A 55,412-nucleotide genomic window follows, 5' to 3' on the forward strand; every position below is an offset into this window, starting at 1 on the left:
CCCGCGAGGAGTTCGACGAGGGCGTGGCCAAGCTGTCGGACGTCGACGTGCTCTGCACGCACATCCCGCCGGCCGTGGCCGAGCTGACCTACGACGTGGTCGCGCGACGCGCCGAGCTGGGCTCGCGGTCGTTGCTGGAGCTCATCCGCGAGCAGCGGCCGCGCTGGTCGCTGTTCGGCCACGTGCACCAGCCGCTGGCCTCTCGGCGGCGGCTCGGTCACACCGAGTGCCGTAACGTGGGTCACTTCAAGGAGACCGGGCAGCCGTACGTGCTGCGCTGGTGACGCGACTCTCCGGCTACGCTTCGTCCCATGGCCGAGCAGTCCACGCAGTCCATCGAGGTCGACGCCGAGCCCCAACGGGTGATGACGGTGATCGCCGACTTCCCCGCGTACCCGGAGTGGGCCAAGGCCGTCCAGGAGGTCGAGGTGCTGGGCACCGACGACGCCGGGCGGGCCAAACAGGTGAAGCTGACCCTGGACGCCGGGCCGATCAAGGACGTCTACACGCTCGAGTACGACTGGGACGCGACCGGGCTCGGCGTGAGCTGGCGCCTGGTCAAGGGCCAGATGCAGAAGGCGCAGAACGGCCGCTACGCACTCGAAGCGCTGCGTGACGGGCGCACGAAGGTCACCTACACGCTCTCGGTGGAGCTGGCGCTGCCGATGATCGGCCTGCTCCGGCGCAAGGCCGAGAAGATGGTGATGGACACCGCGCTCAAGGAGCTGAAGCGACGGGCCGAAGGCTAGGCGACATGCGGATCCTGCTGTTCACCGGCAAGGGGGGTGTCGGGAAGACCACGCTCGCCGCGGCCACCGCCACCGCGCTCGCCGGGCGCGGCAGGAAGACCCTCGTGGTCTCCACCGACCCGGCGCACTCCCTCGGCGACGCGTTCGGCGCGGCGCTGGGCGCGGAACCGTCCGAAGTGGACGTGCGCCGAGACGGCTCACCGGCCGGCCTCTGGGCTGCGCAGGTGGACTCCCGCGCGCTGGCCGACCGGACGTGGCACGAGCTGCGCGACCAGCTGCGGACGCTGCTGGTCGGCGCCGGGCTCGAGACGCTCGACGCCGAGGAGCTGACGGTGCTCCCGGGTGTCGACGAGCTGCTCGCCCTCGGCGAGGTGCAGCGGCTGGCCGGGCACGGGCCGTGGGACACCGTGGTGGTCGACTGCGGTCCGACCGCCGAGACGCTGCGCCTGCTGGCGTTGCCCGAGGCCGTCGCGGGGTACTTGAGCAAGGCCTACGGCGGCCGCGGCCGGGTCGCCGGTTCAGTGCGGCGTCTGGGCGCGCACCTGGACTCGCTGCGCGAGCTGCTCACCGACCCGTCCGTGACCACCGTGCGGCTGGTCCTCACACCGGAGCGCGTGGTCGTCGCGGAAGCCCGCCGCACGCTCACGTCGCTGGCCCTGCGCGGCATCGCCGTCGACGGCCTGATCGCCAACCGCCTCATGCCCGCGCCCGGGTTCTGGCGCGGTTCTGCGGCCACTTGGCTGCGCACGCGGCGCGCCCAGCAGGACACCGTCCTGGCCGAGCTCGCGGCCGCCGGGTTCGGACCGGCGGACCTCGCGCGCGTCGAGCACCGGGCGAGTGAACCGGTGGGCGCCGAGGCGCTCGCCGAGCTGGCCCGCGAGCTCTACGGCACGCGGGATCCCTTGTCCGGCACCGGAAAGCCTGTGACGCCGCTGCTGCAGGTGACGCCGGAGGCCGACGGTTTCCGGCTGCGTGTCGCGATCCCGCTGCAGCGGGAGGCCGACGTGGACCTCGCCCGCGTCGACGACGACCTGGCGATCACCGTGGACGGCTTCCGCAGGCTGATCGCCCTGCCGGAGACGCTGCGGCCGTGCCGGATCACCGGCGCGGAATCCGATGCGGGCGGCCTGGTCATCAGCCTGGCCGGGAACCGGGGTCGCGCGTGAGCGAACAGGACGAGCCCGGGTACGCGGCCGAAGGCCTGCGGCTGGCAGAGGAGATCCGCCTGCTCGTGGAGCTGGTGGTCGAGCGCGCCGCGCCGTGGCTGGAAGGGCTGATGACCGCCGGGCACGGCCGCGACGAGGTCCACGAGCCGTCCCACGACACCGAGCCGGGCGCTGCGGGCACCGCGGGGACTGCGGGGTTTTCGGGGTGCGGCTGGTGCCCGTTGTGTGCGATCGTCGCCGTCGTGCGAGGTGAACGGCCGGAGTTCGCCGCCCGGCTGCTGGAGCAGGCGGCGCAGCTGGTGGCGTTGCTGCGGGCGGTGCTCGCGGACCGCTGGGAGCCCGACGAGGGTGTGCACATGCCGGGCTTTCGGCCCGCGCCCAGACCTGCGCCCAGCCCCGCGGACGACCCGGGAGCCGCCGCCCGGGTGCAGCACATCGCCGTCCGCAAGCGGGAAGACTGGCGGCCGGAGCAGGAGAACTGAGTGCTGACGATAGGGGTGGACGTCGGCGGCACGAGCGTGCGCGCCGGTGTGGTGGACGAGCGGGGATCGCTCCTGGACACCACACGCGTCGGGACACCGAGTGAGGAAAACGCGCTCGAGGACGCCATCGCCGGCGTCGTCGAGGACCTGCGCAACCGCCACGACGTCGCGGCCGTGGGCCTGGCCGTGGCCGGGTTCGTGGCGCGCGACCGCCGGTCGGTGATGTTCGCGCCGCACCTCGCGTGGCGCGACGCGCCGGTGGCCGACCGCATCGAGAAGCGCGTGGGCCTGCCGGTGACGCTGGAGCACGACGTGAACTCGGCCGTGGTCGGCGAGCACCGCTTCGGCGCGGCCCGCGGCGCGCAGGTGGCGGCGCTGGTCGCGCTCGGCACCGGCATCGGCGCCGGGCTGCTGCTCGACGGCGAGATCTACCGCGGCGCCTACGGCGTGGCCCCCGAGCTGGGCCACCTGACCGTGGTGCCGGGCGGACGCGCGTGCCCGTGCGGCAAGTACGGCTGCTGGGAGCGCTACTGCAGCGGCACGGCGCTGGCCGCCACCGCCGTCGAGCTGCTGGCTCGCTACCCGGGCCGCTCCACGGTCCTTTCACGCGAGGTCGCGGGCGACCCGGGTTCGGTCACGGGCCGCCGCGTCGCCGGCGCCGCCCGCGACGGCGACCCCATCGCGTTGCGCGCGATGGCCGAGCTGGCCAAGTGGCTGGGCGAGGGCCTGGCGCTGGTCGCGGACGTGTTCGACCCCGAGATCATCGTGATCGGCGGCGGCGTGTCCGAGTCGGCGCCGCTGTTCCTCGACGAGGCGCGCGAGCACTACGCGGGCGCCATCACGGGCGCGCGGTACCGGCCGCTGGCCCGCATCCGCACGGCTCACCTCGGCGACGACACGGCGATCGTCGGCGCCGCGGCGCTGGCTCTCGACGCGGCCAAGGCGCCGGTCGCCGAAGTCGCCGGCTGACGCTGTCGCCGGCTGACGCTCCCCGGACGCGGAATTGCCCCAGCATCGTCGGGATGCTGGGGCACTTCCACCGCAACGGTCAGAGGCGTTCCAGGAACGCCCGCCACGCCTCCCCGGCGATCAGCAGGGAGCCGCCATCGCGGTCCTTGGAGTCGCGCACACCGGCCTCTTCGGACAGCGTGCGCACCTCGACGCACTCGCCCTGTTGGCCGCTGTACGACGACGTCCGCCAAGCACCTTCGTTCATCCCGTTCGCTCCAACTCATCCGCGATTTTCGCGATAGCGCGCACCGAAGCGACCGCGCCCATCGCGTCACGACGAATCCTGTCCGCCGCTTCCACGTAGTCTTTCACGTCGCGGGTATTGGTCAGCGTTGTTGACGAGCGGTACTGCTCGACATGGACCACCGTCGCCGAATCCGAGCGGATGACGACGAATCCGCCTTCTCTCGCCGGGTGATAGCCCAGCCGGAAGGGCAGAAGCTGAATGGAGATGTGGGGCAACTCGGCCACCTCGCAAAGATCGCGGAGCTGCCTCACCGCCACCTCGGGCGGGCATGCCGGGTACCGGATCGCCTGCTCACCGATGACCGTTTCGAACCGGGTGCTGCCGTCGAGGTACCTCTTCCGCCGAGCCATCCGAAGTTCGAGCTTGCTGTCGAGTTCGGTTTCCGGCATGTCGCCGTCGACCATCATCACGCGGGTGTAGTCGCGGATCTGCAATGGCCCGGGGATCAACGAGGGTTGATAGGCGAAGATGTCATTTGCGACCGATTCGTACTCGGCGACCACGGCGAGGTCCCGGGCGATGCCGGGGATCAGCCAGTTCGGGTCCGTTCCGTCGCGGAAGAGCCGAAGGGCCTGACTGGTCTCCTCGCTCGTGGCGCCGGTGACCGTCAGGGTTCGCTCCAGCTCGGACTGTTCCTCGAAGCCGAGTTCTCCGCGCTCACGGCGCGAGATGTGTGAGTGCGACCGGTTCACCAGTTCCGCGACTTGCGGCTGAGTGAGACCGGCACGCTTGCGAATCCTGCGCAACAGTACGCCGAGTTCGACCTGCCGGGGTGTCGCACGTGTGCTGGGCATGCACAAACCCTATCAGTAAGTGTGCACCCCAATCGGGTGCATGTACCGGTAAAACCTTGCCAGTTGTGCATGCACATAAGAAACTCATCACGAGCAAAGAAATAGCGGTTGATCACCCGGGGAGGGCTTCATGTACGTGTGGCAGCAGGCGGAAGGACAGCGTCACGCGAGAGCGGCCGTGCACTTCGGCTCGCTCGACGCCGGGGCGACGTTCGCCGCCTTGTGCGGTTCGGAGCCGACCGTCGGGGAGAACGACATCCACAGCCCCGGCAAACCCTGGCTCGACCCGACCTGCCCGAGCTGCGACACGGCGTTCCGCCGCGCGCTGGGCATTCCCTCCCCGCGCCCGGACGCCACGCCGCGCGCGGCCGGACTCTCGAAAGCTCGGGGCTGACCCATGACCGCACGACTCCGCGTCGCCGGCGAAGACCCGCGGGACGACCCCGGTGCCGCCGCATGTGACGCCACGAGCAGCTCTCCGGACGCACCACCGACTGGGGACGCCTCGACCCCTGTCGCCACGTCGGGTGGCGGCAGGGCAACCGTGTCCCGGGGCACTCGTGAACCCCGGCCGAGTGCCCCGGGACTCACCACCGGTGACCAGCGCATGCTGCAGGAACTCCTGGACACGGCCGACTCCGTGACCTACGGCCTGTCGATGCGCCTCGCGGGAGTCGTTTGGCGGCTCAGGGAGAACCGGCCGCCGACGAGACTCGAACTGGAAGTCCTCCGCAAGCGCGCGGGCCGGCTGAAGGACAACCTCGACGCCTGCACGGCGTTCGTCGCGGAGCGGTTCGGCGAACGCGGCTGACGATCACAGTCGTCCACCAGGAGGCTGCGTCCGGCGGGCTTCCTGTGGAAGGCTGGCCGGGTGACGCCGATGACCGCCAACCGGTTCGTGCGGTGTTCGTGCGGGCGGCTGCACTGGGGTGCGCACGGCGCGGCCGGGCTGCTCCTGTCCGATCCCGCACGCGGGGTGCTGCTGCAGCGGCGTGCCTGGTGGGTGCACAACGGCAGCACCTGGGCGCTGCCCGGCGGCGCACTGGAGACGGGCGAGACCGTGCGTGAGGCGGCGGCCCGCGAGGCGTGGGAGGAGGCCGACGTGCCGAAGACCGCGTTCCGCGCGCTTTCTGCGTCTGTGCTCGACCACGGGACCTGGCGCTACACCACTGTGCTCGGCGTCGCCGACGGCGCGCTCGACGCGCGCGTGGCCAACCAGGAGAGCTCCGAGCTGCGCTGGGTCGCGCCCGGCGACGTGGCCGAGCTGCCGTTGCACCGCGACTTCGCCGAGTCGTGGCCGGGGCTGAGGGAACAGCTCGGCCGCGAGCTCGTGCTGGTCGTCGACGGCGCCAACGTCGTCGGCTCGCGTCCCGACGGCTGGTGGCGCGACCGTCGCGGCGCCGCCGAGCGCCTGCGGGACCGGCTGGCGCTGCTGGCCGAGCGGGGGATCGCCGACGCCGTCGCGGGGCTCGGCGCCGGGCCGACGTGGGAGTGGTGGCCGCGCGTGGTCCTCGTCGTCGAAGGCCAGGCGCGCGGGGTCGAACCGGTGCCCGGCGTCGAGATCGCGACGGCTCCGGCCGACGGTGATTCCCACATCGTCGAGGTCACCGCCCAGGCCCGCCCGGGCGAGCACGTCGTGGTGGTCACGGCCGACCGCGAGCTGCGGTCCCGGGTCACCGCGCTGGGCGCGTCGATCATGGGTCCGGGCACGCTGCTGCGCGAGCTGGACGCCGGTTAGCGCGCGATCCCGTCGCGCATCTCCGCGACCAGCGATGCGACGACGGCTTTCAGGGAACCGTTGTGCTGCTTGGCCACCGCGCGCTGGCGCCGGTAGCTCGGCCCGTACGTCAGGATCGTCTCGACGTCGCGCAGCTCCGCCACGCAGTCAAGCCGTCGCGCGACGGGTTCGAGCTTCTCCAGCAGGTCGGTGACGTCGTCGGTGACGAGCCGCTCGCGGCCGGCCGCGTCGAGGATGATGATCGCGTCCGTGCCGTAGCGCGCGGCACGCCATTTGTTCTCCTGTACGTGCCACGGGGGCAACGCCGGGAGCCGCTCGCCGTGTTCGAGGCGCGTGCTGAAGTCCTCGACGAGGCACTGTGTCAGCGCGGCGATCGCGCCGACCTCCTCCAGTGTCGGCAGGCCGTCGCACACGCGCATCTCGATCGTGCCGAAGTGCGGCGCGGGCCGGATGTCCCAGCGGATCTCGGAGAAGTGGTCGATCACGCCCGTCGTGAACATGTCCGCCACGTAGCGCTCCAGCTCCGCCCACTCGCGGAACTGGAACGGCAGCCCGGCCGTGGGCAGCTGCTGGAACATCAGCGCGCGGTTCGACGCGTAGCCCGTGTCCTCCGCGCCCCAATACGGCGAAGACGCGGAAAGCGCCTGCAGGTGCGGCGCGTAGTTGAGCAGCGCGTCGAGCACCGGCAGCACCTTGTCGCGGTGGTCGAGGCCGACGTGCACGTGGACGCCGTAGATCAGCATCTGCCGGCCCCACCACTGGGTGCGGTCGATGAGCTTGGCGTAGCGCGCCTTGTCGGTCACCTTCTGCCGGTACCAGTTGGAGAACGGGTGCGTGCCCGCCGAGAACAGCTCCACGCCCAGCGGGTCGGTGACCTTGTGCACGACGTCGAGCGACTCGGCCAGGTCGGCCTTCACCTCGGCGACGGTGGTGCAGACGCCGCTGATCACCTCGATGGTGTTGAGCAGCAGCTCCTGCTTGATCTTGGGGTGCTCGTCGGCGCCGTCGGGGCGCACCGCGTCGAGGATCCGTTCCGCGACCGAGGCCAGCTCGCCGCTGCGCCGGTCCACCAGGGCCAGCTCCCACTCCGCACCGATCGTCGAACGGCGCGAAGGACTGAAGTCGATCCGCATACCCGCCCGGTCAGACCTGGGCGCCGTTGGTCGGGTCGGCACCCGGCGGCGGGCCCTGGCGCACCCGCAGCAGCAGGAGCGCGATGGCGGTGGCGAGCGCGAGGATCCCCAGCGGCGTCGCCAGCGCGGGCCCGACGCCGATCAGGTTCGGCACGATCAGCAGGAGCAGCCCCACCACGAAGAACAGCAGCACCACGAACGCGCCCTTGCGCGGACGCGGCAGCGGCGGGGGCTCCGGCGGCACGAAGTGCTCGTCGTCCTCGGCCGGGTCGTCGCTGAACATCGTGGCGTCCCACGTGGCGCCGCCGGTGCGCCAGTTGTCGGTCTCGGGCGCCTTCTCGGGCTTGTCGGGCTTCGTATCGGTCTTGGCAGCCGGCGGCGGGGCGGGGTCGCTCGCCTGCTCGCCCGCGGTGTCGTCGGCGAGCTCGAGAGCGTCCTCTTCGAGGAACAAACCCACACCCTCGGCGCGCAGGTCGGCCACGATCTCGGCGAACGTGGCGTCGACGTCCTCGGGTCCGTCCGTGCCTTTCCCCCGGGTCATCAGGCACCCACCTGTCCCGCCCGCAGCGACCGGGCGAAGTCGACACTGCGGCCGAAGATCAGTTCCGCGTCGTTGTCCTGCGTCGCGACGTGGAAGCTGTTCTCGAGCACCACCTCGGTCACGTCCGGGCTGGCGACGCCGGCCAGCACGATCCGCGAGTTCTCGGGCTCCACCACGTGGTCGACGGCGGAGTGCAGCAGCAGCACCGGCTGCGTGACCTTGCCCAGGTCGGCGCGCACGAGCTTCCACAGCCGCGCCAGGCTCGCGGCGGCGCGCACCGGCGTGCGTGGGTAGGCCAGCTCCGTCACCCCGGGTTTGGCGATGTCGTTGGCGATCGCGGGGATCGACGGGATCACGCGCGCGAGCAGCGGCAGCAGCTTCGCGTCGGCGCTCAGCCGCGTCACCGACGGGTTGACCAGCACGATCCCGGCGATCCGGTCGCCGAACTCCTCGGCGAGGCGCAGCGTGAGCGTGCCGCCCATCGACAAGCCGCCGACGAACACCGTGTCGTTCTCGGCCAGCAGGGCGAGCAGCTCCTCGCGGACGGCGCCGTACCAGTCCTCCCACGTGGTCCGGTTCAGGTCCTGCCAGCGCGTGCCGTGTCCGGGCAGCAGTGGGCAGCGCACGCTGAACCCGGCCGCGGCCAGGTGGTCGCCCCAGGCCCGCAGCCCGGCCGGCGTCCCGGTGAAGCCGTGGCACAGCAGGAACCCGGCCCCGGAGGAACCGGTGTGGGCGAACGGTTCCGCGCCGGCGAGCACGCCCATGACGAACGCCCTTCCGATCGAAGCGGTCTAGGTCTTCCATGCTCTCACGGTCGAGTGGTCTTGTGGGGCCCCGGCCGGTGCCCGGAACTGCCTGGTACCGCTGTGAGATCGATCGCTGCCACCCAGTAGCGGCTCGTCCCGCATTGTGCGCACACCGTCGGGTTTCGTAGGCTTGACCATTGGGAACGATCGTTGAGCCTCGGGAAGGACTGGCGCGCGGTGCTGTACTGGCTCATGAAGTTCGTCTTCATCGGACCACTGCTCAAGTTGCTGTGGCCGACGAAAGTAGTCGGCGCCGAGAACATCCCGGAGGACGGCGGCGCGATCCTCGCCGGCAACCACCTGGCGGTCGCCGACTCGTTCTTCATGCCGATCCGCGTGAAGCGCAAGGTCACGTTCCCGGCGAAGTCGGAGTATTTCACCGAGCCGGGCCTCAAGGGCCTGCTCAAGAAGTGGTTCTTCACCGGCGTCGGGCAGTTCCCCATCGACCGCTCCAGCGGCAACGCGGCGCAGGCTGCGCTCGACACCGCCATCCGGCTCGTGAAGCAGGGCCACCTGCTCGGCATCTACCCCGAGGGCACGCGCTCGCCCGACGGCCGCCTCTACAAGGGCAAGACCGGCGTCGCCCGCATCGCCCTGGAGTCGAAGGGCGTGGTCGTGCCCGTCGCCATGATCGGCACGGAGAAGGTCAACCCCATCGGCTCCAAGATGTGGTGGCCGCGCCGCCTCGAGATCCGCTTCGGCGCCCCGCTCGACTTCTCCCGCTACGACGGCCTGGCCGGTGACCGCTTCATCGAGCGCTCGATCACCGACGAGATCATGTACGCCCTGATGGAGCTCTCGGGCCAGGAGTACGTGGACATCTACGCGGCGAAGGCCAAGGAGCTGCTCGCCGCCGAGGCGTCCGGCGCCAAGCCGAAGGTCCCTGCACAGCCTTCGGGCCGCGACGCCGCCCGGGTGCCCGACAGCAAAGTCGGCTAGCCCACTAGGGTTCACCGGTGCGTTTCTTCTACGACACCGAGTTCATCGAGGACGGCGTGACGATCGACCTGGTTTCGATCGGTGTCGTCGACGAGCGCGGCCGCGAGTTCTACGCCGTGTCGACCGACTTCGACCCCGCCAAGGCGGGTCCGTGGGTGCGCGACAACGTGCTGCCGAAGCTGCCCTCGCCCGCGGACCGGGCCTGGCGCAGCCGCGAGAAGATCCGCGCCGACCTACTCGAGTTCTTCGGCAAGCCCCCGGGCGGCATCGAGCTGTGGGCCTGGTTCGCCGCCTACGACCACGTCGCCCTCGCCCAGCTGTGGGGCCCGATGCCCGCCCTGCCGCGCCAGCTGCCCCGCTTCACGCGAGACCTGCGCCAACGCTGGGAAGACGCGGGCAAACCCAAGCTGCCGTTGGCGCCCACGGATCAGCACGATGCGCTTGCCGACGCGAAACACAACCTGCAACGCTGGGAAGTGATCGAACCGGCGTTCCGGCGCCGCTGAGTTTTTCGCGACTGGGGGGTCGGAAATGCGCCGGATGCTTGCGGGTTTTGTGGTCTTGGTTCTCGTACTCGGCCTGGCCACCGCCGCGACGGTCCCTCGCCCCGATCCGGTGCGCGACTACCTGCTCACCGCGCTCGCGCTGCTTCGTGCTCACTCGATCGACCGGGACTCCGTCGACTGGCCTGCTGCCGAAGCCGATGCTCTGCGCCGGACGACCGGGGTGACGGCACCAGCTGGCACATACTCGGCGATCCGTAACGTGATCGCCGAGCTGGGCAACCCGCACACGATCCTGCTCGGCCCGACGCAGGCCCGCCCGCCCGCCGCGCACACCATCGAGGTGCCGAGCAGCTCGACCACCGGCGACCTGGCAGTGCTGACTGTTCCCCGGTTCGTTTTGGACCCGGTCGCCGAGCACCGGTACATCGCCGCAGGGGAAGCCGCAGTCCGCTCTGCCGACGCGAGCCGTCCGTGCGGCTGGATCGTGGACCTCCGCCGCAATGACGGTGGGGACATGTTCCCCATGCTCACGGTCCTCGCACCGCTGCTGGACGAAGGCAAGCTGTTCTCGTTCGAATGGCCTGGTGGCTCGCAGAGCGTGACCTTGCGGGCCGGCGAGGTCCTGGCCGGCGGCACACCCGTTGCGGCTGAAGCCAACCCGATGCGGCTGGCCCGCCAGCGGCCGCCGGTCGCCGTCCTCACCTCTGCCCAGACCGCCAGCTCAGGCGAGGCGACCCTCATCGCGTTCCGAGGGCTCGCTCGCGCCCGAACCTTCGGCCAGCCCACCGCGGGCTTCGCGACCGGCAACGAGGTCTTCCACCTGAGCGACGGCGCCGAACTGTTGATCACGACCGCGCGTGATGTCGACCGGACCGGCCGCGTCTACGGCAACACCCCGATCCAGCCCGACCACCCGCTGCCCGCGACCGCGACCACCGACGAGGTGATCGCGGCCGCGTCAGCGTGGCTGCACACCCAACCCGGCTGTACCCGCTGACCGAACCGCTCAGCGACGCGCTCGCACCGCACCCGCCATTGTGTCCAGCAGATCCGCCGTCGTGTCCCAATCCAGGCACGCGTCGGTGATCGACTGCCCGTACGTGAGCTCCGAAGCTTGCCCCAGCACCAGCTTCTGGGCGCCCGCCGTCAGGAAGCTCTCCATCATCAGCCCGACGATCCCGCGCTCACCCGCAGCAATCCGCGAGGCCAGCTCCAGCACGACCTCGCGGGAGCGGACGTGGTCCTTGTTGCTGTTGCCGTGGCTCGCGTCGATGATCACGCGCTCCGGCAGGCCGGACTTGGCGAGCCGGCCGAGCGTCTCGGTCACCGAGGCGGCGTCGTAGTTCGGGCCCTGCGAGCTGCCGCGCAGGATCACGTGGCAGTCGGGGTTGCCGGAGGTGGTCAGCAGCGCCGCGAGGCCGTCGACGTTGATGCCCGGGAACACGTGCGACGCGGCGGCCGCGCGCGTGGCGTCCACCGCCACCTGGATGTCGCCCTCCACCGAGTTCTTGATGCCCACCGGCATCGACAGCGCGCTGCACATCTGGCGGTGCACCTGGCTCGCGGCCGTGCGCGCGCCGATCGAGCCCCACGTGACGATGTCGGCGATGAACTGCGGCGTGATCGGGTCCAGGAACTCACAGCCCACCGGCAGGCCGAGCGCCGACACGTCGAGCAGCAGCTTGCGGGCCAGGCGCAGGCCCTTGTTCACGGCGAAGGTGCCGTCGAGGTCGGGGTCGTTGATCAGGCCCTTCCAGCCCAGCGTGGTGCGCGGCTTCTCGAAGTACACGCGCATCACGATGTGCAGGTCGCCGCGCAGCTCGTCGGCCTTGGCGGCCAGCTTGCGGGCGTACTCGATCGCGGCTTCGGGGTCGTGGACCGAGCACGGGCCCACGACCACGGCGAGGCGGTCGTCGCGGCCGTCGAGGATGTCGACGGTCTCGGTGCGCCCGGCGTGCACGACCTTCGCCACGGCGGCGTCCACGGGATGGTCTTCGCGCAGTAAGGCGGGGGAGATCAGCGGGCTGATCGACGTGGTGCGCTGGTTGTCGAGGGTGCTCGCGTCGGCGGGCCCGGCGGTCAGCTGCGGGGTGGTCACGGCGGGTGGTTCCTTCCTGGTGGACACCGACCCGCGGGAACTCGCCGAGCCGGTTTCGAATCCGGCTCGGGGGTGGGAAGTCAGCGCAGGTTCACGCGGCCGCACCCACCCGGGGCCGGCTTCGTAAACCAGAAATAGCGCTGCACGCCGATCAAGCTAGCACACGCGGCCACCATGTGGGCACGAGGACCGATTGGCCAGGTGGTACGCCCTGCACCGATCCAGACGATTGCCGCTACTCTGGCGTCGAAATGTGACTGCGATCTCCAACGTGACGAAGACGGAGGAAAGAGATGCGTGTCGGTGTGCTGACGGGTGGCGGTGACTGCCCGGGCCTGAACGCGGTGATCCGCGCGGTGGTCCGCAAGGGCATCGAGGTGCACGGCTGGGAGTTCACCGGCTTCCGCAACGGGTGGCAGGGGCCGCTCACGGGCGAGAGCAAGCCGCTCGGCCTGCGCGACGTCGAGGACATCCTCACGCGCGGCGGCACGATCCTGCGCTCGTCGCGGACCAACCCGTACAAGGTCGAGGGCGGCGTCGAGAAGATCAAGGCCGTGCTCGCCGAGCAGGAGATCGACGCGCTGATCGCGATCGGCGGCGAGGACACCCTCGGCGTCGCGAAGCGCCTGACCGACGACGGCATCGGCGTCGTCGGCGTGCCCAAGACGATCGACAACGACCTGGGCGCCACCGACTACACGTTCGGCTTCGACACCGCCGTCTCCATCGCGACCGAGGCGATCGACCGGCTGCACACCACGGCCGAGTCGCACCACCGCGCGCTGGTCGTGGAGGTCATGGGCCGCCACGCCGGCTGGATCGCCCTGCACTCCGGCCTGGCCGGCGGCGCGAGCGTGATCCTGGTGCCGGAGCGCCACTTCTCCGTCGACCAGGTCGTGGAGTGGGTCGAGCGCCGCTTCGAGAACGAATACGCGCCGATCATCGTCGTCGCCGAGGGCGCGCTGCCCGAGGGCGGCGAGGAGAAGCTGGTCGCGGGCGAGAAGGACGCCTTCGGGCACGTCCGCCTCGGCGGCATCGGCACCTGGCTGGCCGACGAGATCGCGCACCGAACCGGCAAGGAGTCGCGCGCGGTCGTGCTCGGCCACGTGCAGCGCGGCGGCACCCCGACCGCCTACGACCGCGTGCTCGCCACCCGCTTCGGCCTGCACGCCGTGGACGCGGTGGCCGACGGCGACTTCGGTGTAATGGTGGCGCTGAAGGGCACCGACATCGTGCGCGTGAAGCTGTCGGAGGCGACCGCCGAGCTGAAGACGGTGCCGCTGGAGCGTTACGAAGAGGCCGAAGTCTTCTTCGGCTGAGTTTCTTCCGCGCCGGGTGGGGCCGGCCCCACCCGGCGCGCGGGGAACCGGTTCCACTGTGGACAGTGTGGCGGACCGGCGGCTAACGGGCGCACGTGCGGCGTCTAGGAGGCGGGCGCCTGCCACGGCGGCATCGTCCAGTCCCAGTGCGGCACCGGTTCGTCCGTGGCCGGTTCGGCTCCGGGCGCCGAGAACAGCACGGCCAACCGGCTGCCCCATTCCAGGTACCCGGCGAACGCGGCGCGGAACTCCGGGTCGGCGGGCAGGCCGGTCTCGTCGGCGGCGTCGAGCAGCAGCGACACCCACCGGCGGCGCTGCTCCTCGGTGATCCCGCGGCCGAGGTGCCGGCCGATCATGTGCGGGTGCCCGCCGTGGTGGGCGGTGTAGTCCGCCGGGCCGCCGAGCACCTCGCCGAGCCAGACCGCGACGTGCTCGGCGTGGTGGGCGTCCATGCCGCGGAACACGGGTTCCAGCAGCGGGTCTTCGGGCACGTGGCGGTAGAAGACCTCGGTCAGGCGCCGGAGCGCGGGGCCGCCGCCGGCCCAGTCGTACAGCGTCGGCGGCCGGGCGCCGCCCTCGCCGGTGACGGCTGTCGGCTCGTAGTGGCGCATCTCGTCGAGGTCGCCGACGTAGTCGCGGATCGCCGCGAAGAACGGCGGGAAATGCGGGCTGCGGCGGAAGCCCTCGAGGTGTGCCTCGGCCGAGGTCCAACGGATCGCGAGCACATAGCGCGTAGGGTCTTCGACGCAGCGGCTGAGGTCGTAGCCGGCGCACTCGGGTGCCTTCGCGAGCGCGCCGGCCGCCTCGGCGTACGCGGCCTCGAACGCCGCCGCGCGGTCGGCCGGGATGGTGTAGCGCAGGTATTCCACAATCATCAGGCCAGCAGAGCGCACCTGGCTCGGCCGGGCAACCACTTACTTTCCGGTGCGTAGCGAGGAGGCCGTGATGGCGGGCAGGCGGTACTGGTGCCCGGTGGAGCTCACCGTCGACGTCATCGGCGGCCGGTGGAAGCCGGTGATCCTCGCGCACCTCAAGGAGGGTGTGCACCGCTACGGCGAGCTGCGCCGCCTGATGCCGGGCATCAGCGAAAAGATGCTCACCCAGCAGCTGCGCGAGCTGACCACCGACGGCCTCGTCCACCGCCAAGCCCTCGACGGCCGCGTCCCCCACGTCGAATACCGCCTCACCCCGGACGGCGAAGCCCTCGGCCCGGCGCTGACCGCCCTGTACGCCTGGGGCGAACGCCGCGCGGCGGCCACGGGGATCACGTTCGAGACACCTGCCTGACGCCTCCGGCCCGGTGCGCCGCACGGCCGCGCCGAGCCTCGGCACAAGCGGCGAGCGCCGCGCGGCCCCGAGCGCCTTGGGCCATCCGGGACCGCTCCGGCGCACCGTGACCAGGCCGACCTCGCCCCGCGGGTGATCGACATCAAGCGACCGAATTGTCCGGTTGATTCCCTGGACTGGACCATTGACCAAATGGTCTAGTCCACTTACGGTGTGAGAGTCCCCACTGTCCCCGTTCGGTCACCTGGTGTGACTCCCCGAAGGGAGCCGGCATGCCCCGTCCGCGCAGGAAGAGCTTCTTGGCGCTCGTCAGCCTGGCCAGCGCCGCACTCGCCGCAGCGGCTGTGGCCGCGCCCGTGTCCACGGCGGCCACGACGGCCACAGAGTCGGCCGCCGCCCCGCAGGCCTCTGTCGGGAAGGTGGTCGGCTACTTCACCGACTGGGGTGTGTACGACCGCAACTACCACGTGAAGAACATCGAGACCTCCGGCTCCGCCGCGAAGCTCACCCACATCAACTACGCGTTCGGCAACGTCACCAACGGCGGCTGCGCCATAGGCGACGCCTACGCGGACTACCAGAAGACCTACGACGCGGCGGGCAGCGTCGACGGCGTCGCCGACACCTGGGACCAGCCGCTGGCGGGCAGCTTCAACCAGCTGAAGAAGCTGAAGGCCAAGCACCCCGGCCTCAAGGTGATCTGGTCGTTCGGCGGCTGGAGCTGGTCGGGCGGCTTCGGCCAGGCCGCGCAGAACCCCGCCGCGTTCGCGAACTCCTGCTACAACCTCGTGAACGACCCGCGCTGGGCCGGCCTGTTCGACGGCATCGACCTCGACTGGGAGTACCCCAACGCCTGTGGCCTGAGCTGCGACACCAGCGGCGCGGCGGCGTTCAAGAACCTGATGGCGGCCGTGCGCGCCAAGTTCGGCTCGTCGAAGCTCGTCACGGCGGCGATCACCGCCGACGGGACCAACGGCGGCAAGATCGACGCCGCCGACTACGCGGGCGCCGCGCAGTACGTGAACTGGTACAACGTGATGACCTACGACTACTTCGGCGCGTTCGCGGCGCAGGGCCCGACGGCTCCGCACTCGCCGCTGACCTCGTACGCCGGCATCCCCACCGCCGGCTTCTACTCCGACGCGGCCATCCAGAAGCTCAAGAGCAAGGGCGTGCCCGCGTCGAAGCTGTTGCTGGGCATCGGGTTCTACGGCCGCGGCTGGACCGGCGTCACGCAGAGCGCGCCCGGCGGTTCCGCCACGGGTCCGGCGCCCGGCAAGTACGAGCAGGGCATCGAGGACTACAAGATCCTGAAGTCGAGCTGCCCGTCGACCGGCACCGTCGCCGGCACGGCGTACGCGAAGTGCGGTTCGAACTGGTGGAGCTACGACACCCCGAGCACCATCGGCGGCAAGATCAGCTACGCCAAGCAGCAGGGCCTCGGCGGCGCCATGGTGTGGGAGCTGTCCGGCGACACGTCCAACGGCGAGCTGATGACGGCCGTCGCGAAGTGACCGCTTCCGGTGCGGCCGGCGGCGCAGGGGCGCGCCGGCCGCACCGGGTCCCCAGGCACACCGACCCCGCCGGAGCCGCTCCGGCGGGGTCTCCCGCGTTCGGCGAAGAAGCGTCCGGCGGAGAAACTGTCGGTGGCGCGGATTATCGTGCTCGGCGTGAAGTTCACGGGATTCGGTGAGTACGCCGTCGATTTCTACGACGGGCTCGAGGCCGACAACTCCAAGTCCTACTGGGACGAACACGTCGCGACCTACAAGTCCGACGTACGCGAGCCGATGGAGGCGCTGCTCAAGGAGCTGGAGCCGGAGTTCGGCGAGGGCTTCGGCGAGGGCAAGGTGTTCCGGCCTTACCGCGACGTGCGCTTCGCGAAGGACAAGACCCCGTACAAGACGCACTGCGGCGGCGTCATCGAGGCGGGCCGCGGCGGCGGCGCCTACTACGTCGAGCTGAGCCCTGGGGGCCTGCGCGTGGGCGGCGGCTGCTTCCACTTCGCGTCCGACCAGATCGCGCGCTTCCGCACGGCCGTCGACACCGAGCTGCACGGCCCCGTGCTGGAACAGATCCTGGCCAAGCTGAAGCGCGCCGGCTTCGACATCCACGGTGACCGCCTCAAGTCCCGTCCCCGCGGCTTCGCCGAGGACCACCCGCGCCTCGACCTGCTGCGCTACCGATCCGTCTACGCCGCCCGCTCGTGGGAACCCGCCGACTTCCTTCACGAGCGCGAGGCCTTCGACCGCGTCCGCAAGTCCTGGCGCCAGCTGCGCGCCTTCAACGAGTGGGCACGCGACCACGTCGGGCCGAGCGAACAGCCGCGCCGCTAGGGCCGTCAGCGGGGGAGCGGGTATCGCCAGACCCTGCTCCCCGAATCCGTGGTCGTGGCCAGGAGCAGGTCGGGGCCGTCCGCGATCAACGCCAGCGACTGGGCCGCCTCGGGCAGCGGCAGTTCCGCGAAGTCCTCGCACCGCTGCCCGACGCGCCAGAGCCGCGGCCGGCCGTCGACCTTCACCGCCACGTCGAGCCGGCCGGACGAGTCGAGCGTCAGGCCGGTCACCTCCAGCAGCTGCGACGCGGGGATCACCGGGCCGCCGGCGGACGCCGTCCACGAAGGACTCGAAGGACTCGACTGCCAGCAGGCCAGGCGCTGTTCACTGGTCGCGCCGACGGCCGCGCAGTCCAAGGCCGAGCACGTCACGCGCCACACCGTGGCCGAGCCGGCCGGGGACGGCAGCGAAACCCGCGTCCACGCCGAACCGTCGGCCGACGTCCACGCCACCGGCCGTACAGAGAGCCCCGACCGCGCGTCGCCGACCGCCACATAACCCGGCCCGCCGCCCGCCGCGGCCAGCACGCGGGTCTGGTCGTCGGCGGTGCTGAGCAGTGCCGGGTCCTCGCGCAACGCCCACGAAGCGCCGTCCGCTGAGGTCCAGACCGCCGCGCCGACGCCGCCGGCCCGGTGGTCCCACTGACCCGTCAGCACGTACCCCGCCGGACCGGCCGCGGCCCCGGAGGTGGTCACCGCCCGCTCGCCACCGAGAAGCTCCACAGGCTGTTCGTGCTCGGTCAGCCCGCCGGCCACCGATCCCGTCCAGATCGTCGGGCGCGGGTTGGTGTGCGCGCCGCCGTACGCGGAGCCCAGCGCGAGCAGCCGGGAACCCGACGCGGCCGGCAGTGTCAGCTCCGCCTGCCGCCCGTAGCCCGTCGCCGGGTGGACCGGCACCGGCGTCCACGGCGCCCCGGACGGACCGCCGAACCACGCCGCGGGGGCCCGTCCGGCGGGTCCCGGCACCGAGCCGGTCATGACGATTCCCGATGAAGCCGGGACGAATCCCAGTACGCGCGTACCGGAAACGGGCAGGTCAACGAGCCGCCACGGTGGCTGCGGCGGCGTGGAACACGCCCCGACCAGGGCGAACGCCGCGATCGCGAGCGCGAGCCGCCGAACCGCCGTCATACTTACGGAGGTTAGTCATCTGAATGGTTTCTGAACACTTCCTCCGAACTTTCGGTATCGGTACAGACGTGAAGGGGATGAGCGACTACTGTCATCGAACGTGAGCCGACGCGCGAAGATCGTTTGTACGCTGGGTCCCGCGACCTCCACTCCGGAGAAGATGCGGGCACTCGTCGACGCCGGAATGGACGTCGCGAGGATGAACTTCAGCCACGGAAGCCACAGCGACCACAAGCAGGTCTACGACCTGGTCCGGGCCGCTGCGGCCGAGAGTGGCCGGGCGGTGGGCATTCTCGGCGACCTCCAGGGTCCGAAGATCCGCTTGGGCACCTTCGCCAGCGGCTCGGCCGAGTGGCACACGGGCGACGTCGTCCGCATCACCGTCGAGGACGTGGTGGGCACGCACGACCGTGTCTCGACCACCTACAAGGGCCTCGCGAAGGACGCCAAGCCGGGCGACCGCCTCCTGGTGGACGACGGCAAGGTCGGCCTCGTGGTCACGGGCGTCGAGGGCCAGGACGTGGTCTGCGAGGTCACCGAAGGCGGCCCCGTCAGCAACAACAAGGGCGTCTCGCTCCCGGGCATGGACGTCTCCGTCCCGGCGCTGAGCGAAAAGGACATCGAGGACCTCGAGTTCGCGCTGCACCTGGGCGTCGACTTCATCGCGCTGTCCTTCGTGCGTTCGCCGGCCGACATCGACCTGGTGCACCAGGTCATGGACCGCGTCGGCAAGGGCCGGCTGCCGGTCGTCGCGAAGATCGAGAAGCCCGAGGCCGTCTACAACCTCGAGGCGATCGTGCTGGCCTTCGACGCGGTGATGGTCGCCCGCGGCGACCTCGGCGTCGAGCTGCCGCTGGAGCAGGTGCCGCTGGTCCAGAAGCGCGCCATCCAGATCTGCCGCGAGAACGCGAAGCCGGTCATCGTCGCGACGCAGATGCTCGAGTCGATGATCAACAACTCCCGGCCGACTCGCGCCGAGGCCTCCGACGTGGCCAACGCGGTGCTCGACGGCACCGACGCCGTGATGCTCTCGGGCGAGACCAGCGTCGGGCGCTACCCGATCGAGACGGTGCAGACGATGGGCCGCATCGTCGAGGCGGTCGAGACCGACTCGCCGGTCGTCCCGCCGCTCACGCACGTCCCGCGCACCAAGCGCGGCGTGATCTCCTACGCCGCCCGCGACATCGGCGAGCGGCTCAACGCCAAGGCGCTCGTCGCGTTCACCCAGTCCGGTGACACCGTGCGCCGCCTGGCCCGCTTGCACACGCGGCTGCCGCTGATGGCGTTCACGCCGGAGGACTGCGTGCGCAGCCAGCTGTCGATGACGTGGGGCACGGTGACCACGATCGTGCCGCGGGTCGACTCCACCGACCAGATGATCCAGCAGGTCGACCTCGCGATGCTGCAGATGGGCAAGTACCAGCGCGGCGACCTCGTGGTGATCGTGGCCGGCTCCCCGCCCGGGACCGTCGGCTCCACGAACCTGATCCACGTGCACCGCCTCGGTGAAGACGACCACGCATAAGGGACGAGGTTCATGCCGACCGAATAGGGTTCGGGCATGACCGATATCGCCAGGACCGCCGCCGCCGGGCTCGACGAGGCCGCCGGCGGCGGGCAGGCGGTGCTCGACCGGCTCGTCGATCTCCTCGACCTGGAGAAGGTGGAGGAGGACTTCTACCGCGGGGTTTCGCCCGCGCACTCCCCGGTCCGCGTGTTCGGCGGCCAGGTCGCCGGGCAGGCCCTGGTGGCGGCCGGGCGTACCGTGCCCGAGGACCGGCGCGTGCACTCGCTGCACGCCTACTTCATCCGCGGCGGCGACCCGAGCGTGCCGATCCTCTACGAGGTGGACCGCATCCGCGACGGCCGCTCGTTCACCACGCGCCGCGTCACGGCCATCCAGCACGGCAAGGCGATCTTCGCGCTGTCCGCCTCGTTCCAGAAGGACGAGCAGGGCCTCGAGCACGGCGAGCCGATGCCCGACGTGCCCGACCCCGAGACGCTGCCGACGTTCCAGGAGCGCACGGCCGGCTTCGGCCTGCGCTTCACCGAGCGCCCGCGTCCCATCGACGTGCGCTACGTCGGCGAACCGCCGTGGATCACGCGCGCCACCGGCGAGCGACCGGCGAGCAACCGCGTGTGGATGCGTGCCGACGGCACGCTGCCCGCCGACCAGCTGCTGCACGTCTGCGTGCTCACCTACGCCTCCGACATGACCTTGCTCGACTCGATCCTCGCGCGCCACGGCGTGTACTGGGACGTCGACAAGGTCCTCGGCGCGAGCCTGGACCACGCGCTGTGGTTCCACCGGCCCTTCCGTGCCGACGAGTGGTTCCTCTACGACAGCACCTCGCCGAGCGCGTCGGGCGCGCGCGGACTGGCCACGGGCCGCTTCTTCGCGCAGGACGGCACGCACATCGCCACGGTCGTCCAGGAAGGACTGCTGCGCGTCCTGTGAGGACGGTCGCGGCCCGGTTCTACTGAGAGTGTGTCGCTGAGTGGGGTGTGCGGAATCAACCACACTTCCGGGTGGCGGTAAATGCGAAATGCGTAGCCGGGTAATCGCCGGAGTGTGCCTCGGATGGTCTGCCGACAACTGACAACCGAAGGTGAAGGTGCCCGGGACCGGTCGGGGGCGGCCCCGGGCACCTGCCGCCGGAAACGCCCGCACACTCGGTGTCAGTTTCCGGCTGGTCGTCGTCTACGCTGCTCAGGAACCCGAACCGATCATGACGGCCGGCTCGACCGGCACGGCGTGACCGGTTCCGGCTCACACGGGTGTCAGAGTACAAGCGCAATCTGCAAATTGCAGGCCGGAGCCCCGCCGCGAAGGCGGGAATTCCGAAGTGTTAATACCCCACTGACTAGTCGGACGGCTGGTTAGATATGCGGTGCGGGCAGCGTTGGTCAGCGTTGGTCTACGGTGCGCGCACCGCGTAACACGATCCGGAGGTGCTGTCGTGGCGAGAGGCCAAGGACCCACCGTTCGCCGCCGGAGGCTCGCGAGCGAGCTGAGGCGGCTCCGGGAAGCCGCCGACTTCACCATCGACGAGGTGGGCGAGAAGCTCGAGTGCTCCGCCTCGAAGGTGAGCCGCATCGAGACCGGGCACGTCGGCGTCACCCCGCGCGACGCCCGGGACATGCTCGCGCTCTACGGGATCACCGGTGACGAGCAGGAGGCGCTCGTCCAGCTGGCCCGCGAGGCGCGCAAGCGCGGCTGGTGGCACGCGTACAACGAGGTGTTCACCGGCACTTTCGTAGGCCTGGAGGCCGACGCGACCTCGCTGCGCGCATTCCAAGCGCTGCTCGTGCCGGGCCTGCTGCAGACCGAGCGCTACGCCCACGCAGTGATAAGAGCGCTGCGGCCCGACGCCGAGGACGCCGCGATCCGGCGTCGCGTGGCCGCGCGCATGGCGCGCCAGGAGCTGCTGAGCGACACGCCGCCGCCGGAGTACTGGGCGGTGGTCGACGAGGCCGTGCTGCACCGCGTGGTCGACAGCCCCGAGGTGATGGCCGAGCAGCTCTACCGCATGGCCGCGGTCGCCGAGAAGCCCAACGTGACCGTCCAGGTGGTCCCCTTCGGAGCCGGTGCGCACCCCGGCATGGAAGGCCCGTTCCTCATCATGGGGTTCCCCGAGCAGGCCGACCCCGATGTCGTCTACGTCGACGACAGCACGTCCAGCGGCCTGTACCTCGAACAACCCGAAGACGTCCGGCGCTACGCGCTGATGTTCGACCACCTGCGCGCTGCCGCACTGAAACCGGACGACTCGGTCGACTTGATCACCGAGGCGGCCGGCCGGTTCGCCGAACGGTCAACCGCGCCGGCTGCAGTGCACCACCTGGAACCGAGGACACAGTGAGGAAGTGGGGAACATGATGCCGGACGCGGATCTTTCCCGGGCCACCTGGCGCAAGAGCAGCCACAGCGGCGGCGGCAACGACTGCGTCGAGATCGCGTTCGTCGGCGGCGACGCCGCGGTGCGCGACTCGAAGGACCCCGAAGGGGGTGCTTTCCGCCTCCCCGCTTCGGGTTGGCGGGGGCTCCTGGCGGCGGTGCGCGCCGGCGGCCAGGCCCGCGACTGACGTTCCACCCGGCGACCCCTTACCCCGCCGACCTGCTCTTCGCCGGTCGGTGCCTCGGGTAAGGGGTCGTTTGGCGTCCAGGACGGGGTGATCGCCCGATGCCGGCGGCCCCGCCTCAGGACGACTGTGAGTGTCACGTAAGAAGGCACTCGCAGAGGATGGGGAAGAAGCGATGAGTTACCAGCTCCTGGACGCGATGAGCGCCGAGGTGGCCTACCGCGAGGAGCAGCTGCGGAAGGCCGGGCGCGACGCGCGGATGACCAAGCAGAGCCGCGTCGTGCGGTGGCTGCGGGCCCACCGGGTGACCAGCGTGACCGTGCCGGCGCAGGAACGCCGCACGGCCGCGCAGGTGGCCTCCCGCGCCGATCACCTGGCGCGGTGAACAACCGGTTCGCCGAGGGTGTCACGCCCTCGGCGAAAAGCATGGCGGAACTGTCGGTGGGGTAGGACAGAATGCTCCTCGTGCCCCGCTTAGGCTCCGGAATCCCGCTGGTCGCCCGCACTCACGAGATGCGGCGGCTTCGCGCCGCCTTCGCTCGCGCGGAGCGGCGCGAGGCCGGCGCCGTGCTGATCGCGGGCGACGCGGGCGTCGGCAAGACCCGGCTGCTCACCGCGCTCGGTGAGCACGTCGCGGCGAACGGTGCGCTGGTGCTCACCGGCCGCTGCATCGACGTGCGCGACGGCGGTCTGCCGTACCTGCCGTTCGCGGAGGCGCTGGCGCCGCTGGGCTCGTCGGGGGATCCGGTGGTCGCCGCCGCGGTGCGGTCGCGGCCGGCGCTCGCGCGGCTGCTGCCGCAGAGCGGGGAGCCCCAGCCGATGGGACCGGGGGAACACGGCCAGGTGTCGGCCAGCGAGCGCGAGGTCATGCGCCGGCCGCGACCGGAACAGGACCTGGGTCAGCTCCAGCTGTTCGACGCGGTACTGGGGGTGCTGACCGAGGTCGCCGAGTCGCGGCCGGTGGTGATCCTGCTCGAGGACCTGCACTGGGCCGACTCTTCGACGCGCAACCTGCTGTCCTTCCTGGCCAGCAGGTTGCGCGCGCAGCGGCTGCTGGTCGTGGGCAGCTACCGCGAAGAAGACGTGCACCGGCGCCACCCGCTGCGAGGGCTGCTGTCGGAGCTGGTGCGCCTGGCCACGGTGGAGCAGGTCGCGCTGGCGCCGTTCGGGCCCGCCGACGCGCGGGCGTTCGTGGAGGCGCTGGCCGACGAGCCGCTGCCGGCCGACGTGGTGGCCGACATCGTCGCGCGGTCGGAAGGCAACCCGTTCTTCGTGGAAGAGCTGCTGGCCACGGATGCCGACTGCCGGGACCTGCCCGCAGGGCTCGCCGAGGTGCTGCTCGCCCGGCTCGAACGGTTCCCCGCGGAGACGCGGCGCGTGCTGCGGGTGATCTCCGTGGCCAACGAACCGGTGTCGCACGCCGCGCTGGCGGAGATCGCGGCCATCGGCGAGCTGGAGCTCGACGAGGCGCTGCGCGAGGCCGTGCAGCACCACGTGCTCGTGATCGAGGACGGCTCGTATGTGTTCCGCCACGCGTTGCTGCAGGAAGCGGTGTACGCGGATCTGCTGCCGGGGGAGCGCAACCGCACGCACGCGGCGTACGCGGCCCGCATCCGCGCGATCCCGCAGGGGCGCGGGCACGACGCCAAGCTGGCGTTCCACAGTCTCGAAAGCCGCGACTTCGTCACGGCGCTGCCAGCGCTGCTGAGCGCGATGGCGGAGGCGGAGAAGCTGGGCGCACCAGGGGCGGCCCTGCGGCACGCCGAACAGGCACTGTCCATCTGGGACGCGGTGGCCGTCGCGGACCGGCCCGAGGGCGTCGACGAGCTGAAGCTGCTTCACGAGGCTTCGTACTTCGCGGGCACGTCGGGGGAACCGGAGCGGGCGGCGGCCTACGCGCGCTCGGCCACGGAGCTGCTCGGACCCGACGCCCCGACGCTGCGGTCGGCCAAGGTGTGGCGCCGGCTGGCCGAAGCGTTGCTGGCGCTGGAAGGCACGCTCGACGAGGCGACGCTGGCCGTCGACCGGGCGTGGGAGCTGGTGAAGGACAGCGAGCCGAGCGCCACGCGGGCGTGGGTGCTCGCCACGCGAGCGGGGTTCCTGCGGCTGCTCGACCAGCCGGGCGAGGCGCTGGACAACGCGCTTACGTCGGTGTCCGACGCGCGAGCCGTCGGCGCGGTCGGAGCCGAGGCGTCGGGGCTCATCACGCTGGGCACGCTGGCCGACTCGGCGGGCGACGCGGCGCTCGCGCGGGAACGGCTGCGCCAGGGCATCCGCAAGGCGCGCGACTCCGAGGCCCTCAACGTCGAGCTGCGCGGCCTGTACTTCCTCGCCCTGAGCTACGACGACCAGGCCGAGATGGCCGAAGCCCTCACCCACGTGGCCAATGGGGTGGAGCGCGCGGAGGAGTCGGGGCTCACGTGGAGCTCGTTCGGGCTCGAGCTGCGCGCGCGGCAGCTCTACCTGCGCTACCTCAGCGGCGACTGGCCCGCGGAGGACGCGGCCGGGCGCGCGGCGCGCGGGGTGTCGAGCGCGGTCGCCGCCCGGATCCTCGCCAACTGGGTGCTGTTCCTCGTCGCGCGCGGCCGGTTCGACGACGCCGCGCGCCTCCTGCCCGGGCTGCGCCAGCAGTGGGCGGCCGACATCCAGATCGCCCTCTCGGCGGGCGACGCGGCCATCGAGCTCGCGACCTGGCGCGGCGATCACACCGAAGCCGTGCGCGTCACCGAGGAACTGTTGGCGTGGCTGGAGAAGATCGAGCCCTGGCTGCTCGGCGGCATCCGGATCGTCGCGCTCGGCATGACCTCGGTCGCCGCCCTCGCCGCCGACGCCCGCCTGCACGGCGACCAGCGCACCGCCGAGAACCTGGTGTCCGTCGGCCGCCGCCTGCTGGAACACGGCCGGCGCACCGCCGTCGAGGGCAGCCCGCGCTCCGGCACCCTCGGGCCCGAAGGCCACGCCTGGCTCGCCCGCCTGGAAGCCGCCGCCTCCGGCCTCGAAGGCCCCGCCGACCCGGTGCTGTGGTCCGCCGCCGCCACCGCCTTCGACTACGGCGCGGTCTACGAGCAAGCCATGTGCCGCCACTTCGAGGCCCAGGCCCTGCTCGCCCACGGCCGGCCCGCCGAAGAGGCCCTGACCTCCGCTCACACCGTCGCGTCCGCCCTCGGCGCGCTGCCCCTGCGCGACGCCGTGCGCGACCTGGCCCACCGCGCCCGCACCGACCTGCCCGGCGTCACCCCGGCCGCCGCGCCCACCCGCCCCAACCCCCTGACCGACCGCGAACGCGACGTCCTCGAACGCGTTGCCCTCGGCCGCACCAACCGCCAGGTCGGGGAGGAGCTCTACATCAGCGAGAAGACGGTCTCCGTCCACCTCTCCCGCGTCATGGCCAAACTGGGGGCCAGCCGCCGCGCCGAAGCCGTCGCCATCGCCTACGACCGCGGCCTGCTCACGACCCCGGCCACGAAAGACTGAGCCGCGGCGCCCGGACGGTTTTGCCGGTTCGCGGTGGTTGTCTGCTGCGAGCTTCGGTCGCCGACTCCTCGCCGGGACCCGCCGCGTGCCGAACCCGTCCGGCAGTGGTTGACTGGTGATCAAATAGCATGCTAACCACGTCGGGAGGAGCCAGGGATGCGCGTCGACGTGCACGCTCACCTGTGGAGCGAGGCGTACCTGGACCTGTTGTCCCGCTCGGGCAACGAGAAGGCGACCGCGCAGGGCCGGCTCGGTGCGGGGGCGACCGCGGCGGAGCTCGATTCGCGGTTCGAGCAGATGGCGACGGCGGGCATCGACCTTCAGGTGCTTTCGACCACGCCCGCGCCGCCGCACTTCGAAGACGAGAAGGCCGCCGTGGCGGCCGCGCGGTTCGTCAACGATGACTATGCCGAACTCGTCCGGCAGCACCCCGATCGGTTCAAAGCGTTCGCCTCCCTGCCGCTTCCGCACACCGGCGCGGCGCTCGGCGAGCTCACCCGCGCGCTCGACGAGCTGGGTTTCCTGGGCGCCGCCGTCACCACGTCGGTGCTGGGCCGCACGCTCGGCGACCCGGCGTTCCTGCCCGTCTACGAAGAGCTCGACCGGCGCGGCAGCGTCCTGTTCGTGCACCCCGCCGGCGTCGGCGCCGAGTCGCCGCTGATCGGGCCGGAACTCACGTGGCAGATCGGCGCGCCGATCGAGGACACCGTCGCCGTGCTGCACCTGATCGTCGCCGGGATCCCGAGCCGTTTCCCGCGTATGAAGATCATCCTGCCCCACCTCGGCGGCGCGCTGCCGATGCTGCTGCCCCGCATCGACCGCCAGAACCCTTGGGAGGCGCCGGAAACCCCGGAAAAGCCGAGCCTCGCCGCGCGCCGGATCTTCTACGACACCGTCGGGCACAACCACGTGCCGGCGCTGCGCCTCGCGGCCGAAACGCTCGGCGCCGACCGCCTGGTGCTCGGCACCGACTTCCCGTACCAGAAGGGCGACGGGTTCACCGAGGCCGTCACCTACGTCGAACGCTCCGGCCTGCCCTCAGCTGACATCGCCGCGATCCTCGACCGCACGGCCGTGGAGCTCCTCGGCCTCGGCTGATCACCGCCAGGGCAGGTGCCGCAGCAGCTTCATGCTCGACGTCATCAGCCGCGCCCACACCGCGCCCGGCACCCGGCGCGGCGGCCGCAATGCCAGCCCGCGCTGCACGGCGATCGACTGCGCCTCGGTGTACTTCAGTAGCCCGTCGGCGCCGTTGCGGCGGCCGACGCCGGAGTCCTTCATCCCGCCCATCGGCACGCCGACGCTGCCGAACGTCGCCGCGTAGCCCTCGTTGACGTTCACCGTCCCGGCCTTCAGCCGGGCCGCGACCTCCCAGCCGGCGCGGCCGTTGCGCGACCAGACGCTGGCGTTGAGGCCGAAGGCGGTGTCGTTGGCGCGCTCGATGGCGTCGGTGACGTCGGTGTAGCCGTAGATCGACACCACGGGCCCGAAGGTTTCCTGGGCAAACGGCACCATGTCCGGCGTGACGTCGGTGAGCACGGTCGGCTCGTAGAACAGCGGACCGAGGTCCGGCCGCGCCCGCCCGCCGGTGAGCACGCGCGCGCCCTTGGCCCGCGCGTCCTCGACGTGTGCCGACACGGTTTCGAGCTGGCTCGGCGACGTCAACGACCCCATCTGCGGGCCGAAGCCCAGCTCACCGCCCAGCTTCAGCGCGGCCGTGCGCGCCACGAAGGCGCGGGTGAACTCGTCGCGGACGCTTTCGTGCACGTAGATCCGCTCCACAGAGACGCACAGCTGCCCGGCGGAGGAGAAGCACGCGGTGACCGCGCCCGTCGCGGCCTTGGCGACGTCGGCGTCCGGCAGCACGATCATCGGGTTCTTGCCGCCGAGCTCGAGCGAGTAGCTGGTGAGCCGGGCCGCGATCTGCGTCGCCAGGTCCTTGCCGGTCGGCGTGGAACCGGTGAAACAGAGGTAGTCGCACTCTTCGAGCAGCGCCAGGCCGACCTGCGAGCCGCGGCCGAGCACCACCTGCCACAGCCCGTCCGGCAGCCCCGCTTCGGACGCGAGCTCCTGCAGCCACAACGCGGAAAGCGCCGTCTGGTTGTCCGGCTTCTGCACCACGGCGTTGCCCGCCGCGAGCGCCGGGAACACGTCCATCGCGGTGAGCGCCACCGGGTAGTTCCAGGGCGAGATGATGGCGACGACACCCTTGGGGTGGCGCAGCTCGCCCGCCTTCGTCAGCACGGGGATCACCCCGGCCGCGCGCTTCGGCGCCAGGATCTTCGCGCTGTGCTTGCCGTAGTAGGCCGCCACCAGCGCGGCCGCGCTCACCTCGTCGAACGCGTCGAGCCGCGCCTTGCCGGCCTCCACCTGGACGAGGTCGAGCGCTTCGGCCTGGCGGGCGAGGATCAGGTCGTGCAGGCGCACGAGGAACCGCTGGCGCTGCGCGACCGGCCGGGCCGCCCACTCGTGCTGGGCCGTGCGCGCGGTCGCGAACGCCGCGCGCACGTCGGCGTCGGTGGCCTGGGGGATCGTGGTGATCGGCAGCCCGGTGAACGGCGCCGTCATGCGGATCGGCGCGGAGTCCGCACCGCCGGTCACGCGGGCGACGAGCCGGGCCGCGCGCGCCGCCGTCGGCGCTCCCGCGACACCCCCGATCGTCGCGGGCAGGGCCGTCTCGCCGCTGAGGTTCGCCGGTGTCGTGCTGGTCATGCCGTCTCCGTTCAGACCGGTGTTACCGACGAGTACAGCATACCGACGGTACGGCGGTCGAGCGGGAAATCTGAATAAGATTCACATATCGTAGTCGTCGCGGTGCTTGCCCGGCGGCTCGACGCCCGGCGCGGGCTGAACGTCCTGCGGCGGGAACGGCGGGGAAGTCGGCTCCGCGCCGGGCTCGGATTCCGGTGGAAGCTCGCCCTGCGCGGGCGGATCGGCCCAGGACTGCGCGGGTGCCGGGTCGGTGAGCGAGTAGATCACCGGTTGGTCGTTCACCGGCGGGTAGTAGTACGGCTGCGGTGTCCACGGCGCGGTCCAGCGGCCGCCGCCGAACGCGGCGAGCGCCAGCACCAGCACGGCGATCACGGCACCGCCGAGCATCACCCAGAACCCGGTGCCGGTGGTGTAGTGGGCGACGACGACGGAGGTTCGCTGCTCGAAGCTGAGGCTGGCCGACACGTCCATGCCCGTGGTCCACACCGCCGCGACCAGGCCCGCGCTGCCGGCGATCAGCAGGATTCGCGCGGCGGCGCGGGCGCGCGTGAACACGAGCACGGCGCCGATGAGCAGCACCACGGCCGCCACCGTGATCGGGATGCCGAACCTCGCGACGTGGCTGACCCCGAACAGGTCCTGCTCCGACTGCGGAGCCGTTTCGACGTCCCGGGCCCACGCGCTGACGGAGAATGAGCTCTGCAACCGGCCGTTCACCGTCACGCTGGACGCCGCCGCCGGCAGGAACGTGCCCGCCACCGTGAGAGCGGCCGAGAACACCCCGAGGATCCCGGCGAGCAGCCGCGAGACCGCGCCCGGCTCGGCGACGGGTGGCGGCGGGTACTGCGGCACGCTGGTCATCGGGGGCTCCTTCGCCTGCTCAAAGGGCATCTGCGATTCCACCACGAAGAACCCCGTCGCGCTAAGGGGCGGCGTGATCCTGCCACCGGTCGGCCCCGGGATCTCAGGGCTGCGAGTACATCAGCACCGCGATCCGCTTCCACTCCTGCAGCAGCTTGCGGCGCCGGTTCGGGTCGCCGCCCAGCTCGGCGTCGAGGGCGAGACCGCGGGTGAGGTTCACGGTGAGCCAGAACAGCGTCTCCGCGCGTTCTTTCGGGAGGTCACCCGCCACTTGGCTCACGTGCGCCAGCGTCGCGCGGCCCAGCGCCCGGTCCACGGGCCGGATCGCCGCCCGCAGCTCCGGGTCGGTGCGCGCGGCCACCCACAGCTCGGTAACGGCCGTGGAGAGCGTGCCCGAGTAGCCCGCCCACAGCAGGTCGATCGCGGCTTCGACGCCCGACGCGCCACCCGGCAGGTCTTGCAGCGACACGGCCAGCTGGGTGCGCAGCTTCGTGGTGAGGTGCTCGACGGCGGCCGCCATCAGCTCGGCCTTCGTGGCGAAGTGGTGCTGCACCGCGCCCTTCGACACGCCCGCCCGGGCGCAGATCTCCTGCATCGACGCGCGGGCGTACCCGATGTCCACCAGGCACTCGACGGTCGCGTCGAGGAGGGCCGTGCGCGTCTGCTCCCGGCGCTGCGCCTGGGTGCGGTGCGCCTTGGCCGTGGCCTCGGTCATTCGCCTCTCCCGCTTTACGTGCCGGACTGCGCGGATGTACATTCCGAACAGAACTTACCTTCCACGCGTAATGTTTTCCAGCTTCGCAGGAGGCGTCGCCGTGCCGTTGCAGATCCAGAAGAGCTCGTGGAGCACCACCGAACTCGAAGACCTCAGGGAGCTCGCCCGGTCGTTCCTGCAGAAGGAGCTCGTGCCGCACCAGGAGCGATGGGCGGCGGAGAAGAAGCTCGACCGCGAGGTTTGGACGAAGGCCGGTGAAGTCGGCCTGCTGTGCCTGTCGATCCCCGAGGAGTACGGCGGTGGCGGCGGCACGTTCGCCCACGAGGCAGTGCTGTATGAGGAGCAGGCCCGTTCCGGGGACAACGCGTGGGGCGTGACCGTCCACAACGGAATCGTGGCGCACTACCTGCTGTCGTACGCGTCGGAGGAACGCAAGCGTGAGTGGCTGCCGAAGCTCGCCAGCGGCGAGTTCGTGGGCGCCATCGCGATGACCGAGCCGGGCACGGGTTCGGACCTGCAGAGCATCAAGACCCGCGCGGTGCGCGACGGCGACCACTACGTGATCAACGGCGCGAAGACGTTCATCACCAACGGTTTCCACTCCGACCTCGTGGTGGTCGCGTGCAAGACCGACCCGGACGCGGGCGCGCAGGGCGTGTCGCTGATCGTGGTCGAGACGGACACGCCGGGCTTCCGCCGCGGCCGCGTGCTCGACAAGGTGGGCCTCAAGGGGCAGGACACCGCGGAGCTGTTCTTCGACGACGTGCGCGTGCCCGTCGCCAACCTGCTCGGCGACGCCGAGGGCCAGGGCTTCGTCCAGCTGATGCTGCAGCTGCCGCAGGAGCGGCTCATCATCGCCGTGACCGCGGTGGCCGGGCTCGAGGCGGCCGTGAACCTCACGATCGACTACACCAAGGAGCGCACGGCGTTCGGCCGGCCGATCTTCGGCTTCCAGAACACCAAGTTCAAGCTCGCCGAGGCCGCGACGGAGGCGGCGGTGTCGCGCGCGTTCCTCGACCAGTGCATCGAACGCCACCTCAAGGGCGAGCTCGACGTGCAGGGCGCGGCGATGGCGAAGCTGTGGACGACCGAGCGCGTGAACAAGGTCGTCGACGAGTGCGTGCAGCTGTTCGGCGGCTACGGCTACATGACCGAATACCCGATCGCGCGCGCCTGGGCCGACGTCCGGATTTCGCGGATCTTCGGCGGCACCAGCGAGATCATGAAGGAGATCATCTCCCGCACGCTCTGAGATTTTTCGCCTCGACGAAAGGACTTTCCGCCGTGAAAGCCGGACCACTGGGCGGGCTGAAGGTGGTGGAGCTGGCCGGGCTCGCGCCCGCGCCGTTCGCCTGCATGATCCTCGCCGACCTCGGCGCCGACGTCGTGCGTGTGGACCGCGCGACGCCGGGCGCCGACGTGCTCGGCATCCCGAACGACCCGCTGGCGCGCGGCCGGCGCTCGATCGGCGTGAACACCAAGACGCCCGAGGGCATCGAGGTGGTGCTCAAGCTTGCCGAGCAGGCCGACGTGCTGATCGAGGGCTTCCGCCCCGGCGTCGCGGAACGCATGGGGCTCGGGCCTTCGGTGGTCCACGCGCGCAACCCGCGGCTCGTCTACGGGCGCATGACGGGCTGGGGCCAGGACGGCCCGCTCGCGCAGGCGGCCGGGCACGACATCAACTACGTCGGCATCGCCGGCGCGCTCGACCCCATCGGGCGCGCCGGCGAACGGCCGGTGCCGCCGCTCAACCTCGTCGGCGACTTCGGCGGCGGTGGGCTGATGCTCGCGATGGGCGTGCTCGCGGCGCTGCACGAGCGGACGTCCTCGGGACGCGGCCAGGTCGTCGACGCGTCCATGGTCGAGGGCGCGGCCCTGCTCACCACGAGCTTGCACGGCCTGCGCGCCGCCGGCGCGTGGTCCGGCGACCGCGGCGAGAACCTCCTCGACGGCGGCGCCCCGTTCTACGACACCTACGAGACCGCCGACGGCAAGTACGTCGCCATCGGCGCCATCGAGATGCGCTTCTGGGGCGACCTCGTGCAGGTGCTCGGCCTGGCGGACCCGCCGCCGCACCTGGACAAGACGCAGTGGCCGAAGCTGCGGGAGCTCATCGCCGACGCCGTCGGCAAGCACACGCGCGACGACCTCGTCGCCCGCGCCGAAGGCACCGACGCCTGCCTGACGCCGGTGCTCTCGCCGTGGGAAGCGTGGGCCCACCCGCAGAACGCGGCGCGCGGCACCTTCGTCGACATCGGCGGCACCGTCCAGCCCGCCCCGGCGCCGCGCTTCGACCGCACGCCGCCTTCGACGCCCCACGCGCCCCGCCAAGCGGGCACGGACACGGCGGACGTGCTGGCGGACCTCGGCCTCGCCGCCGCCGACTTGGCCGCCCTCCGCACGGCGGGCGCCATCGCCTGACGGACTACTCGGCGCAGGGTGAACCACGGGGGAGCGGGCCGCGTTTCAGCGCGGTTCGAGGTCCGAGCGGATCACCGAGTAGACGACGCTGTCGCGCCAGGCTCCGTCGCGGAAGCCGTAGCCGCGCAGGACGCCCTCGCGGGTGAAGCCGGCCTTCTCCAGCGAGCGTTGCTCGGCGCGGTTGTCCACGTCGGTGCTGGCCTCGACGCGGTTGAACTGCGTGTGCGCGAACAGGTAGCGCACCAGCAGGCGCTGCGCCTCGGTGCCGTGGCCGTGGCCGCGGGCTTCCGGGCGCAGCACGAGGCCCATGTTCCAGCAGTACGAACTGGGCCCCGAGCGGGAGCGGTGCCACGACAGGAGCCCGAGCACGGCGCCGCCGAGTGTCGGGACGAGGAGGCCGCCCTCGGTGGTGAGGACGGCGTTGTCGCGCCAGCGGCGGTGGAGGTAGCCGGCGTCGTGCCAGCCGAACCACTGGAACTCGCCCGCGGCGGCCGGGTCGTTGATCAGCGCCTCCAGGAGGTCGAGATCGGATTCGCGCACCGGGCGGAGCACCACGTCGTCCATCGCGGCAGCCTAGCGGGCGGCGCCGCGGCGCCGGCTCACTCGATCGGGCCGGGGTCACCCGGTCGTGACACGCGTCCCGCTGAGCGATTGCCGAGCGGGCCTCGCGGGCCCTTCGTCACTAGAGTGAGCGAGCACGAGCTGTCGTGAAGCCGGGGAGCGGATTGGATGGTGCCATGTCAGGCGGCGTGAAGAAGATCGTGGTCATCGGGGTTGTCGTCCTCGTGCTGTTCTTCCTGATCACCCAGCCCACCCAGTCGGCCAACCTCGTGCACCAGGTGCTCGGCTGGCTGCGCGACGGCGCCGAGGCCATCATCACGTTCTTCCAGACCCTGTTCGCATGATCACCGCAGGTCTCGTTACCCGCCGGTAATTACCCAGAGTAACGCGATTCTGGGATCCGGGCTGATCGCTCGACCATCCGGGTGGATTGCCCCCTAAAAGGGCCTGGTCAAGGAATTTGTGGCCCCTGGGGTATGGCGCAGAAAGCGGGCCCGGCCCTACGGTGCTCACATTGCGTGATCAGCCGGTTCTCCGGTCCCCCGGGAGCCGGGTCACAGCGGGTTTTTTCCGCTCGGTCACGCGCATTGGGTGCAAGTCGTGGACGCGCAACGGGGCAGGCGTCAGGGCCGGCCCGTCGGGGACCAATGAGGAGGCAGGGATGACCGGAGATCCCGGAGTGGACGCGTTGATCCGGCAGTGGGCCGCGGAGCGCGAGCAGACCGCCGAGGAGCAGGAGGTCAACCGCATCACGTCCGCCTGGCTGGCCGACGCGCCTCAGGCTCCGCCCGGCATCCCCGGTCAGCGCGCGCGGTCCGGTCCCTCGCGCTGGGCGCAGGTCGACGCCGCGGACCCCGGTTACCTCGACGCCATGCGGGTCCGGCTGCCGGAGGTCCCGGATGAGTTGCTCGTGGCCGCCGCCGGCTGGTGGCAGATGGTCGGCGACGTCGCCGAGGCCGAATTGTGGTGGGACGCCGGCATCAGCCCGCTCGACCAGCGGGCCCTCGACTACCGCGCGGCTGGCCTGCGGCCCTCGGACCTCAGCCGCCGGCTGGGCCCGATGACCGTGCTCCAGCACCTGCGTCGCGGCAGCGCCCCGGCCTGGTGCGTCGCGCGTCTCGCGCGGCAGCAGAAGTCCGCCTGAACCACCCTTTCGACACGGCCGGGTGAACCGGCGTGGCGGCAGCGATCCGAACTTGTCCGTAACGCTAACCTGCGCGGGCTCGTTGTGTGATCGACCGACCGCCACGCTGGAGGACCGGAGTTCGTGCCCCTCACCGGAAACGTCGACGGCGAGACCGCTGCCGAGACCACAGTCGAAGCCGCACCTGCCCGACGCCGTGCCCGAGGGGGCGCGGCCGTGGCGGTGCGGCTCGCGGTGGTTCTGGTGGTCCTCGCGGTGGCGGGTGGCGGCACGTGGCTCATCACGCGGGCGTCGGCACCGGTCGCGAGCCCGACCACGACGGACATCCCCGCGTTGAGCGTGAAGGCGGCCGACGTGCGGCCGGGCTCGATCGCTCCCGTCAGCGCCGTGGTCGCGGGTGGTGCCGACCAGCAGACCACCCCGCAGTCGGTGCACTCCACGGCCGACCCGCTCGACGACTGGGCCAAGAAAGTCGCCGCCGTCACCGGGGTGCCCGCGCGGGCGCTGCGTGCGTACGGCAACGCGGAGCTCGCGATGCGCTCGGCCGACCCGGGCTGCCGCATCTCGTGGGCCACGCTCGCCGGCATCGGCCGCATCGAGTCGAACCACGGCCAGTACGGCGGCGCTGTGCTCGGCGCCGACGGCCGCCCGTCCAAGCCGATCATCGGCGTCCCGCTCGACGGTTCGTCGGGCGTGCGCGCCATCAGTGACACCGACGGCGGCCGCTTCGACGGCGACGCCGTGGCCGACCGGGCCGTCGGCCCGATGCAGTTCATCCCCAGCACCTGGCGCAAGTGGGCGGCCGACGGCAACGGCGACGGTCTCGGCGACCCACAGCAGATCGACGACGCCGCGCTGGCCGCGGGGCGCTACCTCTGCGCGGGCGGGCGCGACATGGCCACGCCGTCGGGCTGGTGGTCGGGGATCCTGTCGTACAACAACTCCACGGAATACGCGCAGAAGGTCTTCGGCCTCGCCGACGGGTACGCGCAGTCGGCGAAGGCCGTGCGGGCCGGCTGAGACCCGTTCGTCCGAAATCCGGGCCGGCCCGCATTCCCGCTGGTGTGAAATCCGTGCGAACCGCGAGGTCACCGGCTGAGAGGCGGACCACGTGCGGGCCCGCCTCTCAGCTTCGGCCCCGGTTCCCAGTGCTAGCGTCAGGGCCGTGGCAGTGAACTCCGGCCCGGCCGTGTCCCCGCTCGGGCGCAGGCTCCTGATCGCCGCGACGTGCGTCGTGAGCCTGCTGCTGTGCTGCGGGCTGGCGTGGTGGCAGTGGGACCGGTTCACCTCCGCGAACGGCACGTTCCAGAACCTCGGCTACGTGCTGCAGTGGCCGCTGTTCGGGCTGTTCCCCGCGTTCATGTTCTGGCGGATCAAGAAGCTGCGCGAACGGGAAGAGACTCAAGGTGAGAGCGCCGAGGCCCAGGCCGAGCAGGCCCGGGTGACCGTGCCCGCGCCAAGAGTCTCGACGCCCGCGCGTACCCCGGCGCCCCGGCCCGTGGCCGAAGAGGACGACGAGCTCGCCGCGTACAACCGCTACCTGCGCGAGCTCAACGCCCGCGACCAGCAGGCCTGAACCATCACCTCGGAAGTGAGGACGAACCCATGACCACGAGCACCGACGGTGCGGCCCAGACCCGCCCGGCGCGACTGAACGGAGCCCTGGTGCGGTTCCGCACCACCGCGTGGATCACCGGTGTCGGCCTGCTCGTGCTGTGCGCGACGATGGTGATCGAGTACGGCTTCGGCAACGCCACGCCCGCCGCGGTGTACTCGCCGATCCACGGCGTCCTCTACATGATCTACCTGGCCTGCAGCATCGACCTCGCGATCAAGGCCCGCTGGTCGATCAAGAGCACGATCCTCGTACTGCTCGCGGGCTGTGTCCCGTTCGTCTCGTTCATCGTCGAACGCCGCGTGACGCACCGGGTGCATGCGGGCAAGGACATCTTCTAGGCCGGCATCTTCTATGCCGTCACGGCCTTCCCTCGTCGGAAGGTCAAGGCGACCCCGACGGTGAGGGCGGCCAGCCCGCTCGCCGCGAGGAACGCGGCCGTCATCCCGTCGACCAGCAACGGCGTGCCGGTTGCTCCGGAAGCCGCGGCCGAACGCGTCGCCGCGCCGAACACCGTCACCAGGATCCCGAGGCCGAGCGTGCTGCCGACCTGCTGCATGGTCTGCAGCACGCCACCCGCGGCCCCCGCGTCCTCGGCGGGCACGGTGGACATGATGATCACGTTGAGCGGCGAGAACGCCAGCCCGCCGCCGACGCCCATCAGCAGCAGTGGCCCGAGCAGTGATGCGACGTACCCGCTGTCCGGCGTCAGCACCGAGAGCCACGCAACGCCGGAGACCATCAGTACTGTGCCCGTCACGGCCAGCGGTTTCGGCCCGAAGCGCGCGAGCAGGCGCGGTATGAGCCGGCTGATCGTGAAGATCGACGCGGCCATCGGCAGGAACGCGAACCCGGTGGCCAGCGCGGCGAAGTGGCGCACGTCCTGCAGGAACTGCGTCAGGAAGAAGAACATCGACATCATCGCCATCGGCCCGAGGAAGAAGCTGGCGTAGGCGGCTGCGCGGTTGCGTTCGGCGAACAGCCACAGCGGGACCAGCGGATGGGCCACGCGCTGCTCCAGCAGCACGAAGGCGATCAGCAGCACCACCCCGGCCGTCAGCGTGGCCAGCGTGAGCGGCGCGCCCCAGCCGTCGGACGCGGCGTGGGTGAACGCCAGCACGAGCGACGCGACGCCGAACGTGCCCAGCACGGCCCCGGGCACGTCGAGGTGCGCGGTCCGGCGCGGCGGCGCGGGCACGAACCGCGGCGCGAGCACGGCGATGGCCAGCCCGAACGGCACGTTGATGAACAGCGCGGCCCGCCACGAGATCCACTCGGTCAGCAGACCGCCCACGATCAGGCCGATCGCGAACCCGCCGCTGGCGACGGCGGAGAACAGCGAAAGCGCGCGCACGCGGGCCTTGGCCTCGGTGAACGTGGTGGTGATCAGCGCGATCGTGCTCGGCCCGGCCATCGCGGCGCCGACGCCTTGGGCCACGCGCGCGGCGATCAGGAACCCGGCCGACGTGCTCAGCCCGCCGGCCAGCGACGCGAGCGTGAACACGGCCGTGCCCAGCACGAACATCCGGCGGCGGCCGAACAGGTCGCCGGCGCGTCCGCCGAGCAGCAGCAGGCCGCCGAACACGAGGCTGTAGGAGGTCATCACCCACGACAGGCCGGTGGCGGAAAAGCCCAGGTCGGACTGGATGCGGGGCAGCGCCACGTTCATCACGGTGGCGTCGAGCATCAGCATGAGCTGGCAGGTCAGCACGATGGCGAGGACGAGCCCGGACGCGGCGGTCCGGTGTCTCGGCCTAGGCTCGGTCGACGAGGTTCGCTCGGTCAACTCGGTCAAAGGAGGACTCCCCAGAGAGGGACGAAGTAAGTGGAGAAACTCTCCACTTGGTTGCGTCCGCGATAATATGGAGAGCGTCTCCGGTTCCGCAAGGGAATTCGGAGAATCTCTCCGTTTTCTGGGGAGCCGGGTGCGAGGAGGTGCGTGGATGACGGCGGAGGCAGCGCGGCCGATGCGGGCGGACGCGAAGCGGAACTACGACCGCATCGTCGCGACCGCGAAGGACGCCTTCGCGGAACACGGCGTCGACGTCCCGCTCGACGACATCGCCAAGCGTGCCGGCGTCGGCGCCGGCACGCTCTACCGCCACTTCCCGACGCGCGAGAAGCTGATGGAAGCCGTCTACCGCGACGAGATCGACCAGCTCGCCTCGCGCGCCGCCGTGCTCACCGCCGAGCTGCCGCCGTGGGAGGCGCTCCAGGCGTGGCTGGGGGAGCAGGTCGCGTACGTCATCGAGCGCCACGGCCTGGCCGCCCTGCTCAAGGCGTCGATCGACTCGGGCTCCGAGACGTTCCTCTGGTGCCAGACCCGCCTGCGCACCGCGTGCGGCGACCTGGTCGCCGCGGCCCAGGCCACCGGTGACGTCCGAGCCGACGTCTCGGGCATCGACGTCCTGCGCCTCGGCCACGGCATCGGCACGGCCGCGAAGAACGCCTCGGAGGAGGACGCGGCCCGCTTGATGAAGGTGATGATGGACGGCCTGCGCGGGTGAACTTCGCGCCCCGTAGTCGCATGGTTCGCGTTATCACCCATTCGATTCGTTGCCCTAATTCTTCCTTTCGATAGACTGGTTCCGAGGGCTCGGTGAGGGGCTTGACTTAATTCCATGACAGTCGTGCACTGTTCTCGGCTGTTTTACTTCTTGGCGCCCTGATTGGGTTGTTAATACCTGAGGTGGGGAGTCATGGTGTCTATCAAGCGAATCAGTTTGTTGTTGGCGGGTGCGCTGGTTGTTCTTTCCGTCAGTGTCGCGCCGGCCGGCGCCTCGGTCAAAGCCGCTCGAACTTCGATCTCGAAGGCGAGCCTGAAGCAGGTTGGATTCCGGGCCGACGTGGCCAAGGCTCACGGATTCGAGGTGGCAACCGACGTCAATGGCGTGCAATGTGTCGCGAGGGCTGACCGGAAGTCGGTGCAAACCTGTGTCGAGATGCCGGGTGACTGCGGCATGTCCTACATCGGAATCGAGAACCACGGCTTTCCGAGATCACTCAATGCGGTGACCGGCTTCGCGCTCAACGGGACTGTCGTGGGCGGCAACTGGGGGTCGACACTGGTGGATCAAGGCGGCGCCAGTGAGGTGAACTTCGACATCGGAACAGGTCAGAACCACTGGGACGGGCAGCGTGAAGTGCGAGGCCTGGCGCCTGGTCCCGCGTAATTCACGCTCGACACTCCCTACAGCAGTGTGCTGCTCAGCGACGGGCGTGTCTGCTTCTCCGGGGGCCCGCAGGCGGATGCCGTTGTCCTGTCATGATCCGCGTCTGCTGATAGCATGAATTTTATGTTCAGTGAAAACGGTGGGGGTCGACCGAGTGGGTCGACCCCCCACCCCACAGGAAAAGTTGACCGAATTCGGTGCGCCCGTCGTGGTCGCCGAACGCGTTGAGAATGCTGTGGATTCTTGGATCGGGCTGGACCGGATCGACGGTTTCCCGGTGTTTCTCGACGTGATCTATCGAGATCAAGCGCTTGCGCGAGTTCTTCAGGTTCGAAATGTGCGAGACCACGGTGCGGATGGTCCGCGCATAACATTCGGCAATGTCGCGCGGACGACGCTTTCGGAGTTTCTCCTGAACAATGATTACTTCGCTCGTCCGGGCGACGAGGATCGCATGCCGCAGCAGGCGCGCTCGCAGGAGTTCCTCCGAAATCTGCACGACGTTCAGCCCGAGTCGATGCAGGTGAATGTGGACGGTGTCGCAATAACGGGAAGTGCCGTCAGCGACAGGGGGTTCACGACGGTGGAATGGGCGGTGCCCACCGGACGGGTCATTGTCACCGGCGCGACAGACAGCATCCGAGGCTGCCGGTTTCTCACGATGCGAACGCCGGCCTGAGCCGGGAGGTGGAGTCCGAGGGGCTGGCTGCTGCGACGACGGGTTCGGCTTTGTCCTCCGCTTTCGCGACTGAAGGCTCAGCGACCCGGCCTCGTCTTGCCCGGCTGACACCGGTGCTCGTCGCTGCGGTGGGGTTCGCGGGGTATGCCGGCTGGGCCTTGCTCCGGCACGCCGAGTTCCAGACCGGAGGTTACGACCTCGGTATCTTCGAACAAGCCGTTCGGAGCTACACAGAGGGCAGATCGCCGGTCTCGGACTTGATCGCGCCGGGATATCTGTTGCCGGGCGACCACTTCCACCCCATCCTGGTCGTCTTGGTCCCGTTCTACGCACTATGGCGTGGGCCGGAAACCCTGCTGGTTGTTCAGTCCTTGCTGCTCGCCACGTCGGCAATCCCGGTCACCCGATGTGCGATCCGCCAATTGGGTCAGAGATGTGGGACGGTCACCGGGGTGGGGTACGTCCTCTCCTACGGGCTGCTGACGGCTGCGAGCTTCGACTTCCACGAGATCTGCTTCGCGGTGCCGCTCGTCGCCCTCTGTGGAGAACACCTGCTCTCGGGGCGGTGGAACGCGGCGGTGCTGTGCGCGCTGCCCCTGATTCTCGTCAAGGAAGATCTTCCGGTCACCGTCGCGGCCGTCGGCGTCTATCTCGTCCTGAAGCGTCGCTTGGTGCTCGGGAGTATGACCGTCCTCGTCGGCATCGGGACCAGCGCGTTGGTGGTGCTCGTCGTGCTGCCGGCGCTCAGCGCGTCCGGTCACTACGCGTTCGGCGACAAGTTCGACGCGGCTGCGCTCGGTGCCGGACTTCTCACGAAGGCAGTGACACTCCTGGTGCTGCTCGCACCGACAGCGTTGCTGGCTGTCTGCTCGCCGCTTGCGATCCTGGCTTTGCCGACACTCGCGTGGAGGTTCGCGTCCTCTGACACCCTCTACTGGCAAACCGGGTTCCACTACGACGCGGTCCTGGTGCCGATCATTTTCCTCGCCGCACTCGACGGTCTCGGCCGGCTACGCGCCCGGGCCCGGCTGCCGGTGATCACGTCCGGCCTCGTGCCGGTGTGTGCAAGCGCCATGGCAGCCTGGTCAGTGCTGCACCTCGTGCCGAAAGTACCTCAGCCGTTGTGGACCAGCGCTCAGATCCGGTTGGTGAACGACGCTCTCGCCCGGGTTCCGGACGGCGTCCTCGTCGCGGCGAGCAACCGTCTGGCGCCCCACTTGACGAACCGCGACACCGTCATGTTGTTTCCCCTGTCCGACCGCACTCGGCTACCGGAGTGGATCGTCGCGGCCAAGCCGTTCGTACCGTGGCCCGCGCCGGCAGCGCAGCAGCAACAACAGCTCACTCACTTGGCCGATGACGGCTACCGCGTTGTTGTCGACGACGGCGTGGTCGAGGTGCTGCGTCGCGCCGGGTGATCGCTGTCGTCCCAACAAGAAAAAGGGGCGAGCCCCATCCGGGACGCGCCCCCTCTCACCGCTGCAAGTCCGTCAAGACCCGATGCCGGTCAAGGACCGGACCTCCATCTCGGCGTGCTTGGCCTCGTCCGCCTTCGAGCGGCCGACCATCGTGCCGATGAAGCCGCACAGGAACGAGAACGGGATCGAGACCAGGCCCGGGTTCTTGAGCGGGAACCAGTGGAAGTCCACGCTCTTGAAGATCGAGTCGGCGGCGCCGGACACGACCGGGGAGAACAGCACCAGGATCAGGCACGCGGCGAGGCCGCCGTAGATGCTCCAGAGCGTGCCCGTGGTGTTGAACCGCTTCCAGAACAGCGAGTACAGCAGCGTCGACAGGTTGGCCGACGCGGCGACCGCCAGGGCGAGCGCCACGAGGAACGCGATGTTCTGGCCGTTGGCGAGGATGCCGCCGAGGATTGCCATCACGCCGACGACCAGGGCGGTCAGGCGCGCGACGCGGACCTCGTCGGCCGGTTCGGCCTCGCCGCGCTTGAAGATGTTCGCGTAGACGTCGTGGGCGAACGAGGCGGACGCGGTGATCGTCAGGCCCGCCACCACGGCGAGGATTGTGGCGAACGCGACGGCCGAGACGATGCCCAGCAGCAGCGTGCCGCCGATGTGCAGGGCCAGCAGTGGGGCCGCGGAGTTCTCGCCACCGGGTGCGGCCTTGATTTCGTCGGTGCCCACGAGCGCCGCGGCGCCGAAGCCGATCACCAGCGTGCACAGGTAGAACACGAACATGCAGACGGTGGCCCAGACCACCGAGCGGCGCGCTTCCCGCGAGTTGGGCACGGTGTAGAAGCGCATCAGCACGTGGGGCAGCGACGCGACGCCGAGCACGAGCGCGAGCGACAGCGACACGAAGTCCAGGCGCGTGGTGCCGCTGCCGCCGTATGAGCCGCCCGGCTCGAGCAGGCTGGTGCCCATCGGGCTGTTGTCCGTGGCCGCGGTGAGCAGGTTGGAGAAGTTGAAGCCGTACTTGCCCAGCAGGAACACGGTGATCAGCGTGGCGGCCACGAGCAGGATGCTCGCCTTGATGATCTGCACCCACGTGGTGCCCTTCATGCCGCCGACGAGCACGTAGACGACCATCACGAGGCCGACCACCCCGATGACCAGCGACTGGCCCAGCCGCGAGTGCACGTTGAGCAACAGCGCGACGAGACCGCCGGCGCCCGCCATCTGCGCGAGCATGTAGAAGAACGAGATCACGAGCGTCGAGGTGGCCGACGCCGCGCGTACCGGGCGCTGCTTCATCCGGAAGCTCAGCACGTCGCCCATCGTGAAGCGGCCGGTGTTGCGCAGCAGTTCGGCGATCAGCAGCAGGTCGACCAGCCACGCGACCAAGAAGCCGATGGAGTACAGGAAGCCGTCGTAGCCGTGGATCGCGATGGCGCCCGCGATGCCCAGGAACGATGCGGCGGACAGGAAGTCGCCCGAGAGCGCGATGCCGTTCTGCCGCCCGGTGAAGGCGCTGTCGGCCGCGTAGTAGTCGGCGGTGGTCTTCTTGCCGCGGTGGCCCGCGCGGTACACGACGAACAGGGTGATCGCGACGAACAGCGCGAACACCCCGGTGTTCACGAGCGGGTTGCTCGCCGGCACGCTCTCGGCGAGCTCGGTGGTGGTCACTGGCGGGTTCCTTCCGTCACGGCGGCCCGTTCCCTCAGCTCGGCGACCCGCGGGTCCACCTCCCGGTTCGCGAACCGGACGTAGACGAGCGTGATCAGCGCCGTGGTCACGAACTGCGCGAGGCCGAGCAGCATGCCCACGTTGACGAGCCCGAACACGCGGGTGCTCATGAAGCCGTTCGCGTACGCGGCCAGCACCACGTAGGTCAGGTACCAGACGAAGAAGCCGGCGCTCATCGGGAACACAAATCTGCGGAACCGCCGGCGCAGCGCGGTGAACTCGGGGCTGCGCTGGATGAGGTCGTAGTCGGGACCGCGCCGGGTCGACGGCGGCGGCTCCACGCCCTCGCGGGCGAACATGGCCGGCAGCTGTCCGGTCTCCTCGAGCGGGGTGCTCGCCGCGGGGGTGTTCGCGACGTTGTGCATGGCTGCCTCCGGCAACTTGCGTCCGTGGCGGTGGCCGGGTCGGGGCCTCTCGTTCGAGCGGCACCCGGTCTGCCCTTGCGGACTGGGAGGCGGCCATAGTAACGACGGCGTCTCGCCCGAGAAAAAGCCGGTTCTCCGGAAGGGTCTCCGGAATTCGTTTTCCGGCTGGAAATGTGCGAAAACGACACCTTCAATGAAGATCACGAACAGATCACTCGTAATAGTGAGAGCTTATGTCACGCCACGTTGTCGCAGCTGAGGAACGCTGCGGCAAATGGTTGAGTTGCGGACAATGATCGGACGAATACCGTGACACGGGGTAGTCAAAATGCGGGGCCGGCGCCCCGGTCCGGCGTCCCTCTGGTGGGGTCGGGGCGAGGATTCGCAGGCCGGTGACGGATCGCGAAAGAAATCACCGGGTCGGGCGGCGAGTTGCTGCCAGACCACAACATCGGGTTCATCTTTGGGGGTGGCCCACCCGATGGGGGCACGGAGCGTAGATCCTCTGAGAGATCCGACTACCCTGCGTGGGCTAATCGGGTGACCGCCGGACGCCGTGACCCGGAGCAACCGGTAACCGGAATTCCCTCTTCGGCCCCGCCCGGGGTCCAATCCCCGGCCCGCGGCCTGGGCCGAATCGACTTTTCCCAGGTCAGCCGTGCGAAGCGGAAGACAATATCCCCGGCCGGGATTGGTGTACGATTCTTTGGCCCAGCTGACCGCAGCGATCGATAGGCACAGACAAGTTGACCTCGACCACCGCCGTGCAGTACGCAACTTGCGCCGTGCACGTGCAAAGTCCCGGGAAGCAGCACGCCGGTGATCACGGTGCGAGGTCTGCACGGTCGTGTCCTCACGGGGTCGATCGCGCGGGTCGGCGGAATGCCGTGGACCATTCCGGGAGCACCGGAAGCCACCCACGAGCAGCCACGACGCGGGACAGGGAGTCACTTTCGTGACCGTTGCAGGAGATGGCCAGGTGCCCGTTGAGAAGCTGCTCGGCCGCCCGCCCCGGCGACCGAGCCGGTCCTCGGGCTGGCGAGCGGCGCTGCGCTGGCGTGACTGGAGCATTCCGGTCAAGCTCTCGGCGGTGACGCTGGTCCCCATCGTCCTCGCGCTGGTGCTGGGCATTACCGCGATCGTGGGACAGGTCAGCCGTTCGGATGACTACGAGCGGATCGACAAGCTGGTCGGCCTGAGCACCCAGCTGCGCAACCTCACCGACGGCCTGCAGAAGGAGCGCACGCTCACCGCGGCGCAGCTCACCGCGGGCACCGCAGGCGTCACGCCCGAGCTGAAAGCCGCCCGCGCGGCCACCGACGCCGCGGTCGAACCATTCATCACGGCGGCGAACCGCGTCGGCGGATCCGAGTCCAGTGTGTCCGGTGCCGTGAACTCGGCGACCGCGCAGGTCAACGAGATCGCTGTGATCCGCCAGCAGGTCGGCGCCGGTTTGCTCGACGCCGCCGAGGCGGTGGGCGACTACAACGCCGTGACCGGTGCCCTCATCGGCGCTGACACCGCGGTGGCCGCCGGTGCCAGCGCCGACGCGCTCGGTGGCACGGCGAACGCCCTGCACGACCTCGAGGCCGCCAAGGAACAGGTCTCGGTCAGCCAGGCGCTGGTGTCCTACGGCATCGACCAGCACACGCTGGAAGCGCAGCAGCTCAGCGACGTCCGCGACGCCGAACTGCGTTACGACGACCGCATCGACGACTTCAACGCGGCCTCCACCGCGCCGCAGCGCCAGGACCTCGAGAGCACGCTCAAGCCCGACACCGCCTACGACCGCAAGCGCATGGTCGGCATCGTCCTCGGGGAGCAGGGCCCCACGAGCGACCAGGGGCTGTCGCAGGTCCAGTCGCAGGAGTGGAACAACGCGTCCAACGCGGTGGTCGGCCAGCTCTCCGAGGTCGGCAACCGCATGAGCGCCGACGCCACGGCCGCGTCCGCCGCGCTGGTCGAGGACGCCAGCAGCAGCGCAGGTCTGCTCGCGGTGCTGCTGTTCGCCGCGATGGTCGCCGCCGCGGCCGTCGTCTTCCTCATCACGCGCCAGATCCTGCGGTCGCTGAGGACGCTGCGCCGCAGCGCGCTCGACGTCGCGGAGAAGGACCTGCCCGCCGCGGTCCGCAACATCCAGGAGGGCCGCGCGCAGAGCGTCGAGGTCGAGCCGGTGCCCGTGCGGGCGGCCGACGAGATCGGCGAGGTGGCGCGCGCGTTCGAGAAGGTGCACAGCCAGGCGCTGCGGCTCGCGACCGAGCAGGCCGCGATGCGCGCGGGCTACAGCAGTGTGTTCGTCAACCTCTCGCGCCGCAGCCAGAGTCTCGTGCAGCGCCAGCTGCAGTTGATCGAGCGGCTGGAGCGCGACGAGGAGGACGCCGACCAGCTCGCCACGCTCTTCCAGCTCGACCACCTCGCCACCCGGATGCGGCGCAACAACGAGAACCTGATGGTCCTCTCCGGCGCCGAGCCGGGCCGCCGCTCGGGTCAGCCCGTGGCCGCGCACGACGTGCTGCGCGCCGCCGTGTCGGAGATCGAGCAGTACCAACGGGTCTCGGTGCAGCAACCGCCGGCGGTGAAGATCGTCGGGTTCGCCGCGAGCGACGTCCAGCGCCTCGTCGCGGAGCTGCTCGACAACGCCACCGCGTTCTCCGCGCCGGAGACGCAGGTGACCGTGGCGACGCGCCTGGCCGACGACGGCTCGCTCAACGTCGACATCCTCGACAAGGGCATCGGCATGAACGAGTACGAGGTGGTCGAGGCCAACGGCCGCCTCACCGAGGCCGGCTCGGTCGACCTCGCGACCTCGCGCCGCATGGGCCTGTTCGTGGTCGGCCGCCTCGCCGGGCGCCACCGCATCGGCGTCTCGCTGCACGGTGGCAAGGACATCGTCGGCGTGCGGGCCACCGTGGTGGTCCCGCCTGAGCTGGTCATGACCGGTGCCGCGCTGGAGAACCCGCCGCAGCAGGCCGGTCCGTTCGGTAGCGTCGCCGCGCCGCCCGCGAGCCCCGGCGGCCTGCCGCGCCGCCAGCGCCCGGTCAACGGCTCGGCGCGCCCGGCCGTGGACCGCCCGCTCGTGCCGCAGCAGCCGAACCAGGGGGCCGACGAGCAGCAGCTGTGGCCCTCGGCGAGCGACCTCGCGGGGTTCGCCAACGGTCACACCGTCGACCCGGGCGTGCGCCCGCCGTCGAACCTCGAGATCTCCGGGACCGCGCTGTTCAGCCCGATTCCGCGCGACGACGCGCCGCCGGCCAAGCCGCCGCTGCCGCAGCTGCCGCAGATCGTCGACGTGCCGCCGCCGCGTCCGGAGCCCGAGCCCGAAGCGCGCCCGGAGCCCGCCGACGAGCGCGCACGCGAGCTCCCCTCCGGCAAGGACCTGTTCTCCGCCAACGGAACCACCCTGAGCGAGTGGTGGAACGAGGCGGCGCAGAAGGTGTCGGAGGTGCCGCCGCCCACGGCCGCCGAGACGACGATCGAGAACACGCCGATCTTCGACGAGATGCTCTCGGTCTGGTTCCGCTCGCCCGCGCCGCCCGCGGACGAGCCGCCGGCCAAGACCGGTACAGACCAGCCCGCGGCCGAGCCGGTCGCGAAGCCCGGCGAGTCCGGCGAGTCCAGTGCGGACACCGACGACAAGGCCGGCGCGAAGACCGAGCCGAAGCCGGGGGAGCAGCCGCCGGCCGACGTGGCGAAGCCGGAGCCCGGCGTCGCCCCGGTGACCACGCCGGAGCAGGACGAGCGCAACTGGGACTTCGCGAGCGACGAGAACTGGCGCACCGTCCAGGCCGCCTCGCAGGTCGAGCCCACCGCGTTCACGAAGGCGGGCCTGCCGCGCCGCCGTCGGGGCGAGCAGCTCATGCCGGGCAGTGCGACGCCGGACCAGCTGCCCGCCGCGGAGTCGGCCACGCCGGGCCTGCCGGTGCGCGACCCGGCCGACGTCCGTGGTCGCCTCACCAGCTTCCAGCGCGGGGTGAACCGTGGCCGGCAGCAGGTCCGCGACGGGGTCGTCGATCCGGTCGCCGAACAGCAGGGTCTGGGCGCCACGGCGCTCAACCGCCTCGAGGGCGAGCCCGGCACCGGGTTCGCGGCCCCCGGTTTCGGCCCGGCCGCCGAGCAGGCCGGCGAGACCCCGGCGGACCGCCCGGGCGTCGCGTACGCGTTCGGCATCGGTGGTCCGGACCAGCAGGGTCCGGTGGGAGACAACGAGATCACGGCCGAGTACCCCGGTTTCGTCGGTGCCCTCGACGCGGCGGTGGCCGCGGCGGACGCCGCCGAGCAGGCCGAGCAGACCGGGCAGACCGGGCAGACTGGGCAATCCACTGAGGCCGTGACCGACCGCCCGGCCGTCGCGAACGTTTTCGGTGCGGCCCAGGCGGAAACGCCCGCGGCCGAGCGCGAGCAGGACGACGAGACCCGGCCGGACCGTCACGGCGTCGCGAGCGCGTTCGGCGCGGCCCGCACCGCTCAGCCCGAGCCCGCGGTGGACCAGCCGGTGCCGCCCGCGTTCGACCCGCAGGGCGGGTGGCCGACCCCGAGCGAGACCAACGGCAATGGCAGCAACGGCAATGGCACGGCCACCCGCCCGTCGCCCACCCCGCGCCCGACGCGTCGCCCCGAAGGCGAGGTGCCCGGCCGCCCCGCGGCGCCCGAGGCCCTGCCCACCCGGCGGCCCGCCGCCAGCAACCTGCCGCCCGGACCGCCGGCCGTCGACCCGGGCCAGGTGCCCGCCGCGGTGGCGAACCTGGAGGCCGCCGCGGCCGGGACACCCGCCACGGAGTGGGCTTTCGGGTCCGACGAGGGCTGGCGGACGGTCCAATCGGTGTCCCAGTCGACGCCCTCTTCGTTCACTTCGGCAGGATTGCCCCGGCGTCGCCGCGGGGAGCAGTTGCTCCCCGGGAGCGCTCCGCCGCCCGCCGGAGCGGCGAACCCTCGTCCGACCCGCGACGCGCACGACGTGCGTGGCCGCCTGAGCAGTTTCCAACAGGGCATCCAGCGCGGCCGGCACCGCACTGGGCAGGCCACTGAGACCAACCACGAAACACTGGAGGGTGAATGACCTCGCCGAGTACGGCTCAGCCGCAGCAGAACCAGTTCGGCTGGCTGGTCAACGACTTCGCCGAACGGGTCCCGGGTGTGGCGCACGCCGTGGTGGTGTCGGCCGACGGGCTCCTCCTCACGGCCTCCAACCGCCTGCCGCTCGACCGCGCCGACCAGCTCGCCGCCGTCGCCTCCGGGCTCGTGAGCCTCACCCAGGGCGCGGCCCGCTGCTTCGAGGCGGGCGCGGTGAACGAGACCGTGGTCGAGATGGAGCTCGGCATCATGGTGCTGATGTCCATCAGCGACGGATCTTGCCTCGCGATCCTCGCGGCGCCAAACTGCGACATCGGCCAGGTGGCCTACGAGATGACGATGCTCGTGGACCGCGTCGGGCAGATCCTGACCCCCGAACTCCGTGCGCAGCTGCAGGGCGCGGGTGGGTCGCTGATCGGTGAACCGGTGGGATGATTACGCGATGAGCACGGGGCCCGGATTATTCGGCGGAGAGCCCGGAGACAGCGAGGAACCCCCGCGCGCGGGGGCTCCCGGTGCTGCCCGCGGTGAGGACGACGGCACCTTCGCCGACCTCCTCAACGGCTTCAGCCTCGATTCGGGCCGCTCGCGCAAGAAGCGGAAGAAGACCGGTAAGGAGTCCCAGTCCCCCGAACCCCCGCCCGCGGGAGCACACGCGGCGGAGGAACCGCCGGCGGTGCCAGTGCCGCCGGCCGAGTTAGGAGATCGAGTGACCTCTCTAGTCTCTCCACCGGGGAGTACCGATGCGGATGGGCCTAGACCAGGCGGGCTCTTCGACCCCGGACCGCCCAGCGGCGAGTTCGTGATGCCCGCCGCGTTCACCCGGCCGGACCGACCCGATCGGGTGGACCCGGCCGAGGAGACGTCGATCGTGCGGCCGTACGCTCTCACCGGCGGCCGGACCCGGGCGAACTACGCGCTCGAGCTGGAGACGCTGATCTCCACCAATGACCACGTCGTCGCGGGGGGCTTCCCCGAGGCGGCGGCCGAACAGATCGAGAGCATCTCGATCATGGAAGAGTGCCGGACCCCGCGCTCGGTCGCCGAGATCGCGGCGATCCTGCGGGTGCCACTGGGTGTCGCCAGGGTGCTGATCAGTGACGCGGCCGACGCGGGCCTCGTCACCGTGCACCGGACGATTTCGGGCAATGACGGCGCCGAAGCACACTTGATGTTGATGGAAAGGGTTTTGAGTGGACTCCGTCGGCTTTAAGGCACCGCGGGAAACCGCGCCCCCGACCATGACATCGGCGAAGATCGTGGTGGCGGGCGGCTTCGGAGCGGGCAAGACGACTTTTGTGGGCTCGGTGTCGGAGATCGTTCCGCTCACCACCGAGGCGATGATGACCGACGCGAGCCGCGGCATCGACAACCTCGACCAGACCCCGAACAAGACGACCACCACGGTCGCCATGGACTTCGGCCGCGTGTCGCTCGACGCCGACCTGATCCTGTACCTGTTCGGCACCCCGGGCCAGCAGCGCTTCTGGTTCATGTGGGACGACCTGGTGCGCGGCGCCATCGGTGCGATCGTGCTGGCCGATACCCGCCGCCTGGCGGACTCGTTCGCGCCGATCGACTTCTTCGAGGACCGCGGCCTGCCGTACATCGTCGGCGTCAACACCTTCGACGGGGTGCTGGAGCACGACATCAACGATGTGCGCGAGGCGCTGTCGATCGACCCCAGCATCCCCATCGTCCGCTGTGACGCACGGGACCGGGAGTCGACGAAGCAGACGCTGATCACGCTCGTCGAGTACGCCATGCGGCAGTGGATCGCCTTGCGGGCGGCCAAAGCCCAGTGACCCTGTCCTTCAGTGCTGCTGCGGCCGGGTCACCTCACTTCGGTGGCCCGGCGGTACCGCAGCAGCACCACGGCGTCGTCGATCACGCGCGACTCGACGAGCCGCAGGCCTAGCCGCTCGGCGTCGACGGCGAACGGCCGCTTGTCGCCGCCCAGCACCACCGGGTGCACGAGCACGTGGTACTCGTCGATCAGCCCGAGCCGGCTCAGCTGCGCGGGCACGTCGGCGCCACCCATGAGCAGGATGTCCTTGGTGTGCCGTGCTTTCAGCGCCGTGACCTCCTCGGTCAAGTCGCCGCCGAGCACCTCGGTGTCCCACCCGGGGTCGGTGAGCGTGCGCGAGAAGACGACCTTCGGGGTCTTCCGCCACACCGGCGCGAACGCGACATCGTGCGGATCGTCCGAGATGGACTCCGCGCGCGGCCAGAAGCCCGCCATCATGTCCCACACCCGCCGCCCGTAGGCGAACACGGCGGCACGGTCGGAGAGCTCCTGCGAGTGGCGCGACAGCTCGGGCCCCATCCGCGGCCAGTCGAACTCGCCGTTCGGGCCCTCGACGCACCCGTCGACCGAAACGTGGACGTAGTACACCAGCTCACCCATGACCAGGCTCCTTCACCGAGTGGCGTCCCTGCCGGACGCCGTTCAGCCTACGGTCGGAGCGGGCTGCCGCGACCGGACATCGGTGGCGAAAGAATCCAGTCGGCTCGTCAGTATTCGTCGTGGCGGCGCCACCAGCCGCCCGGCTCGTCGGAGCCACGCGACTCCTCCTCCCACGCCTCCTGCCGGCCGAACGGCGTGATGTCGAGGTAGCGGTGCGAAGCCAGGAACGTCTCGGCGCCACGGCCGCTGGTGAAGTACGTGCGGTAGACGTCGTCGCCGTCGCGCAGGAACACGCTGATTCCGAAGAACCGGCCGACGCCGCAATCCTCGGTGAAGTCGCTGCCGTTCGCCGAGACCCACGGCAGGTCCCAGCCCATGCGGGCCTTGTAGCGCTCGATCTCGGGCAGCGTCGCGGGCGCGGTGACGACGAACGTGACGTCGCGGGCGTTGAGGTGCGCCAGGTGCGGCACGTTGTCCACGACCATCGAGCAGCCGGGGCAGCCCGCTTCGTCGCCCGGGTGCAACATGAAGTGGTAGACGATCAGCTGACGCCGGCCGTCGAACAGGTCCAGCAGGCTCTTCCTGCCCTCGGCCGAGGTGAACTCGTAGGCCTTGTCGAAGCGCACCATCGGCAGCCGGCGCCGCTCGGCCGTCAGGTGGTCGGCCGCCTTCATCAGTTCCTTTTCCTTGACCAGCAAGGCATCGCGTTCGGCCTGCCAGTCCTGGGCGGACACGACACGGGGGAGTGCGGTGGTCATCGGGCCTCCTTGAGGTGGTGGGCGAGCTTTTCGAAGGTGGAGCTCCAGCCGTCCTGGTGGCCGGCGCGCTCTTCCTCGGTCGGGAACGGCGCCTGGTGGAACGTCATTTCGGTCTTGTCGCCGACCTCGGTGAACGTGATGGTCACGACCGTCTCGCCGACCACGTCATCGGGCTGGTCCCACGAGAACGTGAACACGAGCCGCCCGGGTGGGCTGATCTCGCGGTAGGCGCCCTGCATCCAGCGCTCGACGTCGTACTCGTCGCTGTGGATCCGCGCGCGCCACGCGCCGCCGGGCCTCAGGTCGATCGTCACTCCCGAGGCAGCGAACTTCTCCGGGCCGAGCCAGCTCGCGAGGCGTTCCGGCTCGGTCCACGCGCGGAACACCAGCTCCCGTGGGGCGTCGAACACGCGCGTGATGGTCAGGTCCCGTTGCGTCATGACTCGGTCTCCTTCCGGGGCTCCCGCAGGAGCCGCAGGTGCTCGTCCAAGCGGTCGAACCCCGCCTCCCAGAACTGCCGGTACTCGTTCACCCAGTCGGCCACGACCGCGAGCGGCTTCGTCTCGAGCCGGCACGGGCGCCACTGGCGCATCCGGCCGCGGGTGATGAGCCCGGCCGCTTCCAGCACCTTCAGGTGTTTCGACACCGCCTGCAGACTCACCTCGAACGGCTCGGCCAGCTCGTTCACCGTCGCTTCGCCCAGGGCGAGCCGGGCGAGGATGGCCCGCCGGGTGGGATCCGCCAGCGCGGCGAAGGTGGTGCTGAGCTGATCAGTGGCCATCAGTACTCAATCGCTTGGTTGATTAACTTGTAGGTTGAATATAGCTCCCAGCTGGCTCCTGTCAACCGCGCGACGAACCGGCTTGAGACCTGCGTCACCGCCGCTCGGGTTTCCAATAGTAGGAAGTCCAAGTATTTTGGAGGGATGAGCAGCGACCTCTACCGCCCCGAGAACCCGGTCCGGTTCGTCACCGCGTCGAGCCTGTTCGACGGTCACGACGCCTCGATCAACATCATGCGGCGGATCCTGCAGTCGCAGGGTGCCGAGGTCGTGCACCTCGGGCACAACCGCTCGGTCGACGAGGTGGCCACCGCCGCCATCACCGAAGACGTGCAGGGTATCGCCATCTCCGCCTACCAGGGCGGCCACGTCGAGTACTTCTCCTACCTGGTGGAGCTGCTGCGCGAACGCGGCGCGGGGCACATCAAGGTGTTCGGCGGCGGGGGCGGCGTGATCGTCCGCGAGGAGATCGACCTGCTGCACTCGCGTGGCGTGGCGCGGATCTTCTCGCCCGAGGACGGCTACGAGATGGGCCTGCCGGGCATGATCAACTTGATGATCAAGGCGTGCGACGTGGACCTCTCGGCTCAGCCGCCGGTGTCCGTCGACAAGCTGCTCTCCGGCGACGTGCCGGCGCTCGCGCGGGTGATCACCCAGCTGCAGCGTGAAAAACTGCCCGAAGACTGGCTCACCGCCATCACCGAGGCCGCCGAGAAGCGCCACGTACCGGTACTCGGCATCACCGGCACCGGCGGTTCCGGCAAGTCGTCGCTGACCGACGAGCTCATCCGCCGCTTCCGCCTCGACCAGGAGGACAAGCTGCGGATCGCGGTGCTCGCCGTGGACCCGTCGCGGCGCAAGGGCGGCGGCGCGCTGCTCGGTGACCGCATCCGGATGAACTGCCTCGACGGCTCACCCGTGTACTTCCGCTCCATCGCCACCCGCACCACCAGCGGCGAGATCCCCGCCGGGATGCGCGAATCGATCCTCGCGTGCAAGGCCGCGGGTTACGACCTCGTGATCGTGGAGACGCCGGGCATCGGCCAGGGCGACGCGGGCATCGTCGACTACGTGGACGAGTCGCTGTACGTGATGACGCCGGAGTTCGGCGCCGCGTCGCAGCTGGAGAAGATCGACATGCTCGACTTCGCCGACGTCGTGGCCATCAACAAGTTCGAGCGCCGCGGCGCCGAGGACGCCCGCCGCGACGTCGCACGCCAGCTGGTGCGCAACCGCGAGGCCTTCGACAAGGCTCCCGAGGACATGCCGGTGTTCGGCACGAGCGCCGCGAAGTTCAACGACGACGGCGTGACCGCGCTGTACCAGAACCTGCGCGACCAGCTCGCCGAGCGCGGGCTGTCGGTGTCGGCCGGCGTGCTGCCCGCCGTCGAGGGCAAGGTGTCCACCGACGCGAGCACGGTCATCCCGGGCAACCGGGCGCGCTACCTCTCGGAGATCTCCGAGACCGTGCGCGGCTACCACGAACAGACCGAGAAGCAGGTCGCTGCCGTGCGCAAGCGCGAGCACCTGGCTGCCGCGAAGGTCGCTTTGGACACAGTGGACGCCGCCACAGACGCGCTCGACGGACTACTCGCCGCCGCCGAGTCCGATGTGGACGGCGAGACCACCAAGCTGCTGGAGCGGTTCCAGGCGTTGTCGGAGGAGTACCGCGAGGACGAGCTCGTGGTGAAGGTCCGCGACAAGGAGCTGCGCACGCAGCTGTGGCGCGACACGTTGTCGGGCAACCGGATCCCGCGCGTCGCCCTGCCGCGCTACACCGAATCCGGTGAGCTGCTCTCGTTCCTGCGCCGTGAACACCTGCCCGGATACTTCCCCTACACGGCGGGCGTGTTCCCGTTCAAACGCGACGGTGAGGACCCGGCGCGCATGTTCGCCGGCGAGGGCGACGCCTTCCGCACCAACCGCCGGTTCAAGCTGCTCTCGGCCGACTCCGAGGCCAAGCGCCTGTCCACGGCCTTCGACTCCGTGACCCTCTACGGCCACGACCCCGACACCCGCCCGGACATCTACGGCAAGGTCGGCACCTCGGGCGTCTCGATCGCGACGATCGAGGACATGAAGGTGCTCTACGACGGCTTCGACCTCACCGCGCCGAACACGTCGGTGTCGATGACGATCAACGGCCCGGCGCCGACGATCCTCGCGTTTTTCCTCAACACCGCGATCGACCAGAAACTCGACGCCTTCCGCGCCGAGCACAGTCGCGAGCCGTCCGCGGAGGAGTCCGCCGAGCTGCGCGCGTGGGCGCTGAAGAACGTGCGCGGCACCGTGCAGGCCGACATCCTCAAGGAAGACCAGGGGCAGAACACCTGCATCTTCTCCACGGAGTTCAGCCTGCGCATGATGGCGGACATCCAGGAGTGGTTCATCCAGCACGCGGTGCGCAACTTCTACTCCGTCTCGATTTCCGGCTACCACATCGCCGAAGCCGGGGCGAACCCCATCTCGCAGCTGGCTTTCACGCTGTCCAACGGGTTCACCTACGTCGAGTCCTACCTCGCGCGCGGCATGGACATCAACGACTTCGCGCCCAACCTGTCGTTCTTCTTCTCCAACGGCATGGACGCCGAGTACTCGGTGCTCGGCCGGGTGGCGCGGCGGATCTGGGCCGTGGCCATGCGCGAGCGCTACGGCGCCGACGAGCGGTCGCAGAAGCTCAAGTACCACGTGCAGACCTCGGGCCGCTCGCTGCACGCGCAGGAGATGAGCTTCAACGACATCCGCACGACGCTGCAGGCGCTGTGCGCGCTGTACGACAACGCGAACTCCTTGCACACCAACGCGTTCGACGAGGCCATCACCACGCCGTCGGAGTCGTCGGTGCGCCGCGCGATGGCGATCCAGATGATCATCAACAAGGAGTGGGGCCTGTCGAAGAACGAGAACCCGCTGCAGGGCTCGTTCATCATCGACGAGCTCACCGACCTGGTCGAGGAAGCCGTGCTGGTCGAGTTCGACCGGATCTCCGAGCGCGGCGGCGTGCTCGGCGCGATGGAGACGGGTTACCAGCGCGGCAAGATCCAGGACGAGTCGATCCTCTACGAGCGCAAGAAGCACGACGGCTCGCTGCCGATCATCGGCGTCAACACCTTCCGCAACCCGCACGCGGGTGAGGAGGACGTGGAGGTCGAGCTGGCCCGC

General features: G+C 70.4%; 57 protein-coding genes (2 of these 57 running past the window's edge). 37 read left to right on the forward strand and 20 right to left on the reverse strand.

The window, feature by feature from the left end; translation table 11 throughout:
* The 5 genes in view from K1T34_RS30230 to K1T34_RS30250 are tightly spaced (at most 27 nt apart) and all read left to right on the forward strand, a layout consistent with a single transcriptional unit that may run on beyond the window.
* Positions 1-284: the final stretch of a metallophosphoesterase gene (locus K1T34_RS30230; RefSeq protein WP_220238161.1), read on the forward strand. 511 nt of this gene lie to the left of the window's left edge; only the last 284 of its 795 coding nucleotides appear in the window; its start codon lies off the left edge, out of view; it ends in the stop codon at positions 282-284.
* Between the two features lie 27 nt (positions 285-311).
* Complete coding sequence (locus tag K1T34_RS30235; RefSeq protein WP_220238162.1) at positions 312-749, forward strand: SRPBCC family protein; 438 nt, start codon at positions 312-314, stop codon at positions 747-749.
* Between the two features lie 5 nt (positions 750-754).
* Complete coding sequence (locus tag K1T34_RS30240; RefSeq protein ID WP_220238163.1) at positions 755-1,915, forward strand: ArsA family ATPase; 1,161 nt, start codon at positions 755-757, stop codon at positions 1,913-1,915.
* Complete coding sequence (locus tag K1T34_RS30245; RefSeq protein WP_220238164.1) at positions 1,912-2,397, forward strand: hypothetical protein; 486 nt, start codon at positions 1,912-1,914, stop codon at positions 2,395-2,397. The genes K1T34_RS30240 and K1T34_RS30245 overlap by 4 nt, the downstream gene beginning before the upstream one ends.
* A gap of 15 nt (positions 2,398-2,412) precedes the next feature.
* Entirely contained in the window at positions 2,413-3,366 is a 954-nt protein-coding gene (locus K1T34_RS30250) for an ROK family protein (protein WP_220247490.1), read from the forward strand.
* Positions 3,367-3,445: 79 nt separating this feature from the next.
* On the opposite strand, the gene K1T34_RS30255 is transcribed toward K1T34_RS30250, so the two are convergent.
* Together K1T34_RS30255 and K1T34_RS30260 are read right to left on the reverse strand one after the other, a co-directional pair.
* Positions 3,446-3,613 (reverse strand): DUF397 domain-containing protein, encoded by a 168-nt coding sequence (locus tag K1T34_RS30255; RefSeq protein WP_220238165.1) that lies wholly within the window; start codon positions 3,611-3,613, stop codon positions 3,446-3,448.
* On the reverse strand, positions 3,610-4,449 hold the full coding sequence (locus tag K1T34_RS30260) for a helix-turn-helix transcriptional regulator (protein ID WP_220238166.1): 840 nt from the start codon (positions 4,447-4,449) through the stop codon (positions 3,610-3,612). Before K1T34_RS30260 ends, K1T34_RS30255 begins: the two co-directional genes overlap by 4 nt.
* Before the next feature lie 130 nt (positions 4,450-4,579).
* On the opposite strand from K1T34_RS30260, the gene K1T34_RS30265 reads away from it, so the two are divergent.
* From K1T34_RS30265 to K1T34_RS30275, 3 genes are all read left to right on the forward strand, one after another.
* Positions 4,580-4,843, forward strand: coding sequence for a zinc finger protein (locus K1T34_RS30265; RefSeq protein WP_220238167.1), 264 nt, complete (start codon positions 4,580-4,582; stop codon positions 4,841-4,843).
* 213 nt (positions 4,844-5,056) lie between these two features.
* Complete coding sequence (locus K1T34_RS30270; RefSeq protein ID WP_220238168.1) at positions 5,057-5,260, forward strand: hypothetical protein; 204 nt, start codon at positions 5,057-5,059, stop codon at positions 5,258-5,260.
* Positions 5,261-5,320: 60 nt separating this feature from the next.
* Positions 5,321-6,187, forward strand: a complete 867-nt coding sequence (locus K1T34_RS30275) for an NUDIX domain-containing protein (protein WP_370643406.1) — start codon at positions 5,321-5,323, stop codon at positions 6,185-6,187.
* Here the strand turns inward: K1T34_RS30275 and K1T34_RS30280 are convergent.
* Genes K1T34_RS30280 through K1T34_RS30290 form a run of 3 tightly spaced genes read right to left on the reverse strand, consistent with a single transcriptional unit; the run spans position 6,184 to position 8,625 of the window.
* Positions 6,184-7,320, reverse strand: a complete 1,137-nt coding sequence (locus K1T34_RS30280) for a glutamate--cysteine ligase (protein ID WP_220238170.1) — start codon at positions 7,318-7,320, stop codon at positions 6,184-6,186. The genes K1T34_RS30275 and K1T34_RS30280 overlap by 4 nt on opposite strands.
* Positions 7,321-7,330: 10 nt before the next feature.
* The gene (locus tag K1T34_RS30285) at positions 7,331-7,861 is read right to left on the reverse strand and encodes a hypothetical protein (RefSeq protein WP_220238171.1); all 531 of its coding nucleotides are present in this window, start codon (positions 7,859-7,861) and stop codon (positions 7,331-7,333) included.
* Positions 7,861-8,625, reverse strand: coding sequence for a carboxylesterase (locus K1T34_RS30290; protein ID WP_220238172.1), 765 nt, complete (start codon positions 8,623-8,625; stop codon positions 7,861-7,863). Before K1T34_RS30290 ends, K1T34_RS30285 begins: the two co-directional genes overlap by 1 nt.
* A 219-nt stretch (positions 8,626-8,844) precedes the next feature.
* On the opposite strand from K1T34_RS30290, the gene K1T34_RS30295 reads away from it, so the two are divergent.
* The 3 genes from K1T34_RS30295 to K1T34_RS30305 are packed head-to-tail and all read left to right on the forward strand — an operon-like array spanning position 8,845 to position 11,109.
* A complete protein-coding gene (locus K1T34_RS30295; RefSeq protein ID WP_220247491.1) occupies positions 8,845-9,606 on the forward strand; it encodes a 1-acyl-sn-glycerol-3-phosphate acyltransferase in 762 nt (253 codons plus the stop codon).
* A 17-nt stretch (positions 9,607-9,623) separates the two neighbouring features.
* On the forward strand, positions 9,624-10,112 hold the full coding sequence (locus K1T34_RS30300; RefSeq protein WP_220238173.1) for a polyadenylate-specific 3'-exoribonuclease AS: 489 nt from the start codon (positions 9,624-9,626) through the stop codon (positions 10,110-10,112).
* 25 nt (positions 10,113-10,137) lie between these two features.
* Positions 10,138-11,109, forward strand: a complete 972-nt coding sequence (locus K1T34_RS30305) for a S41 family peptidase (RefSeq protein WP_220238174.1) — start codon at positions 10,138-10,140, stop codon at positions 11,107-11,109.
* Positions 11,110-11,118: 9 nt separating this feature from the next.
* Here the strand turns inward: K1T34_RS30305 and K1T34_RS30310 are convergent, their stop codons facing one another.
* A complete protein-coding gene (locus tag K1T34_RS30310) occupies positions 11,119-12,210 on the reverse strand; it encodes a 3-deoxy-7-phosphoheptulonate synthase (protein ID WP_220238175.1) in 1,092 nt (363 codons plus the stop codon).
* Between the two features lie 293 nt (positions 12,211-12,503).
* Between K1T34_RS30310 and K1T34_RS30315 the strand changes: the two genes are divergently transcribed.
* Positions 12,504-13,529 carry a 6-phosphofructokinase gene (locus tag K1T34_RS30315; protein WP_220238176.1) on the forward strand — a complete coding sequence of 342 codons (1,026 nt, stop codon included), beginning with the start codon at positions 12,504-12,506 and terminating at the stop codon, positions 13,527-13,529.
* 104 nt (positions 13,530-13,633) lie between these two features.
* Here the strand turns inward: K1T34_RS30315 and K1T34_RS30320 are convergent, their stop codons facing one another.
* Positions 13,634-14,404, reverse strand: coding sequence for a group II truncated hemoglobin (locus tag K1T34_RS30320; RefSeq protein WP_220238177.1), 771 nt, complete (start codon positions 14,402-14,404; stop codon positions 13,634-13,636).
* Between the two features lie 70 nt (positions 14,405-14,474).
* On the opposite strand from K1T34_RS30320, the gene K1T34_RS30325 reads away from it, so the two are divergent.
* The 3 genes from K1T34_RS30325 (at position 14,475) to K1T34_RS30335 (ending at position 17,152) form a co-directional block, all read left to right on the forward strand.
* Entirely contained in the window at positions 14,475-14,816 is a 342-nt protein-coding gene (locus K1T34_RS30325; protein WP_220238178.1) for a helix-turn-helix domain-containing protein, read from the forward strand.
* A gap of 272 nt (positions 14,817-15,088) precedes the next feature.
* Complete coding sequence (locus K1T34_RS30330; protein WP_220238179.1) at positions 15,089-16,330, forward strand: glycoside hydrolase family 18 protein; 1,242 nt, start codon at positions 15,089-15,091, stop codon at positions 16,328-16,330.
* Positions 16,331-16,486: 156 nt separating this feature from the next.
* A complete protein-coding gene (locus K1T34_RS30335) occupies positions 16,487-17,152 on the forward strand; it encodes a DUF2461 domain-containing protein (RefSeq protein ID WP_220238180.1) in 666 nt (221 codons plus the stop codon).
* 5 nt (positions 17,153-17,157) lie between these two features.
* On the opposite strand, the gene K1T34_RS30340 is transcribed toward K1T34_RS30335, so the two are convergent.
* Positions 17,158-18,282, reverse strand: coding sequence for a hypothetical protein (locus K1T34_RS30340; RefSeq protein WP_220238181.1), 1,125 nt, complete (start codon positions 18,280-18,282; stop codon positions 17,158-17,160).
* A gap of 100 nt (positions 18,283-18,382) precedes the next feature.
* On the opposite strand from K1T34_RS30340, the gene pyk reads away from it, so the two are divergent.
* The 7 genes from pyk to K1T34_RS30375 all read left to right on the forward strand — a co-directional run bounded on the left by pyk (position 18,383) and on the right by K1T34_RS30375 (position 26,937).
* The gene (gene pyk / locus K1T34_RS30345) at positions 18,383-19,807 is read left to right on the forward strand and encodes a pyruvate kinase (RefSeq protein ID WP_220238182.1); all 1,425 of its coding nucleotides are present in this window, start codon (positions 18,383-18,385) and stop codon (positions 19,805-19,807) included.
* 36 nt (positions 19,808-19,843) lie between these two features.
* The gene (locus tag K1T34_RS30350) at positions 19,844-20,740 is read left to right on the forward strand and encodes an acyl-CoA thioesterase II (protein WP_220238183.1); all 897 of its coding nucleotides are present in this window, start codon (positions 19,844-19,846) and stop codon (positions 20,738-20,740) included.
* Positions 20,741-21,242: 502 nt separating this feature from the next.
* Positions 21,243-22,145 (forward strand): helix-turn-helix transcriptional regulator, encoded by a 903-nt coding sequence (locus tag K1T34_RS30355; RefSeq protein WP_220238184.1) that lies wholly within the window; start codon positions 21,243-21,245, stop codon positions 22,143-22,145.
* A gap of 13 nt (positions 22,146-22,158) precedes the next feature.
* Entirely contained in the window at positions 22,159-22,368 is a 210-nt protein-coding gene (locus K1T34_RS30360) for a DUF397 domain-containing protein (RefSeq protein WP_220247492.1), read from the forward strand.
* 172 nt (positions 22,369-22,540) lie between these two features.
* Positions 22,541-22,750, forward strand: coding sequence for a hypothetical protein (locus K1T34_RS30365; protein ID WP_220238185.1), 210 nt, complete (start codon positions 22,541-22,543; stop codon positions 22,748-22,750).
* A 71-nt stretch (positions 22,751-22,821) separates the two neighbouring features.
* Positions 22,822-25,839, forward strand: a complete 3,018-nt coding sequence (locus tag K1T34_RS30370) for a helix-turn-helix transcriptional regulator (RefSeq protein ID WP_220238186.1) — start codon at positions 22,822-22,824, stop codon at positions 25,837-25,839.
* A gap of 156 nt (positions 25,840-25,995) precedes the next feature.
* Entirely contained in the window at positions 25,996-26,937 is a 942-nt protein-coding gene (locus tag K1T34_RS30375) for an amidohydrolase family protein (RefSeq protein ID WP_220238187.1), read from the forward strand.
* Here the strand turns inward: K1T34_RS30375 and K1T34_RS30380 are convergent, their stop codons facing one another.
* The 3 genes from K1T34_RS30380 to K1T34_RS30390 all read right to left on the reverse strand — a co-directional run bounded on the left by K1T34_RS30380 (position 26,938) and on the right by K1T34_RS30390 (position 30,127).
* A complete protein-coding gene (locus tag K1T34_RS30380; protein ID WP_220238188.1) occupies positions 26,938-28,551 on the reverse strand; it encodes a succinic semialdehyde dehydrogenase in 1,614 nt (537 codons plus the stop codon).
* An 81-nt stretch (positions 28,552-28,632) separates the two neighbouring features.
* Positions 28,633-29,412 (reverse strand): DUF4064 domain-containing protein, encoded by a 780-nt coding sequence (locus tag K1T34_RS30385; protein WP_220238189.1) that lies wholly within the window; start codon positions 29,410-29,412, stop codon positions 28,633-28,635.
* A 103-nt stretch (positions 29,413-29,515) separates the two neighbouring features.
* The gene (locus tag K1T34_RS30390) at positions 29,516-30,127 is read right to left on the reverse strand and encodes a TetR/AcrR family transcriptional regulator (RefSeq protein ID WP_220238190.1); all 612 of its coding nucleotides are present in this window, start codon (positions 30,125-30,127) and stop codon (positions 29,516-29,518) included.
* Positions 30,128-30,227: 100 nt separating this feature from the next.
* Between K1T34_RS30390 and K1T34_RS30395 the strand changes: the two genes are divergently transcribed.
* Positions 30,228-31,379, forward strand: a complete 1,152-nt coding sequence (locus K1T34_RS30395) for an acyl-CoA dehydrogenase family protein (RefSeq protein WP_220238191.1) — start codon at positions 30,228-30,230, stop codon at positions 31,377-31,379.
* A gap of 32 nt (positions 31,380-31,411) precedes the next feature.
* Positions 31,412-32,548 carry a CaiB/BaiF CoA-transferase family protein gene (locus K1T34_RS30400; protein WP_220238192.1) on the forward strand — a complete coding sequence of 379 codons (1,137 nt, stop codon included), beginning with the start codon at positions 31,412-31,414 and terminating at the stop codon, positions 32,546-32,548.
* Between the two features lie 45 nt (positions 32,549-32,593).
* On the opposite strand, the gene K1T34_RS30405 is transcribed toward K1T34_RS30400, so the two are convergent.
* Positions 32,594-33,112, reverse strand: coding sequence for a GNAT family N-acetyltransferase (locus K1T34_RS30405; protein ID WP_220238193.1), 519 nt, complete (start codon positions 33,110-33,112; stop codon positions 32,594-32,596).
* A gap of 173 nt (positions 33,113-33,285) precedes the next feature.
* Here K1T34_RS30405 and K1T34_RS30410 point away from each other — a divergent pair, with 173 nt between their 5' ends.
* The 5 genes from K1T34_RS30410 (at position 33,286) to K1T34_RS30430 (ending at position 36,209) form a co-directional block, all read left to right on the forward strand.
* Positions 33,286-33,453, forward strand: coding sequence for a hypothetical protein (locus K1T34_RS30410; protein ID WP_220238194.1), 168 nt, complete (start codon positions 33,286-33,288; stop codon positions 33,451-33,453).
* Positions 33,454-33,770: 317 nt separating this feature from the next.
* On the forward strand, positions 33,771-34,253 hold the full coding sequence (locus tag K1T34_RS30415; protein WP_220238195.1) for a helix-turn-helix transcriptional regulator: 483 nt from the start codon (positions 33,771-33,773) through the stop codon (positions 34,251-34,253).
* A 123-nt stretch (positions 34,254-34,376) separates the two neighbouring features.
* Positions 34,377-35,273 (forward strand): lytic transglycosylase domain-containing protein, encoded by an 897-nt coding sequence (locus K1T34_RS30420; RefSeq protein ID WP_220238196.1) that lies wholly within the window; start codon positions 34,377-34,379, stop codon positions 35,271-35,273.
* Between the two features lie 145 nt (positions 35,274-35,418).
* Complete coding sequence (locus tag K1T34_RS30425; protein WP_255637680.1) at positions 35,419-35,829, forward strand: hypothetical protein; 411 nt, start codon at positions 35,419-35,421, stop codon at positions 35,827-35,829.
* Positions 35,830-35,858: 29 nt separating this feature from the next.
* Positions 35,859-36,209, forward strand: coding sequence for a DUF3817 domain-containing protein (locus K1T34_RS30430; RefSeq protein ID WP_220238197.1), 351 nt, complete (start codon positions 35,859-35,861; stop codon positions 36,207-36,209).
* Between the two features lie 11 nt (positions 36,210-36,220).
* Here K1T34_RS30430 and K1T34_RS30435 read toward each other — a convergent pair whose 3' ends face one another.
* Positions 36,221-37,654 carry an MFS transporter gene (locus K1T34_RS30435; protein ID WP_370643848.1) on the reverse strand — a complete coding sequence of 478 codons (1,434 nt, stop codon included), beginning with the start codon at positions 37,652-37,654 and terminating at the stop codon, positions 36,221-36,223.
* Positions 37,655-37,811: 157 nt separating this feature from the next.
* On the opposite strand from K1T34_RS30435, the gene K1T34_RS30440 reads away from it, so the two are divergent.
* Both K1T34_RS30440 and K1T34_RS30445 read left to right on the forward strand, forming a co-directional pair.
* Positions 37,812-38,375, forward strand: coding sequence for a TetR/AcrR family transcriptional regulator (locus K1T34_RS30440; RefSeq protein ID WP_220238198.1), 564 nt, complete (start codon positions 37,812-37,814; stop codon positions 38,373-38,375).
* A 192-nt stretch (positions 38,376-38,567) separates the two neighbouring features.
* On the forward strand, positions 38,568-39,041 hold the full coding sequence (locus K1T34_RS30445; RefSeq protein WP_220238199.1) for a hypothetical protein: 474 nt from the start codon (positions 38,568-38,570) through the stop codon (positions 39,039-39,041).
* Positions 39,042-39,168: 127 nt separating this feature from the next.
* On the opposite strand, the gene K1T34_RS30450 is transcribed toward K1T34_RS30445, so the two are convergent.
* A complete protein-coding gene (locus tag K1T34_RS30450) occupies positions 39,169-39,540 on the reverse strand; it encodes a hypothetical protein (protein ID WP_220238200.1) in 372 nt (123 codons plus the stop codon).
* Positions 39,541-39,629: 89 nt separating this feature from the next.
* On the opposite strand from K1T34_RS30450, the gene K1T34_RS30455 reads away from it, so the two are divergent.
* The gene (locus K1T34_RS30455) at positions 39,630-41,138 is read left to right on the forward strand and encodes a DUF2079 domain-containing protein (protein WP_220238201.1); all 1,509 of its coding nucleotides are present in this window, start codon (positions 39,630-39,632) and stop codon (positions 41,136-41,138) included.
* Positions 41,139-41,210: 72 nt separating this feature from the next.
* On the opposite strand, the gene K1T34_RS30460 is transcribed toward K1T34_RS30455, so the two are convergent.
* Both K1T34_RS30460 and K1T34_RS30465 read right to left on the reverse strand, forming a co-directional pair.
* On the reverse strand, positions 41,211-42,809 hold the full coding sequence (locus K1T34_RS30460; RefSeq protein WP_220238202.1) for a cation acetate symporter: 1,599 nt from the start codon (positions 42,807-42,809) through the stop codon (positions 41,211-41,213).
* A complete protein-coding gene (locus K1T34_RS30465) occupies positions 42,806-43,234 on the reverse strand; it encodes a DUF485 domain-containing protein (RefSeq protein ID WP_220238203.1) in 429 nt (142 codons plus the stop codon). Before K1T34_RS30465 ends, K1T34_RS30460 begins: the two co-directional genes overlap by 4 nt.
* 979 nt (positions 43,235-44,213) lie before the next feature.
* Here K1T34_RS30465 and K1T34_RS30470 point away from each other — a divergent pair.
* Genes K1T34_RS30470 through K1T34_RS30485 form a run of 4 tightly spaced genes read left to right on the forward strand, consistent with a single transcriptional unit; the run spans position 44,214 to position 50,109 of the window.
* A complete protein-coding gene (locus tag K1T34_RS30470) occupies positions 44,214-48,290 on the forward strand; it encodes a nitrate- and nitrite sensing domain-containing protein (RefSeq protein ID WP_220238204.1) in 4,077 nt (1,358 codons plus the stop codon).
* A complete protein-coding gene (locus K1T34_RS30475) occupies positions 48,287-48,739 on the forward strand; it encodes a roadblock/LC7 domain-containing protein (RefSeq protein WP_220238205.1) in 453 nt (150 codons plus the stop codon). The genes K1T34_RS30470 and K1T34_RS30475 overlap by 4 nt, the downstream gene beginning before the upstream one ends.
* A gap of 7 nt (positions 48,740-48,746) precedes the next feature.
* Positions 48,747-49,517, forward strand: coding sequence for a DUF742 domain-containing protein (locus tag K1T34_RS53590; protein WP_255637682.1), 771 nt, complete (start codon positions 48,747-48,749; stop codon positions 49,515-49,517).
* Positions 49,498-50,109 carry an ATP/GTP-binding protein gene (locus K1T34_RS30485; protein ID WP_220238207.1) on the forward strand — a complete coding sequence of 204 codons (612 nt, stop codon included), beginning with the start codon at positions 49,498-49,500 and terminating at the stop codon, positions 50,107-50,109. Before K1T34_RS53590 ends, K1T34_RS30485 begins: the two co-directional genes overlap by 20 nt.
* Positions 50,110-50,138: 29 nt before the next feature.
* Here the strand turns inward: K1T34_RS30485 and K1T34_RS30490 are convergent, their stop codons facing one another.
* The 4 genes from K1T34_RS30490 to K1T34_RS30505 form a co-directional block, all read right to left on the reverse strand.
* Complete coding sequence (locus tag K1T34_RS30490) at positions 50,139-50,711, reverse strand: dihydrofolate reductase family protein (protein ID WP_220238208.1); 573 nt, start codon at positions 50,709-50,711, stop codon at positions 50,139-50,141.
* Between the two features lie 107 nt (positions 50,712-50,818).
* Positions 50,819-51,469, reverse strand: coding sequence for a DUF899 domain-containing protein (locus K1T34_RS30495; RefSeq protein WP_220238209.1), 651 nt, complete (start codon positions 51,467-51,469; stop codon positions 50,819-50,821).
* Positions 51,466-51,909, reverse strand: coding sequence for an SRPBCC domain-containing protein (locus K1T34_RS30500; protein ID WP_220238210.1), 444 nt, complete (start codon positions 51,907-51,909; stop codon positions 51,466-51,468). The genes K1T34_RS30495 and K1T34_RS30500 overlap by 4 nt, the downstream gene beginning before the upstream one ends.
* The gene (locus tag K1T34_RS30505) at positions 51,906-52,250 is read right to left on the reverse strand and encodes a helix-turn-helix transcriptional regulator (protein ID WP_220238211.1); all 345 of its coding nucleotides are present in this window, start codon (positions 52,248-52,250) and stop codon (positions 51,906-51,908) included. Before K1T34_RS30505 ends, K1T34_RS30500 begins: the two co-directional genes overlap by 4 nt.
* 144 nt (positions 52,251-52,394) lie before the next feature.
* On the opposite strand from K1T34_RS30505, the gene icmF reads away from it, so the two are divergent.
* Positions 52,395-55,412, forward strand: partial view of a fused isobutyryl-CoA mutase/GTPase IcmF gene (gene icmF, locus K1T34_RS30510; RefSeq protein ID WP_220238212.1) — the 5' portion only. Its footprint extends 219 nt past the window's final position; only the first 3,018 of its 3,237 coding nucleotides appear in the window; it begins with the start codon at positions 52,395-52,397; its stop codon lies off the right edge, out of view.

Origin of the sequence: Amycolatopsis sp. DSM 110486, assembly GCF_019468465.1 — a bacterium.
Lineage (GTDB): Bacteria > Actinomycetota > Actinomycetes > Mycobacteriales > Pseudonocardiaceae > Amycolatopsis.

Coding starts and splice junctions, on each gene's coding strand:
- K1T34_RS30235 (WP_220238162.1), top strand. CDS start 312: ATGGCCGAGCAGTCCACGCAGTCCATCGAGGTCGACGCCGAGCCCCAA.
- K1T34_RS30240 (WP_220238163.1), top strand. CDS start 755: ATGCGGATCCTGCTGTTCACCGGCAAGGGGGGTGTCGGGAAGACCACG.
- K1T34_RS30255 (WP_220238165.1), bottom strand. CDS start 3,613: ATGAACGAAGGTGCTTGGCGGACGTCGTCGTACAGCGGCCAACAGGGC.
- K1T34_RS30260 (WP_220238166.1), bottom strand. CDS start 4,449: ATGCCCAGCACACGTGCGACACCCCGGCAGGTCGAACTCGGCGTACTG.
- K1T34_RS30265 (WP_220238167.1), top strand. CDS start 4,580: ATGTACGTGTGGCAGCAGGCGGAAGGACAGCGTCACGCGAGAGCGGCC.
- K1T34_RS30270 (WP_220238168.1), top strand. CDS start 5,057: ATGCTGCAGGAACTCCTGGACACGGCCGACTCCGTGACCTACGGCCTG.
- K1T34_RS30280 (WP_220238170.1), bottom strand. CDS start 7,320: ATGCGGATCGACTTCAGTCCTTCGCGCCGTTCGACGATCGGTGCGGAG.
- K1T34_RS30285 (WP_220238171.1), bottom strand. CDS start 7,861: ATGACCCGGGGGAAAGGCACGGACGGACCCGAGGACGTCGACGCCACG.
- K1T34_RS30290 (WP_220238172.1), bottom strand. CDS start 8,625: ATGGGCGTGCTCGCCGGCGCGGAACCGTTCGCCCACACCGGTTCCTCC.
- K1T34_RS30305 (WP_220238174.1), top strand. CDS start 10,138: ATGCGCCGGATGCTTGCGGGTTTTGTGGTCTTGGTTCTCGTACTCGGC.
- K1T34_RS30315 (WP_220238176.1), top strand. CDS start 12,504: ATGCGTGTCGGTGTGCTGACGGGTGGCGGTGACTGCCCGGGCCTGAAC.
- K1T34_RS30320 (WP_220238177.1), bottom strand. CDS start 14,404: ATGATTGTGGAATACCTGCGCTACACCATCCCGGCCGACCGCGCGGCG.
- K1T34_RS30325 (WP_220238178.1), top strand. CDS start 14,475: ATGGCGGGCAGGCGGTACTGGTGCCCGGTGGAGCTCACCGTCGACGTC.
- K1T34_RS30330 (WP_220238179.1), top strand. CDS start 15,089: ATGCCCCGTCCGCGCAGGAAGAGCTTCTTGGCGCTCGTCAGCCTGGCC.
- K1T34_RS30340 (WP_220238181.1), bottom strand. CDS start 18,282: ATGACGGCGGTTCGGCGGCTCGCGCTCGCGATCGCGGCGTTCGCCCTG.
- K1T34_RS30350 (WP_220238183.1), top strand. CDS start 19,844: ATGACCGATATCGCCAGGACCGCCGCCGCCGGGCTCGACGAGGCCGCC.
- K1T34_RS30360 (WP_220247492.1), top strand. CDS start 22,159: ATGATGCCGGACGCGGATCTTTCCCGGGCCACCTGGCGCAAGAGCAGC.
- K1T34_RS30365 (WP_220238185.1), top strand. CDS start 22,541: ATGAGTTACCAGCTCCTGGACGCGATGAGCGCCGAGGTGGCCTACCGC.
- K1T34_RS30370 (WP_220238186.1), top strand. CDS start 22,822: ATGCTCCTCGTGCCCCGCTTAGGCTCCGGAATCCCGCTGGTCGCCCGC.
- K1T34_RS30375 (WP_220238187.1), top strand. CDS start 25,996: ATGCGCGTCGACGTGCACGCTCACCTGTGGAGCGAGGCGTACCTGGAC.
- K1T34_RS30380 (WP_220238188.1), bottom strand. CDS start 28,551: ATGACCAGCACGACACCGGCGAACCTCAGCGGCGAGACGGCCCTGCCC.
- K1T34_RS30385 (WP_220238189.1), bottom strand. CDS start 29,412: ATGACCAGCGTGCCGCAGTACCCGCCGCCACCCGTCGCCGAGCCGGGC.
- K1T34_RS30390 (WP_220238190.1), bottom strand. CDS start 30,127: ATGACCGAGGCCACGGCCAAGGCGCACCGCACCCAGGCGCAGCGCCGG.
- K1T34_RS30405 (WP_220238193.1), bottom strand. CDS start 33,112: ATGGACGACGTGGTGCTCCGCCCGGTGCGCGAATCCGATCTCGACCTC.
- K1T34_RS30410 (WP_220238194.1), top strand. CDS start 33,286: ATGTCAGGCGGCGTGAAGAAGATCGTGGTCATCGGGGTTGTCGTCCTC.
- K1T34_RS30415 (WP_220238195.1), top strand. CDS start 33,771: ATGACCGGAGATCCCGGAGTGGACGCGTTGATCCGGCAGTGGGCCGCG.
- K1T34_RS30430 (WP_220238197.1), top strand. CDS start 35,859: ATGACCACGAGCACCGACGGTGCGGCCCAGACCCGCCCGGCGCGACTG.
- K1T34_RS30440 (WP_220238198.1), top strand. CDS start 37,812: ATGACGGCGGAGGCAGCGCGGCCGATGCGGGCGGACGCGAAGCGGAAC.
- K1T34_RS30445 (WP_220238199.1), top strand. CDS start 38,568: ATGGTGTCTATCAAGCGAATCAGTTTGTTGTTGGCGGGTGCGCTGGTT.
- K1T34_RS30455 (WP_220238201.1), top strand. CDS start 39,630: ATGGGCGGTGCCCACCGGACGGGTCATTGTCACCGGCGCGACAGACAG.
- K1T34_RS30465 (WP_220238203.1), bottom strand. CDS start 43,234: ATGCACAACGTCGCGAACACCCCCGCGGCGAGCACCCCGCTCGAGGAG.
- K1T34_RS30475 (WP_220238205.1), top strand. CDS start 48,287: ATGACCTCGCCGAGTACGGCTCAGCCGCAGCAGAACCAGTTCGGCTGG.
- K1T34_RS53590 (WP_255637682.1), top strand. CDS start 48,747: ATGAGCACGGGGCCCGGATTATTCGGCGGAGAGCCCGGAGACAGCGAG.
- K1T34_RS30490 (WP_220238208.1), bottom strand. CDS start 50,711: ATGGGTGAGCTGGTGTACTACGTCCACGTTTCGGTCGACGGGTGCGTC.
- K1T34_RS30495 (WP_220238209.1), bottom strand. CDS start 51,469: ATGACCACCGCACTCCCCCGTGTCGTGTCCGCCCAGGACTGGCAGGCC.
- K1T34_RS30500 (WP_220238210.1), bottom strand. CDS start 51,909: ATGACGCAACGGGACCTGACCATCACGCGCGTGTTCGACGCCCCACGG.
- K1T34_RS30505 (WP_220238211.1), bottom strand. CDS start 52,250: ATGGCCACTGATCAGCTCAGCACCACCTTCGCCGCGCTGGCGGATCCC.